Genomic DNA, 54,613 nt, shown 5'->3' with positions numbered 1-54,613 from the left:
GCGGAGGGTTCCCGTTCGGGGTTGGTCCGCCAGCGTCAGCAGACGCAGCAGCGAAGACTTTCCGGCCCCGGACGGCCCGGTAAGAAAGTGGAAAGAGCCGCGCGGCAAAATGAGGTTAACGTCCCGCAGCACGTCGGGCGCGCCGACATAGCCGAAGCCGACGCCGGACAGGCGAACGGTCTCGGTCATAGCGGCGGGTTCGGCGGACGAGGACGGCATGGTATGTGTTTCAGGAACAGGGCGCGGCGTCGCGCCTTACGGGAGGGGGCGACAGCCTCGCAGTCAGCCACATGATACTGACCTGCCCCGCCTGCGCCACCAGCTATTTCATTCGTGACGAAGCCATCGGCTCCGAAGGCCGCAAGGTGCGCTGCCAATCGTGCGGCGAAGTCTGGCGCGCGACACCCGACGAGCCGCTGGAACTGACCTTGACGCCCGACCCGGCGGTCGCTGCCGCCGCCACGCCTGCAACCCCGCCCGAACCCGATCCCGCGCCGACCGCGGCCAGCCTGGCCGAAACGCCGGCGCCGGAGTTGCCCCGGGCGTTCCGCGCCCGCGCCGATCGCCAGAAGAAGCTGCGCCGCGCCGCCACCCAGGGCGTGATCTGGGCGGGTCTGGCCAGCGTCTTCATCGGCCTGATCGTTTCGGCCTTCCTGTTCCGCGTCGAGATCGTTCAGGCCTTCCCCCGGGCCGCTTCGGCCTACAAATTCTTCGGCGCGCCGGTCAATCCGGTCGGGTTGGACTTCGAAGCCCTGACGGCCAAGGCTGCGCCGAACCATCCCGGCATGGTCGTGGTGTCCGGCGCCATCCGCAATGTGCGCGACGTCGAGATCGTCTCGCCACCGATTCGCGTGGCCCTGCTGGACGCCGCCGGCGCCGAGGTCGGGTTCAAGATCGTAAAGATCGACGCGGCGCCGGTCCTGCCGGGCAAGGTCCAGGGTTTCGCCGCCCTGATCCCCGATCCGGGCGGCCACGGGGCCGGGATCGGCGTCGACTTCGCGCCGGCCAGCCCTTCGCCTGCCAACCCCCTAGCTGAACACGGCGGACATGATGCGAAGGCCGCGCCCGCGCACGCGACGCAGCCCGCCGCCGAAACCTCTCAAGGACTGCGCTCGGCGACGGCGCCCGGCGCCGAGGCGCCGAACACGGCCGCGCCGATCGACGCGCGACCGGTCGGGGCTGTGGACAAGGGGCATGGTGAGGCGGTATCGGCCTCGCATCATGGCTGATCCCTCCCCGACGCCGACCGTTCTTCTGTCCGAGGCCGAGGTGGCGCGCATCGTCGCCGACCTGGCCCAGCGCATCGCGCCCGTCATCGACGACGATACGGTCGCCGCCGTGCTGCTGACCGGCGGCCTGTGGTTCGCCGCCGACCTGACCCGCGCCCTGTCGCGCGTCGGCCGCAACGTCCGTTTCGACGCCCTGTGGCTGGCCTCCTACGGCGACGAGCAGACCAGCCGGGGCCGGATCGACGTCTACGCGCCGTTCCAGCGCCCGATCGCGGGCCGCCGCGTCCTTATACTGGACGACGTGTTCGACACCGGCCTGTCGCTGGCCGAGGCCGTGCGCATCGCCAAGGACGCCGGCGCGTCCGAAGTGCTGACCTGCGTCTTCGCGAGGAAGCCTTGGCCCAAGCCCCGCGCGCCCGAGCCGGACTTCGTCGGCTGGGAGGCGCCGAACCGCTTTCTGGTTGGCTATGGCCTGGACCACGCCGGGACGCTGAGGGGCCTGCCGGACATCTGCGCCCTGGACTGAGTTCAAGGCGCGGCGACAGCGGGGATAATCCGTCCGGGGCTGAATTTCCGCCCGGTTCGGCGTTGACTCTCCGACACCCTTCCGTATATGTCGCCGCTCTTCGCCGCCGGGGCCCTCTCCGGGGGCGTATCTTTTTTTGCGTTTGCGCTGAGGCTTCAACATGTACGCGGTGATCAAGACCGGCGGCAAGCAGTACCGGGTCCAACCGGGCGACACCATCGTCGTCGAAAAGCTCGACGGCGACGCCGGCGCCGAGCTGAAGTTCGACAGCGTCCTGATGCTGGGCGGCGACAAGGGCGTGACCCTGGGTGCCCCCCTGATCGACGGCGCCTTCGTCGGCGCGACCCTGGTCGAGACCCGCAAGGGTGAGAAGATCAAGATCTTCAAGAAGACCCGTCGCCAGGGCTATCGCCGCACGAACGGCCATCGCCAGATGGAATCGGTCCTGCGCATCACCGGCATCGAAGGCGCCGGCGAGACCGCCAAGTGGGACGGCAAGGTCGATCTGACCACCAAGGCCGAGATCAACCTGCGCGCTCGCAACCTGGCCGCTCGTGACGCCACCTCCTCGCTGGGTTCGACCGAGACGGTCGTGACAGACGTGGACGGCGCCGAGGTCAAGGGCGTCGTGGTCGAGAGCTCGGCTCCCGCCAAGAAGGCTCCGGCTAAGAAGAAGGCCACGCCCAAGGCTGAAGCCGCCGGCGACGAAGCCTAAGACATTCACCGGCGCCTCGGCGCCAGACCTAAGTTACGGACGCGCTCAAGTAGGCCGAAAGGCCGGTAGCGCACCAAGAAAGTACGGAGCGGCAAGATGGCTCACAAGAAATCCGGTGGTTCGTCGCGTAACGGTCGCGACTCTGAGTCGAAGCGCCTTGGCGTGAAGAAGTATGGCGGCGAGCGCGTGCTGGCCGGCAACATCATCGTGCGCCAACGCGGCACCACCTTCCACGCCGGTGAGAACATGGGCATGGGCCGCGACCACACCCTGTTCGCCCTGACGAACGGCGCTGTGAAATTCACCACCAAACGTGGCGGCCGTTGTTACGTGTCGATCCTCGCGGCCAACGACGACGCCGCTCAGGCGATGGCCGCCGAGTAACGCAGTCTGGACCTTCCCGGATCGCGTTGCTCCTGCCAGCAGCCGATCCGGACCAGGGATGATAATCCGCGGGGAGTCTGGATCACCAGGCTCCCTGTTTGCGTTTCCCCGCCTCGAAGACCGTCCGAGCCCTTCAAGGAGATGGTCGACAATCCGAGGCAACGCCCATGTGCGTCATCGAAACCTCTCCTGTCGTCGAGACCCGGCGCCTGATCCTGCGCGCGCCCGCGCCCCAGGATGCGCCGCGCATCGCCGCCCTGGCCAACGACCTGGACATCGCGCGCATGACCAAGCGGATGCCGCATCCGTTCCAGATGCGCGACGCCGACGACTTCGTGCTGCAGGTCGCCTCGCAAGATCCCAGGCGAGCCAACACCTTCGTCATCGACCATGAGGACGTGGGGCCCATCGGCGTCATCGGTCTGTTCGAGGGCGAGGATCGGGTGCCGGAAACCGGCTACTGGATCGGGCGCGAATACTGGGGTCGGGGCTTCGCCACCGAGGCGCTGGACGCCGCCCTGGTCTGGGCCAGCCGCAAGTGGAAGCGCCGGGCGCTGGTCGCCGGACATTTCGCCGACAATCCGGCCTCTGGCCGCGTGCTGGAAAAGGCGGGCTTCCTCTACACCGGCGAGACGCGCCGGGCGTGGAGCCGGGCGCGTCGGGCCGAGGCCGATACGCGCATGATGGTGTGGCTGGCCTGACGGCCAGCCCGCAATGTCAGCCGCCCGCCAGGGCGGGGCCATAGACGGCCGCGACGGCGACGGCGCCCACCACCAGCATGGCGCCCGCGCCGGCGATGAAGGTGGCGATGGTCTTGGACCGGCGACGCCGCATGCCGCCCGCCTTGTATTTGCGGATGATGACCGAAGGCCCTCGCGTAAAGGCCTCGGATCCTATGATATTGTGTTGGGACAAGAAAAAAGCTCCCCGAACTCTCGCACAGAAGCAGCGATCAGTCCGGGGCGCTCGTGGTCAGAAGATGGCGATCCGCGTTACCGGGGTCGCATCTTCGTGAGAAGGGGCGTGCGGGTCACAGGGTGACGGAGACGACTCGACCGCCGCGTGTCTGCACCGACTGCATCAGCACCAAGGGCGCATCGCCCGAGGTGACCGGCACTATCAGGAACCAGCCGCCGTCGGGCAGGCCGTCGAAGCGGAAACGGCCGTTCTCGCACCGCTCGGAGCGGACATAGTTGCGATAGTCGGCGTTGGCGTCGGCGACGGTGCGGGCGCGGACGACGGCGGCAGGCACGGCTGCGCGCTGGGTCGAACCGTACAGGGTGCGAATGCGGGCGCGGGTGTAGGGGGTGTCCGGCGTCAGGCCGACGCTGGCGACGCAATCGAAGGCCTTGCCGTCCCGGGCGAAGGCGATCTGGCCCTGGATGCTGTTGCGACCGGGCATTTGAGACCAGCCGAAATCGGCCTCGTTGAAGGCGGCCGGGCCCCCGTTCGGCAGGCCGCCGCCGGCAGTGGGCGCACAGGCGGAGAGCGCTGCGGCGGTCAGGGCGAGAGCCAGGCCAGGGGCGGCGAACGAACGGATCGACATGGGGCTTCCTCCGGGATTTCGGGGTCGTGGGGGACGACGGCCTCACTATCGCACGACAGGCCGGGCGACTTCCACGCTCAAGATTCCCCCTCTGGACCCGGACCCGACAACGCGCGAAACAGGCCCGACAACGCGCCCAGTCGTCGAGGCGCGACAGCTCGGAAACGCCCCGTATGACCGTCACCTTCGCCGATATCCAAGCCGCGCGCACCCGGATCGCCGGCGCGGTCGACCGCACCCCGACCCGCTATTCCAGAAAGCTGTCGCAGCTGACCGGAGCCGAGGTCTGGGTGAAGTTCGACAATTTGCAATTCACCGGCAGCTTCAAGGAGCGCGGGGCCCTGAACCGGCTGCTGATGCTGAGCCCCGAGGAGATGAAGCGCGGCGTGGTGGCCGCCAGCGCCGGCAACCACGCCCAGGCCCTGGCCTATCACGGCGGACGGCTGGGCGTGCCGGTGACCATCGTGATGCCCGAGGGCACGCCCTTCGCCAAGATCAACGGCACCCGCTCGCACGGGGCGACCGTGGTGATCGAGGGGCTGGACTTCACCGGTTCGACCGAGGCGGCCAAGCGGCTGGAAGCTGAAAAGGGCTATGTCTTCGTCTCGGCCTTCGACGACGAAGGCATCGTGGCGGGTCAGGGCGTCTGCGCGATCGAGCTTCTGGAGGATGCGCCCGAGGTCGAGGCCCTGATCATCCCCATCGGCGGCGGCGGGCTGATCGCGGGCTGCGCCATCGCGGCCAAAGCGATGAAGCCGGACATCAAGGTCTTTGGCGTGGAGGCCGCCCGCTATCCGTCCTTCACCGCCAAACGGGCGGGCAAGCCGCCGGTCTGCACCGGACAGACCATCGCCGAGGGCATCGCCATCAAGGCGGTTGGCGACATTCCCTTCGCCCTGGCCGACCCGCTCGTGGACGAGGTCTTCGTCTGCGAGGAGGCGCATTTCGAACGGGCCGTCGCCACCTATGTCACCTATGAGAAGACGGTGTCCGAAGGCGCGGGCGCCGGCGGTCTGGCGGCCCTTCTGGCCTATCCCGAGCGGTTCGAGGGGATGAAGGTCGGGCTGGAGCTGTGCGGCGGAAACATCGATGCACGGATGCTGGCGGTCGTGTTGAATCGCGAGATGGTCCGTGAGCGGAGATTAATCGTCTATCGCATCCTGGGCGACGACCGGCCGGGCATGTTGTCGGCCATGGCGGCGGTGATCGGCGGCCTGGGCGGCAACATCATCGACGTGGTCCACAACCGTCTGGCGCTGGACGTGCCGGCCAAGGGCGCCGAGTTCGACATCATGGTCGAAACGCGCGATAGCGCCCACGCCGACGAGATCGGCGAGGCCTTGAAGGAACGCGGCTATGAACTTCGGATGGGGTAAGGCGGCGATCGTCGCGGCCTTCTTGCTGTCGGGCTGCGGCCAGGCCGAGCCGGTCGATCCGAACGCGGGCAAGGCCGAGGCGGCCGCCTTCATGGCGAAGAACGCCAAGGAAGAGGGCGTCCAAACCCTGCCGAGCGGCCTGCAATACAAGGTGGTGCAGGCGGGACCGGCCGGCGGCGTCAGCCCGGACCGTAACGACCTGGTCAAGGTCGATTACGAGGGCAAGCTGGTCGACAACAGCGTGTTCGACAGTTCCTTCGCGCGCGGGGCGCCGGCGGTGTTCACGCCCGAGGAGGTGGTCAAGGGCTGGACCGAGGCGCTGCAGAAGATGCGCGTCGGCGACGAATGGCTGCTCTATGTCTCGCCCGAGCTGGGTTATGGCGAGCAGGGCAATCCCAAGATCCCCGCCAACTCGGTGCTGATCTTCCGCTTGAAACTGCTCGACGTGGCCAAGGTGCCCGGCGGCGGATCGGGCGTCGGCACGGCGATGGGGTGACCCTCACGCAATCCGTCGACTCGCTGCGAAGCGGGACCTAGACCTCAAGCGCGCCGCCATTCGCTTAAAACCTGAGGATCGGTCTCGGTCGTCGACTTGGCCAGGGCCGCGAAGTCGTCGGGCGGCGTCATTTGCGACAGGGCCCAGACGGCGGCACTGCGGACGAGGGGCGAGGGGTCGTCCAGCAAGGCCTTCGTCGGGGCGATCAGGGAGGCGTCGTCCGAGTTGCCGACGGCGTAGAGGACGTTCCTGAGGAAGCGGTCGCGGCCGATCCGCTTGACCGGGCTCTTGGTGAACAGGGCGCGGAAGGCGGCGTCGTCCAGCGCCAGCAGGTCGTGCAGGCGCGGGCTTTGAAAAGCCGGGCGGGGCGCCAGCCGGATTTCGCGCGCTTCCTGCGCGAACTTGTTCCAAGGACAGACCGCCAGACAGTCGTCGCAGCCATAGATGCGCGATCCGGTCAGGGTGCGGAACTCCTCGGGCCAGGGACCGGCGAACTCGATGGTCAGGTAGGACAGGCAGCGCCGGGCGTCGAGCTGGAACGGGGCGGGAAAGGCGTTCGTCGGGCAGGCGTCGAGACAGGCGGTGCAGCGGCCGCAGTGTTCGGTCTCGGCCGCGTCGGGCTCGATCTCGGCGGCGGTCAGTATGGTCCCGAGGAACAGCCAGTTGCCGTGGGTGCGGCTGAGCAGATTGGTGTGTTTACCCTGCCAGCCCAGGCCAGCGCGCTGGGCCAGCGGTTTTTCCATCAGGGGGGCGGTGTCGACGAAGACCTTGATGTCCGCGCCGTTGCGCGCCGCGATCTGGCCCGCCAGCTGTTTAAGCCGGCCCTTGATGACCTCGTGGTAGTCGTCGCCGCGCGCATAGACCGAGATGTAGCCGGCCGAACGGTCAGCCAGCTGATCCAGCGGGTTGTTCTCCGGCCCGTAGTTCATGCCCAGGACGATGGCGGTCCGGGCCTCGTCCCACATGGCGGTCGGATGCTGGCGGCGATCCAGCGTCGTCTCCATCCATTCCATGTCGCCATGCCGGCCCTCGTCCACGAAATGACGCAGCCGCTCGCCCGCCGGCCAGGCGTCGGCCGCCGAGGCGAACCGGCAGACATCGAAGCCGAGCTCGGCCGAGCGCTGGCGGATGAAGGTTTTCAGGCGGTCGGACACGGGGCGGGGGATAGCATAGAGCTGCTGCACTCTCGAAATGATAGGCTGCCGCAGCGCCACGACGCTCACTGAATGCGGGTCGCTAGTATGCGCTCGTGAACAAAGGCTAGCTTCGGCATCCAGCGAGCAAGGAAACGACGATGATATGGCAGGAAGCGCTGAAGCTGCTGATTACACTAATCGCGCCGCTGATTGGATTTGCTGGTGCGTGGTTAGCTACAGGGTGGACTCTTAAGCGCTTTTATAAGGAGCGATCGTGGGAGCGAAAGGCCACAGCCTACACCGTAGTTTTTGAAGGGCTACATGACATGCTCGAATGGCATAGCGAGCAGTTTGATGCCGCAATCGTCAGAGAAAAGGTGCCTGCAGACCGGCTCGTGGAGCTCAATGCACGGTATCGAAAAGCTAGAGATGAGGTGCGGCGGCGCATCGCAGCAGAGACGTGGCTTCTTGATGAGGAGGTTGCAGAAGTAATATCGCAGTTGTGGGTCAATCTTCAAAAACAAGAGACGACTTGGGAGGGTCAACTAGACGAGGGTTACGGATACATCGCGAATGCTCAAAAGAAAATAAGAACCATCGCTCGTGCTGATCTAGAGATTGCTAAACGAAGGCGCACCAGTGTTGCGAGTTAGGTGACGAAGGAATTTTAAGCCTGGAAAGCCGGCGTCTGTGGGACTTCAAGAGCCCCTTCACCGCTACGCGGTCCCCCTCCCCACAAGTGGGGAGGAGACGACATCGTCATTCGCGCGATGCAGCCTCACCGTCGAACAGTTCGAGAATTTGAGCCCGAATGTCAGTGGGCCAAGGGGCGATCAGGGCGGTCAGACGGTCGCGATCGCCCGCGAACAGGGCGCGGCTGGCCTCTTCGAAGTCGGGGGCGTCGCCGGCCATCTCGACCATGAAGCCGTAGGCGGCGTCGGTGCGACGGCGGCGTGCATCGTTGTCGGAGCCGGTCTTGCGGGCCTGTTCCACCAGACGGCGCAGGGCGGCCGAGGCGCCGCCCGGCTGGGTCGCCAGCCAGTCCCAGTGACGCGGCAACAGCGTAACCTCGCGCGCGGCGACTCCCAGGCGCGGACGGCCGCGCCTGGGAGTTTGGGCCAAAGCCGGTTCTTGGTCCCGAAGATCCAGGTCGACCGGGCGACCGGTCGCCAGATCGAACACGCGCAGCGCGGCTTGAGGCGAGGCCGCCAGGGCCTTGCGAAAGGCGGTAGCCACTGCGGCGTCCGAGCCTTTGGCGATGCGGCGTGGGCCGTCGAATAGGACCAAATCACGATCTTCGTCACTCATATATTTACCCGGATAAAATTATCTGTCATATTTATACCCGGATAAATAAGAGAGCGCCATGACTCCGACAAATCGCAAGAGCCTGATCGCCGAATATAAGGAGCGCGCGACCATCGCCGGGGTCTATGCCGTGATCTGCAGCGCGACGGGTCAGGCCTGGGTCGGCAAGAGCCGCCACATCGACACCGAGCAGAACGGCCTGTGGTTCGCGCTGCGCCACGGCGGCAGTCCATATCGGTCGCTTCAGGCGGCGTGGAAGGCACACACGCCCGAAGATTTCCGCTTCGAACAGCTTGACCGCCTGCCGGACGACATCTCGGATCTGAGGCGCAAGGACGAACTGGTCAGTCGCGCCAAGCTGTGGATCGCCCGGTTGGGTGCCGAGGCGCTTTAAAAATCCAGATCCGCATACCACCCGGACGGCGGCACGCCAACGAAGCGGTCGGCGAGGAGGGGGCGGAAGCAGGGGCGGGATTTGAGCTTGGAGTACCAGGTCTTCAGACCGGGCCAGGTCTTCCACTGGATTTCGCCGAAATAGTCCAGCACCGACAGGTGGGCGGCGGCGATCAGATCGGCCTGGGACAGGCGGCGGCCGGCCAGCCAGTCGCGCGCGGCGACCAGGTCTTCCAGCATGGCGAGGTGGGATTTCAGCGCGTCGCGCCCGTCGCGCAGGGCGCGGGCTTCGGGCGGGCCCAGCTTGAGCAGCGGTTTTTCCATCCGCTCGTGCAGCAGGACGGCGTCGACCTCGTCCATGAAGCGGCGCTCGAACCAGCCAGTCAGTCGGCGCGCCTCGGCGCGTTCGGCGAGGTCGGCGGGCAGCAGCAGCGGCCCCTTTTGCTGATCCTCGATCCAGCCCAGGATGGCGGGCAGTTCGCACAGCACCAGCGGACGGCCGCGATCCATCGTCTGGATCACCGGCGGCAGGCCGGACGGATTGAAGTCATTGACCGGGCAATCGTCCTCCCACGGACGGACCGGGGTGTCGGTCCATTCGATCCGCGCCTCTCCCAGCGCCAGTCGCGCGGCGCGCGAGGCGGGCTGGAAGGCGAAGTGGAAGAGAACGCAAGGGTCGGCCATCTGCGGTTGATGCGCCCCGACCCGTTAATGCGCGTTTACTGCATTGAAATTGGACGCAAGGTCAGGACCAGGGCCCCTTGGGCGCGGGGCCGGTCGGGGCGGGGCTGGCTTGCGGATCGGCGGGGGCAGCAGCCGGGATCGCGGGCAGCGGACGGGCGTGGCCGCGCGGGTCGGCGTGGATCAGGATGTCGGCGGCGGGATACTGGGCCAGCACCCGGTTCTCGGCGGCGACGACGATGGCGTGGGCGGCGTCCAGCGTCTGGTGCGCGTCCAGATCGACATGCATCTGGATCATCATCACCTGACCGGACATGCGGGTGCGCAGTTGATGCACGCCGAAGACCTGGGGATCGGCCAGGACGGCCTTGGTGATGGCGGCGCGGTCGGCCTCGGGCACGGCGCGGTCCAGCAGGTGATCGGCGGCGGCCTTCAACATGCCCGTCGCGCCCCAGAACAGCCAGACGGCGACGACGATGCCGGCGGCCGCATCCAGTCCCGGCGCGCCCAGGAAGGCCCCCGAAATCACCCCGATCAGCACAACGACGTTTGCGGCCAGGTCGGCGGCGTAATGGGCGCGGTCGCCGGCGACGGCAAGGGAGCCGGTCTTCTTCAGCGTCTGGGTCTGCATCCACACCAGCCAGGCGGTGATGGCGATGGCCGCGACCATGACGCCCGTGGCCCAGACGCCGGAGGTCACGGGACGGGGGTCGAAGATGCGCTGCACCCCCTCCCAGGCGATGAAGAGGGCCGAGGCGAAGACCAGCCCGGCCTGGACCAGGGCGGACAGGGCTTCGCCCTTACCGTGGCCATAGCGGTGGTCCTCGTCAGCTGGGGCGGCGGCCCAGCGCACGGCGAAGAAGGTGGTCAGGGACGCCGCCAGATCCAGCACCGAGTCCGCCAGGGTCGCCAGGATGGAGACCGAGCCGGACGCGCCCAGCGCAAAGGCCTTCATCGCGATCAGCACCACCGCGACCCCGACCGACAGGCGGGTGATGCGGCGGGTGGCCAGATGGGCGTCGTCGAGCGAGGCGGGGGCGGGGGCGGGCGTCGTCATTTTCGGCTTCTTCTCGCGCAAACGTGGCTGAAAGCCAACCGCTGGCCCAAACGGGTCGTTCCGTCAGAAACGATCATGCTCTAGGGGGAAGGCATCCGGGCGCAGCGCGTTCGGGGCGCATTGGTTTTCGAGGGTCTCATGTCGGACTGGCTTGCCGCCATCATTCTGGGTCTGGTCGAGGGGCTGACCGAGTTCATTCCGGTCTCGTCCACCGGCCATATGCTGCTGCTGGGCCACTTCATGGGCTTCGAGAGCGCGGGCAAGACCTTCGAGATCGTGATCCAGCTGGGCGCCCTGCTGGCCATCGTCAGCGTCTATTTCAAAAAGCTGTGGACCCTGGCGACGCGCTGGCCCTTCGACGCCGAGGCGCGGCGGTTCCTGATCGGCCTGCTGGTCGCCTTCGCGCCGGCCGTCGTGATCGGTTTCCTGGCCTATGACTTCATCAAGACCGTGCTGTTCGAGACGCCCCAGGTGGTGTGCATCGCCCTGATCGTCGGTGGGGTGATCCTGCTGCTGCTGGACCGGATGGACAAGAAGCCCCGCTGGCTGGACGCCGAGACCTATCCGATGCGGATTTATTTCCTGATCGGCCTGTTCCAGTGCCTAGCCATGATCCCCGGCGTGTCGCGGTCCGGCGCCACCATCGCCGGCGGGCTGCTGCTGAAGACCGACAAGCGGTCGGCGGCCGAGTTCAGCTTCTTTCTGGCCCTGCCCACCATGGGGGCGGCGGTGGCCTATGACCTGCTGAAGAACCACAAGACGCTGGATTTCAGCGACATCGGCCTGATCGTCGTGGGTTTTGTCGTGGCCTTCCTCTCGGCCCTGGCGGTGGTGCGGTTCCTGCTGGATTTCGTGTCCAGGCGCGGCTTCGGCGTCTTCGCCTGGTGGCGGATCGTGGTGGGGGTCGTGGGTCTGGCGCTGTTGCAGGCGGGGTTCTGAGACCATGACCACGCTGCTGTATGGCCGCCCGCCGGTCGTCTTCGATCCGCCCGGCGATGCAATCCAGACCTCGCCCCTGATCCCCGACTCGGCGGCGCTGGAGGCGCAGGAACCGGGCTCGGCCGACAGCATCATGATCTACGCCCCGCCCGGCGTGCTGGAGCGGCGCTATGTGCTGGCCCTGGCGCTGAAGGCGCTGAAGGTCGGCGGACGGCTGGACGTCATGGCGCTCAAGGACAAGGGCGGATCGCGCCTGGCCAAGGAGTTGAAGGCGTTTGGGGTCGAGGTCGCCGAGACGGCCAAGGCGCACCATCGCCGCTGCATCGTCATTCGGCCCGAAACGGTCGAGGGGCTGGACGAAGCCATCGCCGCGGGCGAGCCGCAGATCGTGCCGGGGTTGGAGGCCTGGTCGCAGCCCGGCGTGTTCGCCTGGGACCGGATCGATCCGGGCTCGGCGCTGCTGGCCGAACATCTGCCGGCGATGAAGGGTGAGGGGATCGACCTGGGCTGCGGCTATGGCGCGCTGTCGATCGTGGTGCTGCGCTCGCCCGCCGTGAGCAAACTGAAGATGGTCGATCTGGATCGCCGCGCCATCCAGGCCGCTCGCCGCAATATCGAGGACGACCGCGCCAAGGTCTGGTGGTCGGACGCCCGCACCCTGGAAGCTAAGGGCGACAAGGATTTCGTGGTCAGCAATCCCCCCTTCCACGACGGCGGGGCCGAGGACCGTCGGCTGGGTCAGGCCTTCATCCGCAAGGCGGCCGAGCTGCTCAAAAAGGGCGGCGTCGCCTGGGTCGTCGCCAACCGGCACCTTCCCTATGAGGCCGAGTTGAACGCGGCGTTCAAGCGGGTGCGGCTGGTCGCCGAGGCGGGTGGCTACAAGCTGTTCGAGGCGGTGAAGTGACCGCGCTCAAGCAGTCCGAAGGGCGGTAGCGCATGAAGAAAGTCCCGACGTCGAGGGTCGATCGTTTGCTGGGCTCGATGGGTTACGGCTCGCGCGCCGAGATGGCGCGGATGGCCAAGGCGGGCGGCATCGTGCTGGACGGGGCGGACCTGACGGACGTGTCCAAACGCATTGCGGTGACGCCGGACCTGCCCACGCGAATGGAGATCGATGGCGAGCCGCTGGACCCCGTGCAAGGGCTGGTGATCCTGCTGAACAAGCCGCTGGGCATGACCTGCTCACACAAGGAAGAGGGGGCGCTGGTCTATGACATCCTGCCGGGACGTTGGCGGGCGCGCGATCCCGCCATCTCGACCATCGGACGGCTGGACAAGCAGACGACGGGCCTGCTGCTGCTGACCGACGACGGGGATCTGCTACACCGGGTGATCAGTCCCAAGCGGCATGTGGCCAAGGTTTACCGGGCGGGTCTGGCGCGGCCTCTAACGGGCACGGAAGGCGCGCTGTTCGCCTCGGGCGAGCTGGTCCTGGAGGGCGAGGACAAACCGCTTGCGCCGGCGGTGCTGGAGGTGGTGTCGCCGACCGAGGCCCTGCTGACGGTGACGGAGGGGCGCTATCATCAGGTGCGCCGGATGTTCGCGGCCGCCGGCAACCACGTCGAGACCCTGCATCGCGAACGGCTGGGCGGACTGGTTCTGCCCGCCGATCTGGCGCCCGGTCAGTGGCGGCTGGCGACGGCGGATGAGGTCGCCTCGATTTTCACGACGCCCGGGAGCCTGGGTTGAAGCTCTTGACGCCTGCGGGATCGGACGCGCAGGTCGAGGGATGACCACCAAGATCAAGATCTGCGGCCTGACCACGCCGGACACGCTGGATGCCGCGCTGGATGCGGGGGCGGATTTCGTCGGCTTCGTGATGGTCAAGGCCAGTCCGCGGTACGCGGGGCCGGCCTTGGCGAAGCGGCTGGTGGATCGGGCGCGCGGCCGAGCGAAAACCGTATTGTTGTTTGCCGACATGGTCGGTCCTGAGATGGACGATCTGGTTCATGATCTTCGGCCCGACATGATCCAGCTGCATGGTCGCGAAACGCCGCTTCAGGTTCGTAACGCACGGGCCGACTGGGAAATTCCAGTGATCAAGGCGGTGGGGGTGGCCGGCGCAGAGGACTTGGTCGGACTGGAAGCGATGGAAGCGTCGGCAGACCACCTGCTGCTGGACGCCAAAGCGCCCAAGGGGGCCTTCTACAGTGGAGGGCATGGGTTGGCTTTCGACTGGACCCTGCTGGCGGACCGGGCGTTTCGCCATCCGTGGTTCCTGGCGGGCGGTCTCAACCCGGACAATGTGGCCGAGGCGCTGAGGATTACGGGCGCGCCCATGGTCGATGTGTCCTCTGGCGTGGAAAGCGCGCCGGGTGTTAAGGACGCCGACCGGATCGCGACCTTCATCCAAAACGCGCGCCGGTCGTAATTGCGACGCCTCTCCGCGTGAAAGTCGAAACCGTGAACGCCCAGACCCCCATCGTGGCCCCCATCCAAGCCGCCGATTCAACCCAGCCGCTGTCGAACGCCTACGCCTGGCCGGACGCGCAGGGTCGCTTCGGTCCGTACGGCGGTCAGTTCGTGGCCGAGACCCTGATGCCGCTGATCCACGAGCTGGATGCGGCTTACAAGGCGGCCAAGGCGGACCCCAGCTTCCAGGCCGAGCTGGACAGCTTTCTGACCCACTATGTCGGTCGCGAAAGCCCGCTGTATTTCGCCGAGCGCCTGACCGAACATTTCGGTGGCGCGCGGATCTGGCTGAAGCGCGAGGACCTGAACCATACGGGCGCGCACAAGATCAACAACTGCATGGGCCAGATCCTGCTGGCCCGCCGCATGGGCAAGACGCGCATCATCGCCGAGACCGGCGCGGGTCAGCACGGCGTCGCCTCGGCGACCGTGTCGGCGCGGTTCGGCCTGCCCTGCACGGTCTATATGGGCGCGGTGGATGTGGAGCGGCAGCAGCCGAACGTGTTCCGCATGCGCCTGTTGGGCTCGGAAGTCTTCTCGGTCACGGCGGGCGCCGCGACCCTTAAGGACGCGATGAACGAGGCGATGCGCGACTGGGTGACCAACGTCTCGGACACCTATTACATCATCGGCACGGCGGCGGGTCCGCACCCCTATCCAGCCATGGTGCGCGATTTCCAGTCGGTGATCGGCAAGGAGATCAAGAGCCAATCGATGGCCCGGATGGGCAAGCTGCCCGAAGCGGTGGTCGCTTGCATCGGCGGTGGCTCGAACGCCATCGGCACCTTCCACCCCTTCATCGAGGACGAGGGCGTGCGGCTGATCGGCGTCGAAGCGGCCGGCCACGGGCTGGATACGCCGGATCACGCGGCCTCGCTGAAGGGCGGGCGGTCGGGCGTGCTGCACGGCAACCGGACGTACCTGCTTCAGGACGAAGACGGCAACATCGTCGAGGGGCACTCGATCTCGGCCGGGCTGGACTATCCGGGCATCGGGCCGGAACACGCCTGGCTGCACGACATCGGCCGGGCCGAATACCGCTCGGCGACGGACAATGAGGCGCTGGAAGCGTTCCAGCTGTGCTCGAAGCTGGAAGGCATCATTCCGGCGCTGGAGCCGGCCCACGCCCTGGCGCGGACGGGCGAAGTGGCGCGCGAAGTCGGCAAGGGCGGCGACGTCGTCCTGCTGATGTCGGGGCGCGGCGACAAGGACATCTTCCAGGTCGCCAAACATCTGGGAGTGAACCTGTGATCCGTAGTCTGTTGGCGGCGACCGCCGTGATGAGTTTGTCCGCTGCGGCCGTGCAGGCCCAGACGCCGGCCCCCGCTGCGCCGCAAGGCGGTCCGGCCGACGTCGGCCTGCTTCCCGGCGCGGAGCTGTCGCCCGATTGCGGGGGGCTGAACAATCTGACGGGGCGAGCCTATTGCGTGACCGCACAGCTGGGCCAGATCGGCGCTCTGGCCGACGCCTATATCGCCGATCTGGAAACCAAGAACTGGCTGGCCGCCGGCGGCGACGACAACCGCGTCGTCTTCATCAAGCGCCGCGAGGCCGGCGGCTGCGACGGCATGCAGATGGTCGCCTTCTACGACACCACAAAGACCGCCGTCGCCGAACTGCTCGGCTATCTGGGCTTCGCCACCATTCCGGGCGACGTTTGCGCGGCTGCCGCGGCCGCGACACCGCCTGCCGCCGCCGGATCGCCGCAACAATGACCACCGCCCGTATCGACGCGCGCTTCAAGGCGCTGAAGGCCGAGGGCCGTGCGGCCTTCATTCCCTATGTGATGGGCGGCGACCCGTCGCGCGAAGAGGCGCTGGCGATCCTGAACGGCCTGCCGGCTGCGGGCGCGGACATCATCGAACTGGGCTTTCCGTTCAGCGATCCGATGGCCGAGGGACCGCCGATTCAGCGGGCGGCGATCCGCGGCATGGCGGCCGGTTTCGGCCTGCGCTCGACCATGGATTTGGCCAAGGAATTCCGTAAGGGCGACGACGCGACGCCCATCGTGCTGATGGGTTATCTGAACCCGATCGAGAGCCTGGGCTATGACGCCTTCGCCGCCTATGCGGCCGACTGCGGCATCGACGGGCTGATCGTGGTGGACTGCCCGCCGGAAGAGGCCGGGCCTCTGATCGAGGCGCTGGACAAGGTTTCGATCTCGCTGATCCGCCTGGCGACGCCGACCTCGGACGACGAGCGGCTAAAGATCGTGGTCCAGGGCACGTCGGGCTTCGTCTATTATGTCGCCGTCGCGGGCGTGACGGGCGTCAAGGAAGCGAACGCGGATGTGGTGGCGCCGGCCGTAGAGCGGGTGCGCAAGGCCTCGGGCCTGCCGGTCGCGGTCGGCTTCGGGGTCAAGACGCCGGAACGGGCCGCCGAAATCGCCCGCGTCGCCGATGCGGTGGTCGTGGGCTCGGCCCTGGTGGACGAGGTGGCGGCGGCGCTGGAGGCGAACGAACCCGTCGCGCCGCGCGTTCTGGCCCGCGTGAAGGCGCTGGGCGACGCGGTTCGATCCGTCGCCGCTAGTGCTTCCGTGGCGGAAACCGTCTAAGAGCGCGCGGATGAACGACAAGACCAAGCCTCAGGAAAAGCGCGGCGGCTGGCTGAGCCGCTTTGCGCCCGGCGTCCGCAAGATCGTGTCGCGCCGCGACACGCCGGACAATCTCTGGGTCAAGGATCCCGACAGCGGCGAGATGCTGTATCGCTCGGACCTGGAGGCCGCCCTTTGGGTGACGCCGTCGGGCCGGCATATGCGCATCGATGCGCCGACCCGCCTGAAGGCCACCTTCGACGGCGGCGTCTTCCAGTCCATCGACACGCCGGACGTGCCGGAAGATCCGTTGAAATTCTCGGACGGCAAATCCTACAAGGATCGCCTGAACGCCGCGCGCAAGGCGGCGGGCCGCAAGGACACCATGGCCATCGGCTATGGTTCGGTCGGCGGTCAGGATGCGGTCGTGATCGTCCAGGACTTCACCTTCATGGGCGGGTCGCTGGGCATGGCGGCGGGCGAGGCCTTCATCAAGGCCGCGCGCGAGGCGGTGAGCCGCAAGGTTCCGCTGGTCTGTTTCACCGCCGCCGGCGGCGCGCGGATGCAGGAGGGCGCCCTGTCGCTGATGCAGATGGCGCGCACCACCCTGGCCATCGAAGAGCTGAAGGACGCCAGACTGCCCTACGCCGTGGTCCTGACGGACCCGACGACGGGCGGGGTGACGGCCTCCTATGCCATGCTGGGCGATGTGCATCTGGCCGAACCGGGCGCCCTGATCGGTTTCGCCGGACCGCGCGTGATCGAGGCGACCATCCGCGAGAAGCTGCCGCCCGGCTTCCAGCGCGCCGAATATCTGCAGGAAAAGGGCATGGTGGACCGGGTCGTGACCCGCGCCGACCTGCCGCGCACCCTGGGTCAGATCCTGTCCATTCTGATGGGCGGAACCCGCGCCGCCGCCTGAGACCGTCTGAAGGGCCAGTCGATCGCGGTCGAGGCCCACAGGCACCACCAAACGATGACCGGCTGAAATAGCAGGCGCGGGCCGTGATAGGCCCAGCCGACACCCGCGCCCGGCGTCATAAAGTTCACGGCATGCTGGATGTTGGCCGGGTAGACGCAGACGGCGTAGGCGGCCAGCGCCCAGCCAGCGGCGACCCGTAGGCGCGGGATCGTCAGACCCGCCGCGCCCAGCAGTTCGGCGATCCCCGTCAGGGCCACGATCAGGGCCGGCTGCGGAACCCACGCCGGCGTGATCCGCACGAAGGGGCCGGGGACCATCAGATGCAGCGCCCCTGCGCCTAGGAAGACGGCCGCGAGGACGAGGCGCGCCGCTGTTCTGATCTGCGGCCTGGAAGTCATGTCGCGGTTCTCGAAATCAGGGGGTAAAGGAGGCGGATGGATCCCGTCTCCGAACGACTACGCGCGCGCCACCCCCAGCGGATCGACCTCTCGCTGGAAAGAATGCGCGTGCTGTGCGCGGCCCTTGGCGATCCGCAGCACAAGCTTCCGCCGGTGATCCATGTGGCGGGCACCAACGGCAAGGGTTCGACCGTGGCCCTGATCCGCGCCATCGCCGAGGCGGCGGGATTGAAGGTGCACGCCTACACCTCGCCCCATCTGGTGCGGTTCAATGAACGGATCCGGCTGGCTGGAACGCTGATCGAGGACGACCATCTGAACGCGATCCTGGACCGGATCGAGGCGGTCATGGCCGAGACGGACAGCGAGGCCACGGTGTTCGAAAGCACGACCGCCGCCGCCTTCCTGGCCATGTCCGAGACGCCCGCCGACCTGGCCATCATCGAAGTGGGTCTGGGCGGGGTGCTGGACGCCACAAACGTGATCGAGCGGCCGCTGCTTAGCGTTATCGCGCCGGTCGATTACGATCATGCGGAGTTCCTTGGCACGGATCTGGCCGCCATCGCCTCGGAAAAGGCGGGTGTGCTGAAGGCTGGAGCGCCGGCCGTGATCGCACGCCAGAAGGAAGAGGCGATGGCCGCCATCGAGCGGCGGGCGATGGACGTCCATGCACGGCTGACCGTGCTGGGGGTCGACTTCGATGCCTGGGCCGAGCGGGGCGGTCTGGCGTTCCAGACGGCCGAACTGTTCATGGACCTGCCGGCGCCGGCCCTGGCAGGCGCGCACCAGATCGACAATGCGGCCCTAGCCGTGGCGGCGGCGGTCGAACTGGACCTGCCCGAGGCTGCGATCGCCGAGGGGCTGAAGCGCGTGCGCTGGCCCGCCCGGCTGCAGAGGATTTCGGCGGGTCCATACGGCGCTGCGGCCAAGGCGGCGGAGGCGGAGCTGTGGCTGGACGGAGGGCACAATCCCCATGCGGCGCGGGCGCTGGCGGCGTTTCTGGCCGAGCGTCAGGCGCGGGCGCCGCGTCCCCTGGCCCTGATCTGCGGCATGTTGAATAACAAGGACGCGGGCGGTTTCTTCGCCGCGCTGAAGGACAGTCAGGCGACGGTGTTCACCGTCGGCTTCGACGGCGCGGCGGCCGAGCCGACGGCCCTGGCGGCCGTGGCGCGCGGGCATGGGCTGGCGGCGACCCCGGCGGGTTCGGTTTCTGAGGCGCTGGATCTGGCGCTGCGTCTGGGCGCCGGCCGCGTGGCGATCTGCGGGTCGCTGTATCTGGCGGGCGAGGTGTTGGGCGCGAGTGAAGAGACTTGGCCGACCTGACGGCCGATCAGGTCAGACGAGGCAGCCACATCCCCATCGTGGCGCCGACGACGCCTAGGCCCATCACGAGGGTCAGCACGATCAATCCTGCGGCGGTCGCGGCCTTACCCAGAGGCGACGGCCGGTCCTGAGCACGCAGATAGAGGATCAGAACCGCCAGCGGTGCGAGATAGCAGCCATAGGCCCAGAACCGCACGAACGGCCCGTTGAAGTCGTCTCCTATCCCGACCGGCCCCTGGTTTATCATGATCCAGGCCAAGAGGCCGACGCGGAAGAACCAGACCCCGCTGACCAGGATGAAGGTCGCCATGGCCCAACGACGGTGCCGGTCGATCCGGCGCGCGGCGGCATGACGCCAAGCCATGACGGCGGCGACCAGGATCAGCACGCCGTTGATGCTGATACCGACGCGCATGGCGTCGCCGCCGGCCGTGCCGCGCGTCCAGACCATATAGAGGCCAGCCAGGCTGATCAGGATCGCCGTGACGATATAGGTCCGCCCCATCCACCGATGCAGCTGCAGAGCGCGGGCGCGAAGCTGCGGTATCAGTTGTAACGGCCCGCCGATGGTGATGATCGCCGCCATCAGCAGGTGGGCTGCAAGGACCAGATTGCCGATCAAGCCGCCCGCGACGTAGCCGCCGACCAGGACGTCGTTCCATCGCTCCGGCTGGCGCGCCACGGCCGCCGCACCATAGAAGCCGAGGATATAGACGACGAACATGGCCTGACCGGCCACGGCGGTGGCGAACCAGAAGATCCCTGCCGCCTTCAAATGCGCGCGCCGCCCGTCTCGCCGGGCGGTCTTCGTCGTTGTGGATCATCGTCGTCATTCGAACACCCGCTCTTGTATGGCGGCGATATCGGGACGAACCTCCGCAGCCCATGACCGCGACGATCACAAAACAGGACTTTCGGCTTCAGACGGTGGCCACCGTCTCGGCCGGCTATGTGCGCAACCTGTTCGACTATGCGGCGTCGGTGGGTGTCGATGCCGAGGGGCTGGCCGAGCGCTGTGGCATCCGGCCGGCGGACCTGGACGATCCCGATGCGCGCGTGCCGATGACCCAATATGTAGCGCTGATGCAGGCCGCCAAGGCGCAGAGCGGCGCGGCGGCGTTCGCGCTGGACCTGGGCGCAGCGCAGGATTTCCGCGAGTTCTCGGTGGTGGGGTTGATCTGCTATTCGGCCGCCACGATGGGCGAGGCCCTGGGCGAGTTGAACCGCTTCGGGCGCCTGGTCGCCGATGTCGATCTGGCGCTGCCGGGTGGCCGGTTCGAGATCACGCCGCGCGCGGACGGCCTGTGGCTGATGGATCGGCGCGCCGATCCCGTCGCCTTTCCCGAGCTGACCGAGGCGACCTGGTCTCGCTTCATCGCCGAGACCCGCCGCCATTTCCCCGATGCGCCTTTCGCCCTTGAGGCCCATGTGCCCCATGAAGCACCGGCGCATGCCGATGATTATCGGCGCGTACTGGGCGTGTCGACGACCTTTGGATCCGCGCTGAACGGCATCCGCATCGACCCGTCGTGGCTGTCGATCCCGCTGCACAATCCCAGCCGCTACGCCTTCGGGGTGTTGAGTGAACGGGCCAGCCAGTTGCTGGCCGGCCTGGAGACCGCCCGCACCCTGCGCGGTCGGGTCGAGGCTCTGCTGATCCCGATCCTGCACCGGGGGGACATCGGCATGGTCGAGGTGGCGCGTCAGCTGGGGGTCAGCCGCGCGACCCTCTATCGTCGACTGGCCGAGAAGGGGACGGGGTTCGACGCCGTGGTCGACGACCTGCGCCACCGCATGGCGCTGCACTACCTTCATGGCCAGAAGGTCTCGGTGAACGAGACGGCCTATCTGGTCGGATTTTCAGAACCCAGCGCCTTCTCCCGCGCCTTCAAGCGCTGGACGGGGGCGAGCCCGGCAACGCGCGCGGTCGGTTCTGATCAGGCGCTATTTGCTCATCCACGGGCGCGACTTGCCGGCCGCGATCCGCGCATTCTGCTCACGCTGGAAACGGCCGCCGCGCGGGGCCTGGGGACGGGCGTCGAGCTTAGCGTTCTTCAGGCGCAGGGCCTTCTGGACCGGCGTCTCGCCGGGGATGTCGTCAGCCGGGTTCGGGGTGTCTTCGTCGCTCATGGCGCCACCCTAGCATGAAAAACGCCCGCCGGTCGGACCGGCGGGCGCTTGATCTGACTTGGTCGAGAAAGCTCAGGCCTTGACGCCGGCCTCGGCCAGCCATTCGACGATCTTGCCCTTGGGCATGGCGCCGACCTTCATCGACGCCATCTGGCCGTCCTTGAACAGCATCAGGGTCGGAATGCCCTTCACGCCCAGCTTGGACGGGGTCATGGGGCTGTCGTCGATGTTGATCTTGGCCACGGTGACCTGACCGCCCAATTCGTCTGCGATCTGTTCCAGCGCCGGGCCGATTTGTTTGCAGGGGCCGCACCATTCGGCCCAGAAGTCGACCAGGACAGGGGTCGAGGATTTCAGGACGTCGGCGTCAAAGCTCTCGTCGGTAACTTTTACAGTCGCCATGAATGGCTCCTTGGGCGCTATCGCTCGGCGCGCGGCGCCTCGCTGCATGAGCGCGTGTTGGTGTTGGCCGGATGTGTCCGGGTTCGATGGCAGATGTGGGAGCGAATCGCGGGCAATTCAACTGCCGCCGTCGCTCCCTCTCTCCGTCCGTCATCCTCGGGCCCGACCCGAGGATCGGATGATCCGCCGCTCGAGCGAAGACGGCGACGCACAGATCGACCGGCGCCCGGTCCTCGGGTCAAGCCCGAGGATGACGGGGGTTAGGGTTTGAGCGCCGCCGCCAGCAGGGTTTCAGGAATGGGCATCAGCTTGGGGCCGTCGGTCCAGACCAGGGCGGCCTCGACCGGGCGATCGGGATAGAGGCGCTTCAGCACGGCGACATAGACGGCGGCCTGCAGCACATAGGCGGTATCGACCGCCTCGACGGCGTCTGGCGCAGGGCGGTTGGTCTTGTAATCGACGACCAGGACCTTCTCGGGCGTGACCACCAGCCGATCGATGCGGCCGTTGATGGCGACGCCGGGCGGCAGGTCGGGGGCGGATCCCGTCAGGGCGACCTCGGCGCGGGAGCCGGGACCGAAGACCGGGGCGAAGCGGGCGTCGTTCAGAACAGAGAAGGCGGCGGCGATCATCTCGGTGCGCTGGGCCTCGTCCAGATCGGTCTCGCGGGCCAGCAGTCGACAGGCGGCGTCGGGGCGGTCGGCGGGCGCGATCTCGGGCAGGCGTTCCAGCAGCCGGTGGATCAGGTCGCCGCGCCGGAACCGGCCCAGCGACACAACGCCCGCCTCGGTCCTGGCCAGGGGCGAGGGGGCGGGAATGCGGATCGAACCTTCCATTCGCGACGGCGAGGCGAAGCGGGCGGCGGCGTCGGCCGGCGGCGGCGAGGCGGCCCAGGCGGGCAGGACGGCGGCGGACCGGACTTCATCGGCGGCGACCGGGCGACGCTCGGGATCGACGCCATAGCGACGCACGCCGTTTTCGACTTCGCGCACCTGATCGCCCAGGCGGTCGAAGGTTTCCGAGAGGATCGACCACCAGCTGCCGGCCTCGGCGCCCCGGCTGGAGGCGCGGCCCATGACGATGACGCGGTCCCGCGCGCGGGTCAGGGCGACATAGAGCAGGCGTAGGGTCTCGTCGTCCGTGCGGGCCTGGCGCGCGGCGCGGGCGTAGGCGGAGGCCGGGCAGTCGTCTTTGGCCGAGCCGGGCGCCATCAGCCAAGCCTCGCCTTCGCCCTCTGGCGTAACCGCGGGCATCAGGGACGGACCTTGCGCCTTCGCTTTCATGGTGGTGTCGGGCAGGATGACGATGGGCGCCTCCAGACCCTTCGCGCCGTGGACGGTCATGACGCGGACCTCGCCGCGCGCGCCCTCCAGTTCGCGCTTCACCTCGACGTCTGCGGCCTCCAACTGCGCGACGCAGGTCTCCAGATCGATGGCACCTCGGTTCTCGGCGGCCAGCACCTGGTTCAGGGTCTCGTCGATAGCCTCTTCCGCCTCGCGGCCCAGCCGGGCCAGGATGCGGCCGCGGCCCGACCGCCCCGTATCGTCCACCCGGTTCAGGGCTTGGGAGAAGAAGGCGAAGGGATCGCCGCCGCGCGCGCCGATGGCGGCCTGCAACGCATCTCGAGCGCGGGTCCATTCGGGGCGTTCGTGCGCCCGGTCGCGCAGGTCGCGCCACAGCTGGCCGGCCTTGCGGTTTTCGCGGCCGGCCAGCGCATAAAGGCCGTCCTCGTCCACATCGCACAGCGGGCTGCGCAGCACCTCGGCCAAGGACAGGTCGTCGTCGGGGAAGAGGGCGAAACGCGCCAGCGAGATCAGGTCGTCGAAGACGATATGGCTGGACAGCTTCAGCCGGTCCGCGCCGGCGACGGGCACGCCTTCGGTCTTCAGCGCCCGGATGATCTCCTCGAACGTCGCGTCGCGGCGGCGGACCAGGACGATGTAGTCGCCATAGCCGGCGGGGCGCAGGTCGCGGGTGCTGCGATCAAAGACGGCGACGCCGCTTTCGACCTGGCGGCGAATCTCGCGGGCCAGGTCGCGGGCCAGGCGCTTCCTGGCGCTGCCGCCGCTTTCCTGATCGACGGGATCGTCCCAGGCGTCGGTATCGGGCGCGGGCTCGTCCAGGAACAGGGGCCAAAGGTCGATTGCGCCGTGCTGGCCGAGGCGCGCAGGGAGGTGTCGGGCGATGTCGCCTTGCGGGCCGGTCAGGGCGCGGGTGCGGTCGGGATCGGCGAAGACGGCGTCGACGAAGGCCAGCACCTCTTCGGTCGAGCGATAGGAGGTGTTCAGCTCCGGCCCGGCGAAGGGCTCGCCGGCGCCCTCGGCCAAAGCGAGGAAGGCACCGCGTTCCTGACGCAGCCGTTCGGGCCGGGCGCCCTGGAAGGAATAGATCGACTGTTTCTCGTCGCCGACGGCGAAGACGGTGCGGCCGGACTTTTCGCCAGAGTAGAACTCGCCGGTCAGGGCGCGGACGATGGCCCATTGTTCGGGGGCGGTGTCCTGGGCCTCGTCAATCAGGACGTGGTCGACCCCGCCATCCAACTTGTACAGCACCCAGGCGGCGGCCCCACTTTGGGTCAGCAGGGCGGCGGCGCGCGCGACCAAGTCGGGAAAATCCAACGCGCCGCGCTGGGCCTTGGCGGCTTCGTAGAAGGCGGCGTGGGCGCGGGCCAGCGTCAGGACCTTGACCGTATCATCGGCGACCTTGGCCTTGCGCAGAGCCTCGCGCGTGGCGAGGAATTTGGTCTGGAGGTCCAGCAGCCAGCCGGCCGCCCCCTGGGGCGCCGACTTCGTGCCCATGCTCTTTCGCGGTTCGCCCGCCTGGGTGCAGAAGACCCCGGCCAGGGCCGCGAACCCGGCGTAGGGCGGGGCGGCGACGCTCATGGCGTCGGCGATCTTCTTGTCATTGGCCGAGCCGGTTTCCATGGCCTCGGCCATGCGGTTCCACTCGCCGGGATCGATGAACGCGACGAAGTCTCGCTCCAGATCCTCCGGGCTGCGATCGCGCTCGGCGCCGGTCAGGGACCAGGGATCGGGCGCGGTCCCGGCCTCGGCGCGGTCGATATAGTCCAACAGATCGGCGCGTTTGGCCTCGATCATCGACAGCAGGGCCTGGAACCGCTGCCAGTCCAGCTCGACGGCGAAATGGCTGTAGGCCAGGCCGATGGGGCCGTCCGGATCGGCGACGGCGGCGCGGGCCAGATCTTCGCGCGCCGCGTGGCTGAGGGCGGTCGCGGCCTGGTCTTCCAGCACAGTGAAGCGGGGCGAAACCCCAGCCTCCAGCGGGAACCGCCGCAGGAGTTTTTCGCAGAAGGCGTGGATGGTCTGGATCTTCAGGCCGCCGGGCGTCTCCAGCGCGCGGGCGAACAGCTTGCGCGCGCGGGAAAGCGCGGCGTGATCCAGCGCCTGCGGGTCGCCGTCGTCCAGCCGGGCCAGTTCGCGCGACAGTGCGGCGTCGTCCAGCACGGCCCAGCCGCCGAGCTGGTCGAACAGCCGGGCCTGCATCTCGGCGGCGGCGGCCTTGGTGTAGGTGACGCACAGGATGGCGCCGGGATCGACCTGATCCAGCAGCAGCCGCGCCACCCGGTTGACCAGGGTGGTGGTCTTGCCCGAACCGGCGTTGGCGGTGACGAAAACGGTCAGGCGCGGGTCGGCGGCGACGATCTGGGGGGCGATGCTCATTCTTCGTCACCGTCGCCGATCACCGACCATTCCCAGACGCGTGCCAGATGGTCGTAGTTGCCGCCCTGGTTGCCCATGAACTGAGGCGCGGCCCAGGAAACGTAAGGCGTATTCTCGTCGTCGAACCGGGCCACGCGGCGCTTCAGCCCGTCCAGCGCCGCCTGCGCCAGGTCGGCGGCCTCAGAGCCCGAGGCGCGGGTGACGACTTCGCCCGCCATCTTTCGCCCGACCACGCGGACATAGGTCAGTTCGTCGGGCGTGACCGGGCCGTTGGTGTCCTTGAACCCGCCGTCGGCCAGGATGGCGGCGGTCAGGGTCAGTTGCGGGGCGAAGCCGGACTTGACCTGTTTGGCGGACGGCGCCGCCCCGGTCTTGAAGTCCATGACCGCCGCCCCGTCGGACGCCAGCTCGATCCGGTCGGCGAAGGCCTTGACCGTGAAGGGGCCGGCCGGGGCGTCGAAGGTCATCGTCCCCTGCTGTTCCACCAGGATATCGACGCCGCGCGCCCGACGCCGGCGCTCGAACTCGGTCAGCCAGCGGGCGCAGTTGCGGGCCAGCGGCGCCTCACGCGCCATGGCCGCATCCTCGAACCCGCGCGCGCCCAGTTCGCGCAGCAGATGGTCGTGCAGGATGGCCTCGCAGTCGTCGGGCAGGTCGTTCGGCCAGTCCAGCGTCAGCCGCTCGATGGCGGCGTGGACGGCGTTGCCCCGAGCGAGCGCTTCGGCAGACGCGCCGGGCCGCTCCATCGCCTCCAGCCCCAGCACCCACAGGGCGTAGATGGCGTAGGGATCGCGCACCCAGCGTTCGATACGGGTGACGTACAGGCTGCGCGGGCGGCGATGCACCGGCGGGCGCGGCTCGGGCCGTTTGGCGAACTGGGGTGGGCCGGACGGCGGTGCGTCCAGAGCGCGGGCCCAGTCGATGACGGCCGCCGGGCGGGCGATTGCGACGGGTGTTTCGACAGCGTTCGCGCCGCGCGTCAGCATCTCCAGCCGCCACAGCCAGCGCGAGCGGACGGCGGGCTGGCCGCCGCGCCGCTCGCTGTGGATCAAGATGACCTCGTCGGCGCAGGCGGCCTGGACGAAATCCTGCGCCGTCTGGCCCAAGCGACGCTCTGGCGGCGGCAAGCCCAGCGCCTTTCGCATCGGGCGCGACAGGAAGGGATCGGTCGGGGCGGCCTGGGGCCAGACGCCTTCCTCCAGCCCGGCCAGGATCATCCGGTCCGCCCTGACCAGACGCGCCTCGATGGCGCCGAGAATGCGCAGCGACGGATGGGTCGCCCCGCCGGTCCGCACGACGTTTTCCTTGACCAGGGACGTGACCAGTTCGGCCAACTCCGCGCGGCGGATGCGGCCGAGCGACGCCCCGCCGTCGATCAGGCCGGACAACAGGGCGGCGGCGCCCTCGCCGTCAGGACCGGCCCAGGCGTTCTGGCCGGCTAAGGTTTCGATCAGCCGGGTCAGGGCCGAGGCGCCGACGTTCAGATCCGCGTCGGGCGCGAAGGCGGCCGTCGCGGCCTCGACGGCGGCCTGAAGCTGATCGACCAGCTGGGTCGCGGCCGACAGCCGGGCCTGTTTCCATTCCGGCGGCGCCTTGCCGCGCCGGTCGGGCTGGACCGCCTCCAGCAGGCGGCGATGGATGGCGGCGAAGTCGCGCGGGCGGGGACCGCGCAGGGCGTGTTCCTCCAGCGCGGCGACGGCGGCGGCCTGAGGAGCGTCGCCCAAGTCGAACTGGACAAGCGGATGTTTGACCACGGCCAGCAGCAGATGGGGCTGGACCGGATCGGCGATCCAGCGGGCGCACAGATCGACCAGGGCCCCGGCAGGCAGGCGCGACAGGGGGGCGCCGGCGGACGAATCCGGGATGACGCCCCAGCGTTCCAACCGGGCGGCGACGCGGCGACCCACGGCCTGATCCGGCGTGACCAGGGCGCAGGTCTTGCCCGGCGTTTCCAACGTCTCACGCATCATCAGAGCGATGGCGGCGGCGGCCTCTTCCTCGGCGCGCACGCTCAGCAGCGACAGACCCTGCAGACCCTCGGCGATCGGGTCCCGCGCCTCGCTGCGCGCAGCGGCGGCCGAGCGGATGTCGCGGATCGCGCGCCGCCAGTCGTCGGTGGCCTCGGCGGGGCGCAGGGCCTCGTTGACCAGCCGCTGGCGCGCCAGTCCGCGCGCCTCGACGGCTGTGGGAACGGCGGGATGGAACCAGGGGCGAACGCTCTCGCGCGCGATCTCGCAGCGGTCCAGCAGCCGCTTCATCGCGCTTTGCGGATGTTGTTCGTCCAGCCGGTCCGAGACGCCCGCGTCCAGATCCAGGTCGAGGCCAGGCAGGACGACGCAGCCCAGCGGCGCCCTGGCCACGGCCTTCAGCACGTCGCCGGCGGCGGGGACGGTGCCGGTCGAGCCGGCGGCGATGACGGGCTGGCGCGGCGGTTCGCGGTCCCACAGGTCGGCGAGGCGGCGCAGCAGGGTCGCCCTACGCCAGGCCGGATCGACCAGACCCAGTTCGGCCAGACGCTTCGGCCAGGCCTCGACCGCCAGACCCAGAAACTCGGCCGAGCGTTCCCAGTGTTCGGCCATTTCGCCGTCGACCAGCGTCGCGATCCGCTCAGGGTTCTGAATCTCTTCCAGTTGGCAGGAATCGAGGAAGCCGCCCAGCGCATCGGCCAGATCCAGCGCGCGCATCGGGCTTAAGGACGCATCGAACTGTTCGACGATCATCCGCGCCATCTCGAACCGGCGCGTCAGGGCGGGGATGGCGGGCGGCAGGTCCAGACCCAGGGCGCCGGGCGTAAACGGCGGCTCGTCCTCCTCCAGATCGCCCAGCGGCCGCACCTGAGGCAGCAGAATGGGGCGACCCTGAGACAGCTTGGACAGGGCGCCGGTGAAGGCACGCGCGGCCCGGCGGTTGGGCAGCAGGATGGTGGCGTCCGACAGGGTCTCGGGCGGCAGATCGCCCAGCCAGGCCAGGACGCCGGCGGCCAGGTCTTCAAGGAACGGCCGGTGCGCGGGGATGGCGTACCAGCACGGCGTGTCGCCGAGGAAGGGATCGAACAGGCTCACGCCTCTCCCGCCAGTTTGACCTCGGCTTCATCCCGCGCCTGCGGGTCGCCGACGTGCATCCAATCGCCGTCCAGGACGCAGCCGAACAGACGTCCTTTAGCGGCGGAGTTGCGCCAAAGGGGGCTGAGGGAGAAGGGGCCGTCGGGGCCGTGATCGGCATAGCCGGGGCGGGTGATGTGGACGCCCATATAGGCGAACGGCGCGGAAGGGGCGTCGCCCCGGAAGGTTAGCTTTCCGTCGTCGGCCATGAAGAAATCGCCGTCGCCCTCAAAGCCGATGGAGCCTTCGCGGCGGGCTAGCAGCAGGGCGGCGTCCATCGTCTCGGGGTTCCACAGGCGGATCAGATCAGTGAGGGCGTCGCCTCGGTCGATCCAGACGCTGTCGATATTGGCGACGAAGACGGGCTCCTCGCCCAGCAGGGCGTGAGCCTTCTTCAGCCCGCCGCCGGTCTCCAGCAGTTCGGCGCGTTCGTCGGAAATCACGATTTCGGGCCCGCGTCCGCGCGCCGCGAGATGCGCTTCCAGTCGGTCGGCGAACCAGTGGACATTCACTACCGCCTTTTCGACGCCGGCCTCCGCCAGACGGTCCAGCACATGGTCGATCAAGGCGCGGCCCTGGACCTCGACCAAGGCCTTGGGTCGGTCGTCGGTCAGGGGGCGCATGCGCGTGCCCAGGCCGGCGGCGAGGACCATTGCAGTCTTGGGGGCCGTCTTCGGAGCGGTCATGCGCGGGCCTCGGCTCGAACGTGACGGTCGAACCAGCGGGCGACGGGCGCTAGGGCCGGCTGTTCCAGATTGGCGTTCAGGTGTCGCCACATGCGCGGCAGGAACTGGCGGTATCGCAATTTGCCGTCGCGCGCGATCAGGCGGGCGAAGATGCCGATGATGCGCGCCTCGTTCAGGCCGGCGAGGCCGGCGTAGTCGGCCATGAAGGCTTCGCGGTCGACCCGGGGCCGCAGGGCGAAATAGCGGTCCAGCGCCTCGGCCTCCAGCGCTGGCGAGACGTCGCGGCGGGCGTCCTGAAGCAGGGAGTGCAGGTCCCACGACGGGTGGGCGCGCACCGCGTCCTGGAAGTCGATCATGCCGACGCGGGCGGCGCCGTCGCGCTCGGGCAGCCAGATCAGGTTCTCCGCGTGATAGTCGCGGTGGGCCATGACCGAGGCCCCGGCCGCGCCGGAGGTGACGATGGGCGCCCAGGCCGCGCGCCAGTCGGCGATGGCGGCGGCGTCGAAGCCGACGCGGTCGTCGAGCCTCGGCAGCCATTCGACGAACAGATCGGCGCCGCCCTGAAGCGCCGTTTCGTCATAGGTCAGCAGCGGCCAGTCGCCGCCGGGACCGTGCAGGGTTTCGGGCGGAGCGCCGGCCTCGTGCAGAACGGCCAGGGCCTCGATGGCGGCCAGATAAAGCGGCGTCTCGTCGGCGCCGTCTTCGATCACGCGGGCGAACAGGGCGTCGCCGAAATCCTCAAGCACGGCCAGGCCGTTGGCGGCGTCCAGCGACGGAATCTCGGGGGTGGACAGGCCCAGTGACTTCAGATGGGCGGCGACGGCGGCGAAGGCCTCGATCCGGCCGGCGGACAGGCGGGCGACGGCGTTCCAGCCGGCGGCGTGACGCTGCTCGGGCGTCCAGCGCGGATCGCACGGCTGGCTTTCGGCGGCGGGCGCCTGATCCATCAGCATCAATGTAGGGCCGGTCGTCGGCGTCAGCCGCTCATACCGCCGCGTCGAGGCGTCACCGGGCAGGGGGGCGCGCACGGCGTCGGCCAGGCCGGCGGCCTTCAGGAAGTCGAGACGGAGGGTTTCGCGGTCAGACATGCAGTTCCTTCAGCCCCGTTTCCCATCGGCCTACGCCGGAAACGGTCGCAACGCGGCCGTCACCCTGTTCGGAGATTTCGATGATCAGCTGATCCGGCCCCAGAAACCGGCCGGGATCGTCGCCAAGACGCTCGGGCCATTCGATCACGGCGCACCCCTCGTCCAGCGCCTCGTCCAGACCGATCTCGAACGCCTCTTCCGGTCGGGTCAGGCGATAGAGGTCGAAATGGGCGACGGGCGGGTCGGACTCATAGAACTGGACCAGGGTGAAGGTCGGGCTGGGCACGTCCTCGTCCGGCGTGGTCAGGGCGCGGATCAGGCCGCGCGCCAGGGTCGACTTGCCCATGCCCAGCGGACCGTAGAGCAGCAGACTGTCGCCCGCCGCCAGCAGGGGGGCGATGGCCTGGCCCAGGGCGGTGGTGGCCTCGGCGTCGGGCAGGGCGATCTTCATGCGAACACCGCATCAGGATCGGCGGCCAGGGTGCGCTCGGTGAAGGTCTTCAACGCTTCGGTGGCCTTGGCTGCGTCCACGTCCAGCCGATCGGCGGGAATGGGCAGACCGACATCGACGCCGAACGGCTTGCCTTCCTTGTTCAGCAACTCATGGAACAGCGTCACGTCGCGCAACTCCTGCGAGACCTTGTCGAACAGGTGAAACAGCCGGCTGTAGGGGCCTGTGACATGCATGGGCACGACCGGCGCACCGTATTTGCGCGCCATGGAGGCGGCGGTCGGGGCCCATTCGGGATCGGTCAGGACGCCGTTCTTCTCGCGCGCCAGACGACCGGCGGGAAACATGACGACGCAGCGTTCGGCCTCGAACGCCTCCTTGGCGGCGTTCAGTGTGGCGCGGGTCTTTTCGCGAGTGCGTTTGTCGTGGACCCATTCGACGGGGATGATGGTCTCGTCCAGCCGGGGCGAGACGCGGATGGCGTCGGCGTTGGCGAAGAAAATCATGTCGCTGCGCCGCTGCTTGATCGCGTCGAACACGGCGACCCCGTCGGCGATGCCGGTGGGGTGGTTGCACACGACGACGCAGCGGCCGGTCGGGGGCAGGCGCTCCAGATTCGTCGTCGTCACCCTCAGCCTCAGCAGATCCGAGACGTAATCGAACGTCTCGGTGCCCGACAGGTCGCGGATGGCGTCGGCCATCCGCACCGCCGCCCCATAGCCCAGCACGCCGTAAAGCGCCGGCCGCACGACCGGCCACAGCGGCGAGGCGGTCAGGCGCGGCGCGCGTTCGGCGATCAGCACATCGACGATGTGGGGCTGACGGCGGGCGGGAAGGGTGGCGGCGGTCATGAAAGATCGCTTGTCGCCGGTTCGGTCGGAGGGGGCAAGATGCGCGGCGTCGTGGACGCTTGGCGATCGGACGGGCGGCCCCTATCACTGTCGAAAAGCTGTGGGGAATGAAGACATGACGCGTTCACGCTGGATGGCGGCGGTCGCCTTTGGAAGCCTGATCCTGGCCGCTGCGCCCAGCCTGGCGCAGCAGGCCTCGCCGGCTCCGGCCTCCGCTCCGGCGCCCGCATCGCGCGGCCTGTCGCTGAAAGATCTGGCGATGATGGAGCGGGTCAGCGAGCCGCGCGTCTCGCCGGACGGCCGCCAAATCCTCTACGCCGTACGCACCACCGACTGGGACGGCAACAAAGGCGTCAACGGCCTGTGGCTGGCGGACGTGTCGGGTGGCGAGCCGCGCAAGTTGGCGATCTCGGAAGGCGGCGTCTCGGGCGCGCGCTGGGCGCCGGACGGCGGGGCGATATACTTCCTGTCGTCGCGGGGCGGATCGAACCAGGTCTGGCGCACGGATGCGGCCGGGATGGCGGCGGCCCAGGTGACGACTCTGCCTTTCGACGTCTCGGGCTTCCGCATCGCGCCGGACGGCAGGTCGCTGGTCTTGGCCGTCTCGGTCTTCGTCGATTGCGACACCCTGGCCTGCACCAAGACGCGGCTGGATGCTCGGGGTAAATCGACGCTCCAGTCCTACGACCGTCTGCCGCTGCGCGACTTCGACCACTGGGTCGATACGCGCCGCACCCATCTGTTCGTCCAGCCGCTGAATGGCGCGGGTTTGAGTGGCGGCGAACCGCGCGATCTGATGGCGGGTCTGGACGCCGATGTCTCGGCCGGCGATTCCAGTTTCGACATTTCGCCGGACGGCCGGACCCTGGTCTACGGCACGCAGACGCAAGGCGCGGGCGAACCCTTCACCAGCAACAGCGACGTCTTCCGCGTGGCGCTCGATGGCGGGACGCCGGTCAATCTGACGGAAGGCAACAAGGGATCGGACGGCAATCCGGTCTTCTCTCCGAACGGTCGCCAGCTGGCTTGGCTGTCGGCGCCGCGCGAGAACGTCGGCGGGGATCAGGCCGCGGTCTGGGTGGCTGACGCCGACGGCTCCGGCGCGAGGAAGCTGACCGACTGGGATCGGGGCGCGGGCGGCCTGCAATGGCGCACTGATGGCCGGTCGCTGCTGGTCTCGGCGGCGGACGAGGGCCAGAACCGGCTGTTCTCGGTCGACGCCCGCACCGGCCGTATCACGCCCCTGACCGGAAACGGCACGGTCGGCGCCTATGAGGAGAAGGCCGGGGTCCTGGCCTATGCCCACGAAAGCTTCGTCGCCCCGACCCAGATCTTTGTTCAGACGCGCGGCGAACCCCGCCAGATCAGCCGCCAGAACGCAGAGGTGCTGGCGCAGATGGACCTGCCCAAGGGCGAGGCCTTCACCTTCGCCGGCTGGAACAATGAGCCGGTGCAGGGCTGGGTGTTCAAACCGGCGGGCGCGGTCGAGGGCCGGCGCTACCCGGCGGTCTATCTGATCCACGGCGGGCCGAAATCGCCCTGGACCGAAAACTGGTCCTACCGCTGGAATCCGCAGGTCTATACGGCGGCGGGCTATGCGGTGGTGATGATCAACTTCCACGGCTCGCCTGGATATGGCCAGGCCTTCACCGACGCGATCAACGATCACTGGGGCGACCGGCCGCTGGAAGATCTGGAGAAGGGTTGGGCGGCGGCGCTGTCCAGCAATCCGTGGATCGACGGCGACCGGGCCTGTGCGCTGGGCGCGTCCTACGGCGGCTATATGGTCAATATGATCGCCGGAAAGTGGAATGGGCCGTGGCGCTGCCTGGTCAACCACGCCGGGGTGTTCGACGTGCCGCAACTGATGAACGCCATGGATATCGGCAACTTCATCTGGGAGTTCGGCGGACCGAGCTGGGAGCGCAAGGCCGTCTATGACGCCTTCAACCCCGAGACCTACGCCGGCGACTGGACAAAGCCGATGCTGGTGCTGCATGGCTCCAAGGACTTCCGCGTGCCGATGGAGCAGGGACTGGCGACCTTCTCGGCGCTTCAGCGTCAGGGCGTGCCCAGCCGCTTCGTCCATGTGCCGGACGAGAACCACTGGGTGCTGAAACCCCGCACCTGGGTCGACTGGCAGCAGGAAATCTTGGATTGGGTGGGTCGCTATACGGCGCCGGCGGGCTGAGCGACCCATTGACGCGCCTTGGCAGGGTGCTACGCCTCGCGGCCAGAAAGCTTCGCGAGGAAGATCTTGATGCGTCACCGTTCCCTTCTGTCCGCCGCCTGCGCGGCTGTTGCGCTGATGAGCGCCGCGCCTGCCCTGGCCCAGGTGCCGCCCGCGCCGGTTCCGGCCGCGCCCGCGACGCCTGACGCCTTCACCTATCAGGACATGATCTCGGCCAACCGGCTGGGCGATCCGCAGGTGTCGCCGGACGGCCGCTATGTCGTATATTCGGTCACGACCACCGATGTTCAGGCCAACAGCCGCGCCGGCAGCCTGTGGATCCTGGACCTGAACGCGCCGGACACGGCCCCGCGCCGCCTGGCCATCTCGGATCAGGGCGCCAACACCGCGCGCTGGGGCGGGGACGGCAATCTGTACTTCCTGTCGGGCAAGTCGGGCGCGAGCCAGGTCTGGCGCGTGGCCTCGCCCACGTCGGCGCCGGTTCAGGTGACGAACCTGCCCACCGACGTGAACGCCTATCGGATCAGCCCGTCGGGCGACAAGGTGGCGGTGTCGCTGGCCGTCTATCCCAACGCAGCCGACCTGAACGCCTCGGTCGAACAGGGCAAGGCCATCGCCGAGCAGAAGACGACGGGCCAGGTCTATGACCGCATGTTCGTGCGCCACTGGGATGCGTGGAACGACCACACCCAGAACCATCTGTTCGTCCAGTCGATCGGTCGCGACGGCAAGGCGACGGGCGCGCCAACCTGGATCACCAAGGGCTTCGATGGCGACACGCCCTCCAAGCCCTTCGGCGATGAGAGCGAGTTCGTCTTCACGCCGGCGGGCGACGCCGTGGTCTTTTCGGCCCGTCTGGCCGGTCAGACCGAGCCGTGGAGCACCAACTTCGACCTATGGAAGACCAACGGCCTGACGGGCGACGGCACCTTCACCAATCTGACCGACGGCAACGACGCCTGGGACACCGGCCCGGTCTTCTCGCCGGACGGACGGACCCTGGCCTATCGCGCCATGGCGCGGCCGGGCTTCGAGGCCGATCGCTACCAGATCGTGCTGATGGACGTCGAAACGGGCCAGAAGCGCGAGATCGCCTCGAACTGGGATCGCTCGGCCGACACGCTGCAATGGTCGCGCGATGGCCAGACGCTGTACACGACGGCAGGCGACGTCGGCTCGACCAAGCTGTTTTCGGTGGATACGCGCAACGGCGTGGTCACGCCGATCACGGGCGCGGGCCACGTCTCGGCCTTCCAGCAGACGCCGTCGGGCTTCGTCTTCGCCCAGGACAGCCTGCGCGAGCCGGGCGACCTGTATTTCAAGACCTATCTGGGTCGCGAAATGCCGCGCCGCCTGACGCAGTCCAACCCCGCCTTCGCCGCCAAACAGTTCGGCGAGTATGAGCAGTTCAGCTTCGCCGGCTGGAACAACGAGACGGTCCACGGCTATGTCATCAAGCCGGCCGGATACGTCGAGGGCCGGAAATATCCGGTCGCCTTCCTCATCCACGGCGGGCCGCAGGGCTCGTTCGGGGATGGCTGGTCCTATCGCTGGAACCCCGAGACCTATGCGGGCGCGGGCTATGCGGTGGTGATGATCGATTTCCACGGCTCGACCGGCTACGGCCAGGCCTTCACGGATGCGATCAGCCAACACTGGGGCGACCGCCCGCTGGAAGACCTGCAGAAGGGCTGGGCGGCGGCTCAGGCGAAATACAGCTTCCTGGACGGCGACAACGCCTGTGCGCTGGGCGCGTCCTACGGCGGCTATATGATCAACTGGATCGCCGGCAACTGGTCGAACGAATTCAAGTGCCTGGTCAATCACGACGGCGTCTTCGACACCTTCGGCATGGGCTATTCGACCGAAGAGCTGTGGTTCACCGAATGGGAATACGGCGGCACGCCCTGGGACAAGCCGGAGGGCTATCAGAAGTTCAACCCGGCCAACCACGTCGACAACTGGAAGACGCCGATGCTGGTGGTTCAGGGCGACCGCGACTTCCGCATCCCGACCGCCCAGGGCCTATCGACCTTCACCGCCCTGCAACGGCGCGGCATCGACAGCCGCCTGATCGTCTTCCCCAACGAAAACCACTGGGTGCTGAAGCCGGCCAACAGCCTGCAATGGCACAATGAAGTGTTCGGCTGGCTGAACAAATATCTGACGCCGACGCAGTAAGAGGCATCCGTCCAGACGACAAAAAAAGGGGCGCGGTCAGACGACCGCGCCCCTTCTTCATGCCCGTTTGATCGGGGTCAGAGCGCGGCGCGCTGCATCGGCGCCCCGACCAGGCGGTCATACTGATGCGCCGTCATGCAGCGCGGCGCGGCCCAGCGCTGGCCCGACTGATATGCGGAGACGGCCTGTTGAGCCGTGACGAAGGTGGGCGTTGCGCCATGGTCGCGTTGATAGGCTGTGCGTGAGGCCACGCCGGTTCCGCAAACCTTGACGGTTTGCAGCACGGCCGCGCGCTCGGCGGGGCGCGGACTTTGCGCCAGCGCCGGCGTCGTTGCGGCCGCCAGGGCGGCGGCGATCAGGGCGGGGGTCAGGAAACGGGTCATCGGCAGTCCTCCACGTCCTGAATTAAGATCAGGACTCTGACGAATTATGCGCCGATCCTGGAGTTTGTAAAGGTTATGCGACAACTTCGCGTCAGATCGACGACAAGCTGACCCTGCGGCGCCAAACCGGGGCTGGTGCGTTTCCTTTGGCTGACGGAGACGAGCGATTGTCGAACCCACGGAATTGGCGCACTTTTCGGGCCGACCTGAACCAGCGGGCGTGGGCTCCGGCCGGGGCGCGTTTGCGCACCTGGCGCGACTGGGTGCGCGACAACGATCCCGTCTATGCGGCGGCTCGACGACCGGGGGCGGCGGAAAAATGGGCGGCGGGCGTGGTGCTGGTCGTCGCGGCGGCCATCGTTCTTTTCCTGGCCCTGTTCGATTGGAACATGCTGCGCGGGCCCATCGGCCGCTGGGCCTCGGTCAAATACGATCGCGAAATCGCCCTGACCGGCGATCTGGACGTCAATCTGTTCAGCTGGACGCCATCCGCCGTGGTGCGAGGGCTTAAGATCGGCGGCCCCGGCTGGGCGCGCGACCGCAACACGGCCGACGTCGATGAGGTCCAGGCCTCGGTGCGCCTTCGAAAGCTGCTGGCCGGTCAGGTCGAGATGCCCCTGCTGAGCTTCACCCGGCCCCGGGTCGTGCTGATCTCCACCAAGGACGGCCGCAAGAGCTGGCAGTTGAATCCCAACAAACCTGACAATGGCGAAGGGCTGAACCTGCCGGTCATCCAGCAACTGGTCATCAAGGACGGGCAGCTGACCTTTGAGGAACAGCGGCGCGGACTGACGCTGGAGGCGGCGGTCAATGCGCGCGAGGCGTCCAGCGGCCAGGCCGGTTTCGTGCTGGACGGGCGCGGCGATGTGCGCGGCGCAGCCATGACCGTCAGGATCGTGGGCGGTCCCTTCATCAACATCCGGCGCGACCGTCCCTATCGGTTCGAGGCGGATGTGACCGGCGCGGACTCGTCCCTGGTCGCCAAGGGGGCGATCACTCGACCGTTCGATCTGGGGCGGTTCGATGCGACCATGACGATCCAGGGACGCAACATGTCGGACCTCTATCTGCTGACCGGCGTCGCCCTGCCCAGTACGCCGCCCTACCGGCTGTCGGGCGCGCTGAACCGCGATCGGCGAGTCTGGACCTTCAAGGATTTTGACGGACGTGTCGGCGCGTCCGATCTGTCGGGCGAGGTCAAGGTCCAGTCGGGCCAGCGTCTGCGCGTCGACGCCGACCTGACCTCGCGTCGTCTGGACATCGACGACCTGGCCGCCGTTTTGGGCGCGCGGACTCGAACCAATGCGGCGGGCACCGACACCGAGGCGCCGGTCTTGGTCGGCGGCAAGCTGCTGCCGGACGCCAAGCTGCAGACCGAGCGGCTGCAGACCATGGACGGTAGCCTGTCCTATCGGGCCGGATCGGTGAAGGCGAACGCCTTCGACGTGCGTCAGGTGAACCTGGGTGCCGACCTGAAGGACGGCATCCTGAAGCTGGATCCGATCAGCTTCGACTTCAATCGCGGCGCACTGAACGGCACGGCACGGATCGATGCGACCAAGGACACCCCCTACAGCACGGTCGATCTGCGTTTGGCCGGCTATCCGCTGGAGTCAATCATCCCGGCCCGCAACGGCTCGGCGCCCGTCACCGGCAGGGCGCTGGGGCGGGCGAAGCTGGAGGGACCGGGGGCCTCGATCCATGATTTCGCCGCCGCGTCGAAAGGATCCCTCAGCCTGGTGGTGCCGAACGGCAAGATGCGGGCGGCCTTCGCCGAACTGCTGGGCATCAACGCCAGCGCCGGGTTGCTGAAGCTGCTGAGCGGAGATCAGTCCGAAAGCCAGATCCGCTGCGCCGTCGCCGATTTCAACGTCAGCGGCGGCACGGCGACCGCACGCACCTTCGTTATCGACACCGATGTGGTCCTGGCCCAGGGCAAGGGCAGCATTAACCTGGGCGCCGAGACGATGAACCTGCGGATCGAAGGGGAATCCAAGAAGCCGCGGCTGTTGCGCCTGTGGGCGCCGATCACCGTCTCGGGCCCCCTGACCGCGCCCAAGGTCGGGGTCGATGTCGGTTCGGTGGTGTCGCAGGGCGGTCTGGCGGGCCTGTTGGGTGCGGTCGTGGCGCCTGTGACGGCCCTGTTCGCCTTCGTCGATCCTGGGCTGGCCGAAGACGCCGACTGCGGCCGGCTGATCGCCAATGCCCGCTGATCGTTGATGACGACGACCGATCCGGCGATCCGAGCGTATTGTGGGTGATGGAGCCTTTTGCATGACCCGCCGTGGACTGTTCGCGCCTGCCCTTGGGCTTCTCGCCGCCGCCTGCTCGCCGCTCAGCCTGCTGAACACCTTGGGACCGAGGGACGGCGGCGTGCGACGCGTCGCGCGCGACGTCCCCTATGGCGACGATCCGCGCCAGCAGATGGATCTCTATGCGCCGACTGCGCCTGGCCCCTATCCAACGCTGGTCTTCTTCTATGGCGGCGGCTGGGATTCGGGCTCGCGCAGCCAGTATGGCTGGGCGGCGCAAGCCTTGGCGGCGCGGGGGTTCGTGGTCGCCCTGCCGGACTACCGCGTCGTGCCTCAGGTCGTCTTCCCGGCCTTCATCGAGGACGCGGCCGCCGCCACGGCCAAGGCGGCAGAGGTGGTCGGTCAGTACGGCGGCGATCCGGCGCGGCTTGGCGTGCTGGGCCATTCGGCGGGCGCGCATCTGGCGATGATGATCGCCTTGGACCGACGCTATATGGCCGCCGTCGGCCGGCCCGATCTGATCAAGGCGGCCGCAGGTCTCGCGGGCCCTTACGACTTCCTGCCGTTCGACGTGGCGGCGTCGCAGAATGCCTTCGGCCGCGCGCCGGACCCGACCCTGACCCAGCCCGTGACCTTCGTCCGCGCCGACGCCCCGCCGATCTGGCTGGGCCACGGCACGGCCGACACGGTGGTCCACGACGAGGACACGGTCATTCTGGACGAACGGATGCGCGCGGTTGGCGGACGCTCGGAGGCCAAGCTTTACCCCGGCCTGGACCACGCCGACCTGATCGCGACCTTCTCGCCCCTGTTCCGCAAGAAGGCGACGGTGCTGGCCGATGTGGCGAGGTTCTTCCACCGCCAACTGGGCTGAGCTTCGCCTACTCGTCCAGGGCGCCTTCACCTTTTGGAAAGTGCTGTTGATCCATCTCGGGTAGATGAACATTCCAATCGAAGTTGTGTCCGACCCCTTTGATTGGGCTGGGTGGGCTCAAGCCTTGTTCGGCGGAGGGGCCATCATTGCCACTTGGGTCCTCGCGTCTACGGAGGCGCGACGAGCACGAAAGGATCGGGATGATCGCGCAGAAGCACAGCACACAGCCATTTGCGCTATCATAGACCTAGCGGTCGAGACGCTGAGTTCGTTAGATAAAAAGGCGACCGATAAAAAATTCACGATCGGCAATATAGGTGCATCTGAGGATGCCGCTGACGCTTCGATAGCAAGCCTTGCGTCCATCCCGTTGCTTGAACTCACGACCGTGCAAATCAAGGTGGTTAGTGCAACACGTGGTCACATGACCACAGCTCGCCGCCGGCTTGGGTTCAACCGAAATCATCTCGACGCAGGCACTACGCCGAATGCGCAATTCGGCAGTCTGCTACGCCAAGTCAAAACTAATCGAGAGAAGCTGTAGGGAACGTATGTCCCCTGTCATCCGATTCTAACGGTAGAGCCGGGCTGTGCCGTCAGTGTGACGCGGCGTTCGCGTTTCGGGTCGGAAGTCGTCGGAAGATCGCGGAACGCGAACCTCCCAAACTCCGGCGGAAAGCCTGAAAAAGCTTGGTGCGGGCGGCCGGGGTCGAACCGGCACTCCTTTCGGAACTGGATTTTGAGTCCAGCGCGTCTACCAATTCCACCACGCCCGCAGCGGAAGGACCGCCTCATGCCACAGACGCGAAGGCCGCGTCCAGCCCGAAGCGTTAGGCCGCGACCTCCACATGGCTGTCCGTGCCGCCGGACGGGATGCGGCGGGCGCGGATGTACATTTCGACGCGCTGCATGACGATCAGGCCCATGGCGAAGACCAGGAAGGCGTCGGTGACGGCCAGGGCGTTCAGATGCCAGGCGGCGGCGTGGCTTTCGATCAGGTCGCGCAGCAGCGACCGGCCGGCGAACAGCACGACCAGCAGGATCAGACCCAGAGGCGAGGCCTGGGCCATCAGGGAACCGTCCGGCTGCTTTTCGATGGTAACGGTCTTGCCGCGATACCAGCCGGCGACGCCGCCCAGAATCCCGCCGATGGCCAGAACCGCCCAGGCGTCGGGGCCGAACGGCGCATGGGCCATGTTCGGATTTTGCGCCGACCCCCAGATGCCCAGGCCGATCAACGGCAGGACGATGGCCGGCATGACCCACAGCAGTTGCGGCTTCAGTACCCGCTTCCGACGGTTCTTCAGCAGCACGATCACCAGCATGATCGGGATCATGAGCAGCGGGATCAGTTTTTCAGGCGGCACGTCGTCTCTCCCCAAAGACCGGATGCGGCCTCCCCCGAGACCGCTGTCAGCACCCTAGCGGCGTCAATCCGCGCTGGATAGCGGCGCGACCGTCTGTTCGATGGCGCCGAAGATCGAATGATGACGCGCGTCCAGCATTTCGATCCGCACCGTGTCGCCGTGTTTCAGGAAGGGCGTCTCGGCCGCGCCGCGCAGGATCGTCTCGACCGTGCGGACCTCGGCGACGCAGGAGTAGCCCAGGCCGCCTTCCGCGACCGGCTTGCCCGGGCCGCCGTCGGCGTCCTTGTTCGACACCGTGCCCGAACCGATGATTGTCCCGGCGCCCAGCGACCGGGTCTTGGCCAGGTGGGCGATCAGGGTTCCGAAGTCGAAGGTCATGTCGACGCCGGCGTCGGCCTTGCCGAAGTCTTGGCCATTCAGCTGAACGTTCAGCGCACCGTGCAGCTTGCCGTCCTTCCAGCGGTCGCCCAGCGCCTCGGGCGTGACCAGAACGGGCGACAGGGCGCTGGCGGGCTTGGACTGGACGAAGCCGAAGCCCTTGGCCAGTTCGGCAGGGATCAGATTGCGCAGGCTCACGTCATTGACCAGGCCGACCAGGCGAATAGCGGCCAGGGCCTGTTCGCGCGTCGCGCCCTGCGGCACGTCGCCGACGACGACCACGATCTCGGCCTCCAGGTCGCAGCCCCAGGCCTCGTCGGCCAGCGGGATCGGATCGCGCGGCGACAGGAAGCTGTCGGAACCGCCCTGGTACATCAGCGGGTCGGTCCAGAAGCTCACGGGCATTTCGGCGCCGCGCGCCTTACGAACCAGTTCGACGTGGTTCACATAGGCCGAGCCGTCCGCCCATTGATAGGCGCGGGGCAGGGGCGAGGCGGCGTCGCGCTCATGGAAGCGGCCACGCGGCACGGCCTCATGCTCCAGGCTTTCGGCCAAGGCCTCGAGGCGGGGCCCGCAACGGTCCCAGTCATCCAGCGCCGCCTGCAGCGTCGGGGCGATCAGGAAGGCGTCGGTGAACCAGTTCAGGTCCTGGGAGACGACAACGAGGCGGCCGTCGCGGCCGTGCTTGAGCGAGGCGAGTTTCATGACCAAGGCCTAGACCGGATTTGCGATATTGGGAACGACGGAATCAGTCGGTGGCGGTCAGCAGGGCGCGGGCTTCGGCGCCAGTGCGGGCGGCGCGGTCGCGGACCTCGACCTCGACGATGACGCCGCCCTCGGGCTCGACGGCCCACAGGTAGCGGCGCTCGACCTCGACCGTGCGGCCGGATGGGGCGAAACCCTCATAGCTGTCGCCCCAGGGGGTGATCTTCCTGACCTCCACGAAGGGCATGGCGCAGGCGGCGTCCAGCTCCTCGTTGGCCATTACGGTCAGTTCGTCATCGGATGCAGGCATGGGTCTCGGTCTGGAGAAAAAGAGAGTCTAATTCGTCTAACTGGTCTGATCGGGCGCTCAGGGTTCGTCGGCGTAGATGGCGACGCGGGCGGGGTCGGTCGAGGAGGCCGCGCCGCGATACATGCCCGAGGTGGACATGGCGAAGGCGGGGCGGCCATCCAGGCCCATGACGATGACGCCGCCCTTGCCGCCCAGCCTTTCGGCGTCAGCGATCTCCGCCTGACCGGCGGCCTGCGTCGCCGCCCCTGCTGCAATCCGCGCGCAGATGTCGCGGGCGACGGTGGCGCGGATGAAATATTCGCCGTCGCCGGTGGCGGACACCGCGCAGCCGTCGGCGTTGGAGGCATAGGTGCCGGCGCCGATGATCGGCACGTCCCCGACCCGGCCCCAGCGTTTGGCGGTCATGCCGCCGGTCGAGGTGGCGGCGGCGAGACGACCCTGGCTGTCCAGCGCCACGGCGCCGACCGTGCCGAACTTCTTCTCGTTCAGGGGCGGGGCGATTTCGGCTTGAGCGCCTGGGGCCGTGGGGGAGGCGGGCGCGCCGGCGGGGCGTTCGGGGACGGGCTGTCCGGCCTCGGTCAGGGCCTTGACCAGCCCCTGCCAGCGGCGCTCGGTGAAGAAGAAGGCCGGGTCGACCTGCTCCAGCCCGACCGAGGCGGCGAAGGCGTCGGCGCCGGGTCCGATCAGCATGACGTGAGGCGACCGCTCCATCACCGCGCGGGCGGCGGCGACGGGATGACGGGTGGTGGTCAGGCCGGCGACGGACCCGGCGGTCAGGTCCGATCCGTTCATGATGGCGGCGTCCAGCTCGTTACGGCCGGCCGCAGTGAAGACCGCCCCGCGCCCGGCGTTGAACAGGGGATCGTCCTCCATGACCTGAACGGCGGCCTGGACGGCATCCAGCGCCGAGCCGCCGCTTTTCAGCACGGCCGAACCGGCGTCTAGCGCGCCTTGCAGCGCCGCGCGATAGGCCGCGTCCTGCTCGGGCGTCAGGCTGGACCGCTCGATCACGCCCGCCCCGCCGTGGATGGCCAGCGACCATTGCGGCGCGGCGTCTTGGGCGTGCGCCGAGGACAAAGACAGTGCAAAGAGTGCAATCAGTGCCGAACAGGCGATGCGCATCATGAAATTCCTCCCGGCGCCGGATCAGGACGCACCCCGCCGGCAGGTCGTTGGCGCCGCCACTGTAACCCATGACAGGGTCGTGTCAGGCTGATCGATCAAAGAAAAGCGAACCGCATAACCAGGCGGACGATCTCGGCGGCCTTGTGTGCGAAATCGTGCAGATCGGACGTGTCCGGCACGGCGGAGGTGGCTGTTCCGATTGAAAAATCATCCGCCGTGGCGCCTTTGCCCGCGTCGTGCATTGTGGGCGCATGACTGCATCGATCGCCTTTGTCGGAGCGGGGCCAACCACTCTGTACGCGCTTCACGCCCTGCTGTCCCAAGGCGACCTGCCGGCGCGCATCACCGTGATCGAGGCGCGCGGCGCTGCGGGATCGGGCAGCCCCTACAGCGCCGAGTGGAACGACCGGGCGATGCTGTCGAACATCGCCAGCGTGGAAATCCCGCCGGTCACGCAAACCCTGGCGGACTGGCTGGCGGCACGGACCCCGGCGGAGCTGCTGGCGCTGGACATCGACCCTGCCGCGCTGGACGAGCGAAGCTTCGTGCCGCGTCTCGCCCTGGGACGCTATTTCGAGGATCAGTTCGCCGCCCTTGTGGAGCGGGCGAGGGCCGCTGGCGTCTCGATCCAGGTGATGACCGACTGTCGCGTCGTGGACGCCGCGAACACGCCGGAGGGCATCGAACTGACCTATGTCTCGCCGCCCTCGCTACGCGCAAGCAAGGCGGTCTTCGATCATGTCGTCCTCGCCACGGGCCACCAATGGCCGTCACGCCAGCAGGGCCGTCCGGGCTATTACCTCAGTCCGTGGCCGGCCTCGGCGCTGTCCAAGATCCCGGCGACGGACATCGGCATCCGCGGCTCGTCCTTGACGGCGATCGATGCGGCGGTCGCCCTGGCGGGATCGCACGGCGCCTTCGTTCGCCAAGCCGACCGGCTGGTGTACGAACCCGCGCCGGACACCGAGGCGTTTCGCCTGACCATGATGTCGCGCAAGGGCATCCTGCCGGAAGCGGACTTTTATTTTCCGCTGCCCCACGCCCCGCTGGATATCTGCACGCCGGAGGCGGTTGCCGCCCTGATCGTGCAGGAGACAGGTGGTCTTCTGAACGCGGTGTTCGACCTCTTTCGGCGCGAGCTGATTCAAGCCGATCCAGCCTACGCGGCAGAAACGGGGTTGGGAGAAGGGACTCTGGAAACGTTCGCCCAGGCCTATTTCGCCCGACGTGCGGCGAGCGACCCGTTCGTCTGGGCCGCGGCGAACCTGGACGAAGCGCGGGCCAATCACACCGCCAGGGTCACGGTGGCGTGGCGCGACGCCATCCTTCGCATGCATGAAGTCGTCGCCGCGATCGTGCCGCATCTGGACGCCGCGCAGTTCGAGCGCTTCAGCCGGGTGTTCAAGCCGATCTTCGTCGACGTCTACGCCGGCGTGCCGCATGAATCGATCGAGCGGATGCTGGCCCTGCACGAGTCCGGCAAGCTGGACGTTCTGGCGCTCGGCGAGGACCACGCGGTCGATACGCAAAGTCCGGAACGGGGGGCCGACGTGACGATTGCCGGACGGACAAGACATTTCCCGGTCTTCATCGAGGCGACCGGCCAGCAGGCCTTGGCCGCGATCCAGTTTCCGTTTCTGTCGCTGCTGGAACAGGGCATCGTTCGCGACGAGGTCGCCAATGACGCGCCCGACGTGGTGCGCGGCATTGCTGTCGATGAGCTGTTTCGACCCGTCGATGCGCCCCTGCCGCCGGACCGACTGTTTTGCCTGACGCTGCCGTTCCTGATGGGCCGCCACCCCTTCGCGCAGGGAATCACCAGTTCCTTTGAAATGGGAGGGATCGTCGGGCGCAGGCTGGCGTTGGTGGTCAAAGGCGAGGAGAACCCGCCCCATCCCGCCGCCTCGGCGGCCTGAAGCGAGACCTGATGAAGCTGTTTGCGATCTACATCGGCGGCGAGCACCCCGGCGCCAATATCGAAGTGCATGATATGCGCTTCATCGCCGCGCCCTCGATCGAGGCCACCTACGACACCCTGCGTGAACAGTGGTGGGGCAAGACGGGCAGTCTGCACATCGATTGCTGGTCGGAGATTTCACACGCGGACGGCTATGACGTCAGCCTGCGTCCCGAGCCCTACACCGGCCAGGAGAAGCTCTATTATGTGAACCTGGGCGGCTATGACGGGGTGGCCTTCGCCGAGCAGCACCGGAACGTCTTCGTCGTCGCTGACACGCTTCAGGCCGCCAAGTCGCGCGCCATCAAGCTGGCCTCAGGCTGGAGCGACGCCCACCGCGACGAGATGTATGAGGCCGAACAAGCCTTCGCACTCCAGGACGCCGCCCAGACCCAGCGGATGCATATCCACCTGACGCCCCGCCCGATGTCCGGCGACCCGAGCTTCACCTGCCGCTACATGCCGCTTCGCTGATGCAAGGGGCCGCCCTCACCCCCTGTGGTGCAGCCGCTTCCACACCTGATAGCCGATGATGGGGGCGAAGCCGCAGAGGAGGGCGGCGATCAGGACCATCCAGAAACCGCCGCCCAGCCAGTATTCGCCGGCCAAGGCACCGGCGCCGGCCGCAAGGACCGGGCCGAGCCAGGGCAGCCAGGTCGGCGGCCGCATCGTCATTCAGGCGTCGACCTTGATGACGCCGCGACGGATCTGGTCCAGCTCGATGGAGTCGAACAGGGCCTGGAAGTTGCCGTTGCCGAAGCCTTCGTTGCCCTTGCGCTGAATGATCTCGAAGAAGATCGGGCCGAAGGTGTCCTGGGTGAAGATTTGCAGCAGCAGGCCTTCCTCGTCCGAACCGTCGATCAGGATGCGGTTCTTGCGCATCCGCTCCACGTCCTCGCCATGGTTGGGCAGGCGTTTGTCGATCAGTTCGAAATAGGTCTCGATCGTGTCTTGGAACGCGACGCCGCGTTCCTTCATCGCCTCGACCGTCTCGAAGATGTTCTCGGTCGTCAGGGCGATATGCTGGATGCCTTCGCCGTTGTAGCGACGGATGAACTCCTCGATCTGGGAGTTTTCGTCCTGGCTTTCGTTCAACGGGATGCGGATGGCGCGGTCGGGCGCGATCATGGCCTGAGAGAACAGGCCTGTCGCCTTGCCCTTGATGTCGAAATACTTCTGCTCTTCGAAGTTGAAGATCGAGTTGTAGAAGCCCGACCAGGTGCGCATCTGGCCGCGCCGGACGTTGTGGGTCAGGTGATCCAGGATCTCCAGGCCCATCGAATTCTTGCGCTCGGCCTCTTCCCAGCCTTCGATCTCGTCCCAGGCGTCATAGAGCGAGCCGGCGTCGCCGTACTGGTCGATGACATAGAGCAGCGAGCCGCCGATGCCTTGCAGAATGTAGGGGTAGTCGTCGCCCAGCGCGCCGCCGTCCACTCCCTCGGCCGGCTTGGCTCCACGAGCGACTGCGCCTTCATAGGCGACCTTTGCATCGTTGGTGCGGAAGGCCATGCCGTTGGCGGATGGGCCGTGATCGCGGGCGAAGATTTCCGCTTGGCTCCCCGGATAAGCTCGAGGAGAGCGATGGACCAAGAAGCTGATATCGCCCTGCTTCAGGCGCACCACGTCGGTCTTGGGGTTCACGTGCGTCTGGGTGAAGCCCATCAGCTCTAAGCGCGAAATCATCGCCTCGGGCTCGGGGCCGGTGAATTCGACGAACTCGAAACCGTCGACGCCGAGGGGGTTTTCTTGGTCGATCTGTTCCGCCGTGGCCTGATCTTGGGCCTGGGTCATGTCGTTCATGGCGCGTCTCCCGCGTGATCTTGAGGGCGGTCTGGCCGCCGATTGGCGCGGAACCTAGTCACAGAAGACGACGGAGCCAAGACGAAGCCACGGGGTCGTGATGACGGACGACCCCGTAAGCCCCGTCTGTCGTCTTTATGCGATCAGCGCAGGACGGCTTCGGGATCGACCAGCCGGACGTCGTGCATCTGGTCCAGATAGGCCTCGTAGTAGCCCTTGTGCGAGGCGCCGACGATGGTCAGCATCCGAGTGCCCGGATAGAGGCCCAGGACATCGCGCATATTGGCGACCATTCGCAGGTTGCGGGTCTCCCAGAAGCCGAGGTAGCGGCGGCCGAAGGCCTGCGGTGACGGCTCGACCAGATTTGCGCCGAAATCGGACTGATAGGCCATGGCCGGGACGGTCGGTGCATTGTAGGCGCGATACATCTGGAGAAGGCCGTCCGGCTGATCCAGGGCGGCGCTCAGCCGTTCGTCTTCCGCCCGACGGGCCGTGCTGGCGGGATTGTCCCAGGCGGCCATGACGGCGTCCTGTGATGCCTTCTTCTCCACGGGGTCGGCAGGGTCGGGCGAATCGGCGGAGTGGTCGTCGACGCTCCACAGCCGTTCCAGTCCCAGGCGCGCGGCCAGGGGGGCGGAAATCAGGAAGGTCTCGTTGGCCTGTTCCTCGATCTGGTTCAGCACGCCGACCAAGGCGTCGTTCAGGCCGTCCCCGGCGATGCGGTCCTGGGCGGGCAGGCGAAGCCACTGGACCAAGGCCGATCCCCGCTCGCCGGCCGCCAGGAAGACCGCCGCCAGATGACGCCGCTGGGCCGTTGTGGGCTGATCGGGCCATTCTGCCAGCAGCCGCTCGGCCTCGGCGTTGGCGGCCGGTACGTCCAGGCCGGTCGCCAGGGCGGCGGGAGCGGGATCCCAGCAATAGGTTTCGACCGTCTCGGCATACCGCGACGGATAGCGACGCAGACTGTCGCATTGCAGGCCGGACAGGTCCTCCGTCGCGATGGCGGTCGGCTTCCACGCCGCCAACCGATCCAGCAGCGGCGACAGGCTTTCGACCTTGAAGCCGTCGCCCATGTTCGACAGGTGCGGCGTGCCCAGGACCAGCACTTCGTTCAGCGCGCCGGCGGGCGGTCCCTTCAGCTGATCGGGATGGAAAGGCTGGCGGTAGTCCTGCGCGGCTGCGGGCAGGGCGACGGCCAGCAGCGCGCCGACGGCGACGAACAGGATGCGGGAGGAACGAAGAGGCAAGGCCATGACACGCCGTGAAAGGAATTTGAGAAGGATCGACCGTCGGTCGGTCACGCCACCTTCCACGGATCACCGCCCGGGCGCCCGTTAATTCTTGGACATCTAAGGCTACGCTTGCAGCGTTGCGTCAGCCCGGCAGCCAGCGCGTGGCCCATTCGGCGCCCATCAGAAGGCCGGTCCCGAGCGCGCCCAGGATGGTCAGCCACACGGTGGTTACGGCGCAGCCCGCGAGGACGAACAGGCCGTCGCGCTGGATCAGGCCGACCGACAGCAGGGCCAGGGCGATCGACGGGATGGTGTTGGTCAGGGGCATGACGATGGTGACGGTCGCCAGGATCATGAAGACGGCGGCCAGCTTCTCGCCCGGCCCATCGGCGAAGCGGCGAAGACGGGGGCGCGACAGCCGGTCGATCCAGCCCAGTTTGGTTTCGGCGAAATCGGCCATGGCCTTCAGCCACGATCCCTTGCATCGCAGATTCAGAAACCAGCGCGGCAGCCACGGCTCCTCGCGCCCGACCAGCATCTGGCCGGCCAGCAGGATGACGATCAGCCCGACCACCTGCGGCACGCCGTAAAGGCCCGGCACCAGACAAGGGATGGAGAGCAGCAGGATCAACAGGCCATAGGCGCGCTCGTCCAGCCGGTCGCGGATCTCGTGCAGGGTCAGGCCTGCGTCGCCGCCGTCGTCGGCCAGCCGCCGCAGCAGCCGGGTGACGTTATGGCTGACGTCGTCTTGATGCTGGAGGGGGGAGGGGGGCGTCATGGCGTCTGATTAAGGCGCTGTCGGGCGAACCGCGAGGGGTGCGATGTCGCAGAGGCGCCCGGCGGCCGTTAACGCTCGCGTTTTACAATCCTTTGAGAGCTTGGCTGTAGGGTTGGGGTTGAAATCCCGATCCTCACGAGCCGTCATGTCGATCCTGCTTCGCCCCCTGCTGCGCTATGCCGACTTCAAGGGACGCGCGTCCCGTCGCGAATATTTCGGCTTCATGATCGTCCAGTCCCTGGTCGCCGGCTTGATCATGATGGTCATGATCGCGGCTGGACGGGCGGACGACCCAGGTGTCGTCGGCGTGGCGGTCCTAGGGGCGTTCGGCCTGCTGGGGCTGATGATGCTGGGCCTGCTGATCCCCAACTACGCCGTTCTGACGCGGCGACTGCATGACTGCGGGCGCTCGGCCTGGTGGCTGCTGCTGCTCGCGCCCAACGTCCTGGCGATCATCATGATCATGGGCGCCTTGGGCGGCATGGTTCAGCACGCGGCCCAGGGCGTCGACGCCGCCCAGGCCGTGCCCGCCCTGCTGGCGGGTCTGGGCGGGGCCGGGGTGATGATCCTGGCGGGGCAGATCTGCGGCGTGATCCTGTTCGTCTTGACCCTGTTGCCGGGCGAGGCGGGCGAAAACACATACGGACCCGACCCCCGCACCGGCGGCGGGTGGGAACCGAAGGCTTCGACGATCGACGAGGCGCGGCTGGAGACCCTGTTCGAGGAGGCCCGACGCGGCATGGCCGAAAACGCCGCCGCGCCCGCCCGCCCGGCGCCGACCCCTTGGGATCGGCCCGTCTATGATCCCGGTATCGTCCCCAGCCGACCGTTCGGCAAACGCACCTGAGATCGTCGTCTTGTCGTGACGGCGCGGGCAGCGGTTGCTAGGGAGCAACGACCGCCTTCAGGGATCGACATGCTGCGCAAACTCTATGACCGCGTCTTCGACCTGGCGCGCAGCCGTCATGCGACCAAGGCCCTGGCCGTGGTCTCCTTCGCCGAAAGCTCCTTCTTCCCCATTCCGCCCGACGTGATGCTGGCGCCGATGATCCTGGCGCGGCCGGACCGGGCCTATTTCTACGCCGCCGTCTGCACCGTCGCCTCGGTGCTGGGCGGGATTGTCGGTTATGCGATCGGCTATTTCCTGACCGATCTGGGCTTGGCGATCATGCGGGTGCTGGGCCATTCGGACGGGCTGGAGCAGTTCCGCGCCTGGTTCGATCAGTGGGGCCTGTGGGTCATTCTGATCAAGGGGCTGACGCCCATTCCCTACAAGCTGGTGACGATCGCCTCGGGCCTGGCGGCATTCAGCTTTCCGGTCTTCATGGCCGCGTCGGTCGTGACGCGGGGCGGGCGCTTCTTCCTGGAGGCGTGGATACTGAAGCGCTGGGGGCCGGCCATGCTGGCGCAGGTCGAAAAGCGGCTGGCGATGTGGAGCGTGATCGGCCTGGTCGCGCTGGTCGCGTTGATCGTCGTCCTGAAGCTTCTGTAAGTCGACGGCGCGTTCGGGGCGGGGTAAGACCGTTTCAAGATGATCGATGTCTATCGCCTTCTGACCCGTTGGTGGACCGCCTTCGCCCTGGCCGCGTCGCTGGCCATGCTGGGCGCAGCCCATGCGTTCGAACGGTTCGGCGGCCTTGCGCCCTGCAACCTGTGTCTGAAGCAGCGCGAGGTCTATTGGGGCGCCGTCGTCGTCGCTGTGCTGGCCACGGGTTGGACCCTGTTCAGCGGCGGACGCCGGGGCACGCCGCGCATCGCCGGCTTCCTGCTGGCGGCCGTGTTCGCGACAGGCGCCATCACGGCCATCTTCCATATGGGCGGCGAATATAAATGGTGGGCGCTGCCTGCGACCTGTTCGTCCGTCGGCGGCTCGGTTGATATGGACAGCCTGACAGCGCTGGCCATGGGCACGGGGCCGGTGACCAAGGTGATCGGCTGCGGCGATGTGGCCTGGAGCTGGCTCGGTCTGTCGATGGCAGGATGGAACGCGATCATCGCCTCGGCGCTTGCGGTGTTCAGCCTGTTGGCGGCGAAACGTCCAAAGGACGCCCGCGCGCCACGGATCGAAAAGGCCTGATGCGATGAGCCATTCCATTCCTCTCCCTCGTCCTGGCCAAGGCGCCGACAAGGCGCGGATGGACGAAATCCTGCGTGTCGATCACGCCGGAGAATATGCGGCCGTCCTGATCTATCGCGCCCAGAAGGCGGTGTTCGAAGGGCGCAAGGGGCGTGACGGCATCGCCCATGATCTGTCGGAGATGCAGGACCAGGAGGCGGTGCATCTGGCGCGCTTCGAACGGCTGCTGAACGAGCGGCAGGTGCGACCCACGGTCATGACGCCCCTGTGGCGCATCGCCGCCTCGGCCCTGGGCGCCGGCACGGCCCTGATGGGTGAAAAGGCGGCGCACGCCTGCACCGAGGCGGTCGAGAGCGTGATCGAGAAACACTATGCCGACCAGATCGCCGAGATCGGCGACCGCGACCCGGTCCTGGCCGCCGAGCTGAAACAGTTCCGCGACGAGGAGCTGGCCCACCACGACCACGCCATCGAACACGGCAGCCGCGAAGCGCCGGCCTATCGGCTGCTGTCCGGCGTGATCAAGGTCGGCTGCAAGGCGGCGATCAAAATCAGCGAGCGGGTCTGACGCGTCTCCTCCCCACCTGTGGGGAGGGGGACCGCGAAGCGGTGGAGGGGCTCTTGAAATCCCACTGTCTCCTGTAGGCGTCGCAGAACCCCTTCGTCGCGGCGCTAAAGGAGCGCCGGGCCACCTCCCCATCGCTGCGCGACAGGGAGGAGAAAAAATTCAGTAAATCTCGAACAACCCGGCCGCGCCCATGCCGCCGCCGATGCACATGGTGACGACGCCATATTTGGCCCCGCGACGCTTGCCCTCGATCAGGACGTGGCCGGTCATGCGGGCGCCGGACATGCCGTAGGGGTGGCCGATGGAGATGGCGCCGCCCGAGACGTTCAGCCGGTCGTCGGGAATGCCCAGCGTGTCCTGGCAGTACAGAACCTGGGCGGCGAAGGCCTCGTTCAGCTCCCAGATGCCGATGTCGTCCACCGTCAGGCCGTGGCGCTTCAGAAGTTTGGGCACGGCATAGACCGGGCCGATGCCCATTTCGTCCGGCTCGCAGCCGGCGACCGCCATGCCGCGATAGGCGCCGAGCGGTTGCAGGTTGCGCTTCACCGCCTCGCCGGCCTCCATGACGACGCAGGCTGAGGCGCCGTCCGACAGTTGCGAGGCGTTGCCGGCGGTGATGAACTCGCCCGTCTGGATCTCCTCGCCGCCGCCGAAGACCGGCTTCAAAGCCTTCAGCCCTTCCAGCGTCGTGTCGGGACGATTGCCCTCGTCCTTGGAGAGTGTGACCTCTTTCGATGAGGCCTGGCCGGTCGCCTTGTCCATGACCAGCATGGTGGTGGTCATGGGCACGATCTCGGCGTCGAACCGACCGGCGTCTTGAGCGGCGGCCGTGCGCTGCTGGGATTTCAGCGCATATTCGTCCTGGCGGTCGCGGCTGACGCCGTAGCGGCGCGACACCACCTCGGCCGTCTCCAGCATCGACATATAGATGTGGGGCGACAGCTTCAGCAGCGCCTCGTCCTTCATCCGGTACAGGTTCATATTCTGGTTCTGCACCAGGGAGATGCTTTCCAGCCCGCCGCCGACCGCCATCTTCTGCTGATCGAAGACGACCTGTTTCGCCGCCGTGGCGATGCCCATCAGGCCCGAGGCGCATTGGCGGTCCAAGCTCATGCCGGGAACGGAGGAGGGCAGGCCGGCGGCCAGAGCGATCTGGCGCGCCACATTGGTTCCGGTCGAGCCCTGCTGCAGGGCCGCGCCCATGATGACATCCTCGATCTCGGCCGGATCGACGCCGGCGCGCTGGACCGCATGTTTCACCGCATGGGCGCCGAGCTGCTGCGCCTGGGTGTCGTTAAAGGCGCCGCGATAGGCGCGCCCGATGGGCGTACGGGCGGTGGAGACGATGACGGCTTCGCGCATGGGCTTTCCTCCTGGGGCTATCGCCTTTCGGGCTACTTGAGCCCATTCTTGTTTGGCCTACGCGCGTTCGCGCTGCTGAGGCCGGTTTCCTCTGACGCGAAGTTAGGCGCCTCACGTCGCGTCAACGCAAGGCACCTTGTCGTTCAACCGCCGTGGGCTTTCTGGGCTTTCGTCAGTTCGATCATGCCCTGGGCGGCGCCCATTTCCGGGACGATCTCGCCGGTGCGGTCCGAAATGGCGTCGAAGCGGGCGGCGACCTGTTCGGGTGCATCTTCCCCAGTGACGAAGTCGCCTTGCGTCAGGGTGACATAGGCGCGCTCGAACCCGCCGGCGCCGGCGGCCAAGATGGCGCGGCTCGGCGCATCCTGGCTGACCAAGTAAAGCAGGCCGGGCGTGACCAGGGCCGGGGCCAGCGCCTCCAGCGGCAGGGCGGCGCCCAGATCCTCGGTCATGCGGGTGTGGGCGGTGGGCGCCAGGCAGTTGACGCGGATGTCGTTCTTGGCCCCCTCGATCGACAGGGTCTGCATCAGACCGACCAGCGCCATCTTGGCCGCGCCATAGTTCGACTGTCCAAAGTTGCCGTACAGGCCCGAGGACGAAGTCGTCATCACGATCCGGCCGTAGTTCTGCCCGCGCATGATCTCCCACACCGCCTTGGTGCAGTTGACCGCCCCCATCAGGTGGACGTCGACGACGAAGCGGAAGTCCTCGATCTCCATCTTGGCGAAGGTCTTGTCGCGCAGGACGCCGGCGTTGTTCACCAGGATGTCGATCCGGCCCCATTTCGCCATGGCCTGATCGACCATGGCCTGGACTGCGGCAAAATCCGTCACCGAGGCTGCGTTGGCTATAGCCTCGCCGCCGGCCGCCTCGATTTCCGCCACGACGGATTCGGCCGCGTTGGCTGATCCGCCCGAGCCGTCGCGGGCGCCGCCTAGGTCATTGACCACCACCTTGGCCCCGCGTGCCGCCAGAGCCAGAGCGTGTTCGTGCCCCAGCCCGCCCCCGGCGCCCGTCACGATCGCCACCTGTCCGTCAAACCGCATCGCCATATTCGTTTCCTTTCGCAGGCGCCCAATGTGTTGAAACGGCGCCACAGTCGACACAATCGTAGCTCAAGCGCGGAACCGTGCGCCAGCCACGCCGTTCGGTCGGGTGAATGCTGTGCTATTGCGCAGCTTCGCGCATTCACACAGTGAGGAAAGCTATGAAGCTCAAACTTCTCGCCTCCGTTGCCGCCGCCGGACTGTTCGCAGCCGGCGCCGCATCGGCGGAACCCAATGGTTGGTACGGCGCCATCGACGCCGGCT

57 protein-coding genes, 1 tRNA gene and 1 pseudogene (1 of these 59 cut by a window edge) are annotated in these 54,613 nt (G+C 67.6%); 29 read left to right on the top strand and 30 right to left on the bottom strand.

Translation table 11 applies throughout. From position 1 onward, the window contains the following. Positions 1-189: the 5' end (the start) of a cell division ATP-binding protein FtsE gene (locus BVE01S_RS12135; RefSeq protein WP_240612145.1), read on the bottom strand. The gene continues 492 nt to the left of window position 1, outside the view; only the first 189 of its 681 coding nucleotides appear in the window; the start codon lies at positions 187-189; its stop codon lies beyond the left edge, outside the window. Between the two features lie 101 nt (positions 190-290). On the opposite strand from BVE01S_RS12135, the gene BVE01S_RS12130 reads away from it, so the two are divergent. From BVE01S_RS12130 to BVE01S_RS12110, 5 genes are all read left to right on the top strand, one after another. Further along, positions 291-1,229, top strand: coding sequence for an MJ0042-type zinc finger domain-containing protein (locus BVE01S_RS12130; protein WP_066627934.1), 939 nt, complete (start codon positions 291-293; stop codon positions 1,227-1,229). After that, positions 1,222-1,755: a phosphoribosyltransferase gene (locus BVE01S_RS12125; RefSeq protein WP_055754434.1), complete on the top strand. Its 534-nt coding sequence runs from the start codon at positions 1,222-1,224 to the stop codon at positions 1,753-1,755. The genes BVE01S_RS12130 and BVE01S_RS12125 overlap by 8 nt, the downstream gene beginning before the upstream one ends. Positions 1,756-1,915: 160 nt before the next feature. Beyond that, positions 1,916-2,470 carry a 50S ribosomal protein L21 gene (rplU, locus tag BVE01S_RS12120; protein ID WP_066627931.1) on the top strand — a complete coding sequence of 185 codons (555 nt, stop codon included), beginning with the start codon at positions 1,916-1,918 and terminating at the stop codon, positions 2,468-2,470. Positions 2,471-2,566: 96 nt separating this feature from the next. Continuing rightward, positions 2,567-2,854 (top strand): 50S ribosomal protein L27, encoded by a 288-nt coding sequence (gene rpmA, locus BVE01S_RS12115; protein ID WP_039244031.1) that lies wholly within the window; start codon positions 2,567-2,569, stop codon positions 2,852-2,854. A 167-nt stretch (positions 2,855-3,021) separates the two neighbouring features. After that, positions 3,022-3,555: a GNAT family N-acetyltransferase gene (locus BVE01S_RS12110; RefSeq protein ID WP_045810625.1), complete on the top strand. Its 534-nt coding sequence runs from the start codon at positions 3,022-3,024 to the stop codon at positions 3,553-3,555. A 16-nt stretch (positions 3,556-3,571) separates the two neighbouring features. Here BVE01S_RS12110 and BVE01S_RS12105 read toward each other — a convergent pair whose 3' ends face one another. Then, the gene (locus BVE01S_RS12105; RefSeq protein WP_039244035.1) at positions 3,572-3,769 is read right to left on the bottom strand and encodes a hypothetical protein; all 198 of its coding nucleotides are present in this window, start codon (positions 3,767-3,769) and stop codon (positions 3,572-3,574) included. Positions 3,770-3,884: 115 nt separating this feature from the next. Further along, positions 3,885-4,400 carry a hypothetical protein gene (locus BVE01S_RS12100; protein WP_055807750.1) on the bottom strand — a complete coding sequence of 172 codons (516 nt, stop codon included), beginning with the start codon at positions 4,398-4,400 and terminating at the stop codon, positions 3,885-3,887. Between the two features lie 173 nt (positions 4,401-4,573). On the opposite strand from BVE01S_RS12100, the gene BVE01S_RS12095 reads away from it, so the two are divergent. Together BVE01S_RS12095 and bamJ are read left to right on the top strand one after the other, a co-directional pair. After that, positions 4,574-5,776, top strand: coding sequence for a threonine ammonia-lyase (locus tag BVE01S_RS12095; protein ID WP_066627928.1), 1,203 nt, complete (start codon positions 4,574-4,576; stop codon positions 5,774-5,776). Continuing rightward, a complete protein-coding gene (gene bamJ / locus BVE01S_RS12090) occupies positions 5,757-6,272 on the top strand; it encodes a BamJ family beta-barrel-assembly machinery protein (protein ID WP_066627925.1) in 516 nt (171 codons plus the stop codon). Before BVE01S_RS12095 ends, bamJ begins: the two co-directional genes overlap by 20 nt. A gap of 44 nt (positions 6,273-6,316) precedes the next feature. Here bamJ and queG read toward each other — a convergent pair whose 3' ends face one another. Then, a complete protein-coding gene (gene queG / locus BVE01S_RS12085; protein WP_066627923.1) occupies positions 6,317-7,426 on the bottom strand; it encodes a tRNA epoxyqueuosine(34) reductase QueG in 1,110 nt (369 codons plus the stop codon). A 140-nt stretch (positions 7,427-7,566) separates the two neighbouring features. Between queG and BVE01S_RS16830 the strand changes: the two genes are divergently transcribed. Continuing rightward, positions 7,567-8,061 (top strand): hypothetical protein, encoded by a 495-nt coding sequence (locus tag BVE01S_RS16830; RefSeq protein ID WP_088582407.1) that lies wholly within the window; start codon positions 7,567-7,569, stop codon positions 8,059-8,061. Between the two features lie 106 nt (positions 8,062-8,167). Here the strand turns inward: BVE01S_RS16830 and BVE01S_RS12080 are convergent, their stop codons facing one another. Beyond that, positions 8,168-8,716 (bottom strand): DUF2239 family protein, encoded by a 549-nt coding sequence (locus BVE01S_RS12080; protein WP_066627921.1) that lies wholly within the window; start codon positions 8,714-8,716, stop codon positions 8,168-8,170. Positions 8,717-8,774: 58 nt separating this feature from the next. Between BVE01S_RS12080 and BVE01S_RS12075 the strand changes: the two genes are divergently transcribed. Then, complete coding sequence (locus tag BVE01S_RS12075; protein ID WP_066627919.1) at positions 8,775-9,110, top strand: GIY-YIG nuclease family protein; 336 nt, start codon at positions 8,775-8,777, stop codon at positions 9,108-9,110. Here the strand turns inward: BVE01S_RS12075 and fzlA are convergent. Both fzlA and BVE01S_RS12065 read right to left on the bottom strand, forming a co-directional pair. Continuing rightward, entirely contained in the window at positions 9,107-9,793 is a 687-nt protein-coding gene (gene fzlA / locus BVE01S_RS12070; protein ID WP_066627916.1) for an FtsZ-binding protein FzlA, read from the bottom strand. The genes BVE01S_RS12075 and fzlA overlap by 4 nt on opposite strands. A 61-nt stretch (positions 9,794-9,854) precedes the next feature. Then, entirely contained in the window at positions 9,855-10,847 is a 993-nt protein-coding gene (locus tag BVE01S_RS12065; protein ID WP_066627987.1) for a cation diffusion facilitator family transporter, read from the bottom strand. A gap of 138 nt (positions 10,848-10,985) precedes the next feature. On the opposite strand from BVE01S_RS12065, the gene BVE01S_RS12060 reads away from it, so the two are divergent. From BVE01S_RS12060 to accD, 8 genes are all read left to right on the top strand, one after another. After that, positions 10,986-11,786: an undecaprenyl-diphosphate phosphatase gene (locus BVE01S_RS12060; RefSeq protein WP_066627975.1), complete on the top strand. Its 801-nt coding sequence runs from the start codon at positions 10,986-10,988 to the stop codon at positions 11,784-11,786. A 4-nt stretch (positions 11,787-11,790) separates the two neighbouring features. Then, positions 11,791-12,690 (top strand): class I SAM-dependent methyltransferase, encoded by a 900-nt coding sequence (locus BVE01S_RS12055; RefSeq protein WP_066627913.1) that lies wholly within the window; start codon positions 11,791-11,793, stop codon positions 12,688-12,690. 32 nt (positions 12,691-12,722) lie between these two features. After that, positions 12,723-13,475, top strand: coding sequence for a pseudouridine synthase (locus BVE01S_RS12050; RefSeq protein WP_066627910.1), 753 nt, complete (start codon positions 12,723-12,725; stop codon positions 13,473-13,475). A 40-nt stretch (positions 13,476-13,515) separates the two neighbouring features. After that, positions 13,516-14,157, top strand: a complete 642-nt coding sequence (locus tag BVE01S_RS12045; RefSeq protein ID WP_066627907.1) for a phosphoribosylanthranilate isomerase — start codon at positions 13,516-13,518, stop codon at positions 14,155-14,157. 89 nt (positions 14,158-14,246) lie between these two features. After that, the gene (gene trpB / locus BVE01S_RS12040; RefSeq protein WP_169802122.1) at positions 14,247-15,449 is read left to right on the top strand and encodes a tryptophan synthase subunit beta; all 1,203 of its coding nucleotides are present in this window, start codon (positions 14,247-14,249) and stop codon (positions 15,447-15,449) included. Then, positions 15,446-15,913, top strand: coding sequence for a hypothetical protein (locus BVE01S_RS12035; protein ID WP_066627904.1), 468 nt, complete (start codon positions 15,446-15,448; stop codon positions 15,911-15,913). Before trpB ends, BVE01S_RS12035 begins: the two co-directional genes overlap by 4 nt. Continuing rightward, on the top strand, positions 15,910-16,752 hold the full coding sequence (trpA, locus tag BVE01S_RS12030; protein ID WP_066627901.1) for a tryptophan synthase subunit alpha: 843 nt from the start codon (positions 15,910-15,912) through the stop codon (positions 16,750-16,752). Before BVE01S_RS12035 ends, trpA begins: the two co-directional genes overlap by 4 nt. A gap of 10 nt (positions 16,753-16,762) precedes the next feature. After that, the gene (gene accD, locus BVE01S_RS12025; RefSeq protein WP_066627899.1) at positions 16,763-17,653 is read left to right on the top strand and encodes an acetyl-CoA carboxylase, carboxyltransferase subunit beta; all 891 of its coding nucleotides are present in this window, start codon (positions 16,763-16,765) and stop codon (positions 17,651-17,653) included. Here accD and BVE01S_RS12020 read toward each other — a convergent pair. Next, positions 17,608-18,051, bottom strand: coding sequence for a DoxX family protein (locus BVE01S_RS12020; protein ID WP_066627896.1), 444 nt, complete (start codon positions 18,049-18,051; stop codon positions 17,608-17,610). The genes accD and BVE01S_RS12020 overlap by 46 nt on opposite strands. 36 nt (positions 18,052-18,087) lie before the next feature. On the opposite strand from BVE01S_RS12020, the gene BVE01S_RS12015 reads away from it, so the two are divergent. Next, positions 18,088-19,374 carry a bifunctional folylpolyglutamate synthase/dihydrofolate synthase gene (locus BVE01S_RS12015; RefSeq protein ID WP_066627894.1) on the top strand — a complete coding sequence of 429 codons (1,287 nt, stop codon included), beginning with the start codon at positions 18,088-18,090 and terminating at the stop codon, positions 19,372-19,374. A 7-nt stretch (positions 19,375-19,381) separates the two neighbouring features. On the opposite strand, the gene BVE01S_RS12010 is transcribed toward BVE01S_RS12015, so the two are convergent. Next, positions 19,382-20,149, bottom strand: a complete 768-nt coding sequence (locus tag BVE01S_RS12010) for a DUF2306 domain-containing protein (RefSeq protein ID WP_066627892.1) — start codon at positions 20,147-20,149, stop codon at positions 19,382-19,384. Between the two features lie 110 nt (positions 20,150-20,259). Here BVE01S_RS12010 and BVE01S_RS12005 point away from each other — a divergent pair. Further along, a pseudogene (locus tag BVE01S_RS12005) lies at positions 20,260-21,279 on the top strand (AraC family transcriptional regulator); the annotation flags it as partial. A gap of 39 nt (positions 21,280-21,318) precedes the next feature. Here BVE01S_RS12005 and BVE01S_RS17290 read toward each other — a convergent pair. From BVE01S_RS17290 to BVE01S_RS11970, 8 genes are all read right to left on the bottom strand, one after another. Next, positions 21,319-21,504, bottom strand: coding sequence for a hypothetical protein (locus tag BVE01S_RS17290; protein WP_084375398.1), 186 nt, complete (start codon positions 21,502-21,504; stop codon positions 21,319-21,321). A 72-nt stretch (positions 21,505-21,576) separates the two neighbouring features. Then, positions 21,577-21,906, bottom strand: a complete 330-nt coding sequence (gene trxA / locus BVE01S_RS12000) for a thioredoxin (RefSeq protein ID WP_017506226.1) — start codon at positions 21,904-21,906, stop codon at positions 21,577-21,579. Between the two features lie 260 nt (positions 21,907-22,166). Continuing rightward, positions 22,167-25,586, bottom strand: a complete 3,420-nt coding sequence (addA, locus tag BVE01S_RS11995) for a double-strand break repair helicase AddA (protein WP_066627889.1) — start codon at positions 25,584-25,586, stop codon at positions 22,167-22,169. Continuing rightward, a complete protein-coding gene (gene addB, locus BVE01S_RS11990) occupies positions 25,583-28,648 on the bottom strand; it encodes a double-strand break repair protein AddB (protein WP_066627887.1) in 3,066 nt (1,021 codons plus the stop codon). Before addB ends, addA begins: the two co-directional genes overlap by 4 nt. After that, entirely contained in the window at positions 28,645-29,340 is a 696-nt protein-coding gene (gene murU / locus BVE01S_RS11985; RefSeq protein WP_066627885.1) for an N-acetylmuramate alpha-1-phosphate uridylyltransferase MurU, read from the bottom strand. Before murU ends, addB begins: the two co-directional genes overlap by 4 nt. A 29-nt stretch (positions 29,341-29,369) precedes the next feature. After that, positions 29,370-30,461 carry an N-acetylmuramate/N-acetylglucosamine kinase AmgK gene (gene amgK, locus BVE01S_RS11980; RefSeq protein ID WP_066627883.1) on the bottom strand — a complete coding sequence of 364 codons (1,092 nt, stop codon included), beginning with the start codon at positions 30,459-30,461 and terminating at the stop codon, positions 29,370-29,372. After that, positions 30,454-30,912: a tRNA (adenosine(37)-N6)-threonylcarbamoyltransferase complex ATPase subunit type 1 TsaE gene (gene tsaE, locus BVE01S_RS11975; protein ID WP_066627873.1), complete on the bottom strand. Its 459-nt coding sequence runs from the start codon at positions 30,910-30,912 to the stop codon at positions 30,454-30,456. The genes amgK and tsaE overlap by 8 nt, the downstream gene beginning before the upstream one ends. Then, entirely contained in the window at positions 30,909-31,763 is an 855-nt protein-coding gene (locus tag BVE01S_RS11970) for a GNAT family N-acetyltransferase (RefSeq protein WP_066627862.1), read from the bottom strand. The genes tsaE and BVE01S_RS11970 overlap by 4 nt, the downstream gene beginning before the upstream one ends. Before the next feature lie 115 nt (positions 31,764-31,878). Between BVE01S_RS11970 and BVE01S_RS11965 the strand changes: the two genes are divergently transcribed. Together BVE01S_RS11965 and BVE01S_RS11960 are read left to right on the top strand one after the other, a co-directional pair. Next, complete coding sequence (locus BVE01S_RS11965) at positions 31,879-33,954, top strand: S9 family peptidase (RefSeq protein ID WP_066627860.1); 2,076 nt, start codon at positions 31,879-31,881, stop codon at positions 33,952-33,954. 69 nt (positions 33,955-34,023) lie between these two features. Then, on the top strand, positions 34,024-36,135 hold the full coding sequence (locus tag BVE01S_RS11960) for a S9 family peptidase (protein WP_066627857.1): 2,112 nt from the start codon (positions 34,024-34,026) through the stop codon (positions 36,133-36,135). A 77-nt stretch (positions 36,136-36,212) separates the two neighbouring features. Here the strand turns inward: BVE01S_RS11960 and BVE01S_RS11955 are convergent, their stop codons facing one another. Beyond that, a complete protein-coding gene (locus BVE01S_RS11955) occupies positions 36,213-36,518 on the bottom strand; it encodes a hypothetical protein (RefSeq protein WP_066627854.1) in 306 nt (101 codons plus the stop codon). Positions 36,519-36,760: 242 nt separating this feature from the next. Between BVE01S_RS11955 and BVE01S_RS11950 the strand changes: the two genes are divergently transcribed. Then, a complete protein-coding gene (locus tag BVE01S_RS11950; RefSeq protein WP_240612144.1) occupies positions 36,761-38,731 on the top strand; it encodes an AsmA family protein in 1,971 nt (656 codons plus the stop codon). A gap of 61 nt (positions 38,732-38,792) precedes the next feature. Beyond that, positions 38,793-39,644 (top strand): alpha/beta hydrolase, encoded by an 852-nt coding sequence (locus BVE01S_RS11945; RefSeq protein WP_066627848.1) that lies wholly within the window; start codon positions 38,793-38,795, stop codon positions 39,642-39,644. Positions 39,645-40,335: 691 nt separating this feature from the next. Here the strand turns inward: BVE01S_RS11945 and BVE01S_RS11940 are convergent. From BVE01S_RS11940 to BVE01S_RS16825, 6 genes are all read right to left on the bottom strand, one after another. Next, positions 40,336-40,420, bottom strand: a tRNA-Leu gene (locus BVE01S_RS11940). 54 nt (positions 40,421-40,474) lie between these two features. After that, positions 40,475-41,011, bottom strand: a complete 537-nt coding sequence (locus BVE01S_RS11935) for a CcdC protein domain-containing protein (protein WP_066627845.1) — start codon at positions 41,009-41,011, stop codon at positions 40,475-40,477. A gap of 63 nt (positions 41,012-41,074) precedes the next feature. Further along, positions 41,075-42,094, bottom strand: coding sequence for a fumarylacetoacetate hydrolase family protein (locus BVE01S_RS11930; RefSeq protein ID WP_066627842.1), 1,020 nt, complete (start codon positions 42,092-42,094; stop codon positions 41,075-41,077). Positions 42,095-42,137: 43 nt separating this feature from the next. Next, entirely contained in the window at positions 42,138-42,404 is a 267-nt protein-coding gene (locus tag BVE01S_RS11925) for a hypothetical protein (protein WP_066627839.1), read from the bottom strand. 57 nt (positions 42,405-42,461) lie between these two features. After that, the gene (locus BVE01S_RS11920; RefSeq protein ID WP_066627836.1) at positions 42,462-43,529 is read right to left on the bottom strand and encodes an isoaspartyl peptidase/L-asparaginase family protein; all 1,068 of its coding nucleotides are present in this window, start codon (positions 43,527-43,529) and stop codon (positions 42,462-42,464) included. 95 nt (positions 43,530-43,624) lie between these two features. Further along, positions 43,625-43,771 (bottom strand): hypothetical protein, encoded by a 147-nt coding sequence (locus tag BVE01S_RS16825; protein WP_157076458.1) that lies wholly within the window; start codon positions 43,769-43,771, stop codon positions 43,625-43,627. Positions 43,772-43,780: 9 nt separating this feature from the next. On the opposite strand from BVE01S_RS16825, the gene BVE01S_RS11915 reads away from it, so the two are divergent. Both BVE01S_RS11915 and BVE01S_RS11910 read left to right on the top strand, forming a co-directional pair. After that, on the top strand, positions 43,781-45,445 hold the full coding sequence (locus tag BVE01S_RS11915; RefSeq protein ID WP_066627835.1) for an FAD/NAD(P)-binding protein: 1,665 nt from the start codon (positions 43,781-43,783) through the stop codon (positions 45,443-45,445). Positions 45,446-45,456: 11 nt separating this feature from the next. After that, the gene (locus BVE01S_RS11910) at positions 45,457-45,960 is read left to right on the top strand and encodes a DUF1543 domain-containing protein (RefSeq protein WP_066627832.1); all 504 of its coding nucleotides are present in this window, start codon (positions 45,457-45,459) and stop codon (positions 45,958-45,960) included. A 15-nt stretch (positions 45,961-45,975) separates the two neighbouring features. Here the strand turns inward: BVE01S_RS11910 and BVE01S_RS11905 are convergent, their stop codons facing one another. The 4 genes from BVE01S_RS11905 to BVE01S_RS11890 all read right to left on the bottom strand — a co-directional run bounded on the left by BVE01S_RS11905 (position 45,976) and on the right by BVE01S_RS11890 (position 49,296). After that, a complete protein-coding gene (locus BVE01S_RS11905) occupies positions 45,976-46,161 on the bottom strand; it encodes a hypothetical protein (RefSeq protein ID WP_055807817.1) in 186 nt (61 codons plus the stop codon). Continuing rightward, on the bottom strand, positions 46,162-47,286 hold the full coding sequence (gene hppD / locus BVE01S_RS11900; protein WP_066627830.1) for a 4-hydroxyphenylpyruvate dioxygenase: 1,125 nt from the start codon (positions 47,284-47,286) through the stop codon (positions 46,162-46,164). Positions 47,287-47,429: 143 nt separating this feature from the next. Next, entirely contained in the window at positions 47,430-48,539 is a 1,110-nt protein-coding gene (locus BVE01S_RS11895; protein ID WP_066627828.1) for a DUF5694 domain-containing protein, read from the bottom strand. Positions 48,540-48,660: 121 nt separating this feature from the next. Further along, positions 48,661-49,296, bottom strand: a complete 636-nt coding sequence (locus BVE01S_RS11890) for an exopolysaccharide biosynthesis protein (protein ID WP_066627826.1) — start codon at positions 49,294-49,296, stop codon at positions 48,661-48,663. Positions 49,297-49,441: 145 nt separating this feature from the next. Here BVE01S_RS11890 and BVE01S_RS11885 point away from each other — a divergent pair, with 145 nt between their 5' ends. The 4 genes from BVE01S_RS11885 (at position 49,442) to BVE01S_RS11870 (ending at position 51,941) form a co-directional block, all read left to right on the top strand. Then, the gene (locus BVE01S_RS11885; protein WP_066627824.1) at positions 49,442-50,143 is read left to right on the top strand and encodes a DUF805 domain-containing protein; all 702 of its coding nucleotides are present in this window, start codon (positions 49,442-49,444) and stop codon (positions 50,141-50,143) included. Between the two features lie 69 nt (positions 50,144-50,212). Beyond that, entirely contained in the window at positions 50,213-50,788 is a 576-nt protein-coding gene (locus tag BVE01S_RS11880; RefSeq protein WP_066627821.1) for a YqaA family protein, read from the top strand. Positions 50,789-50,827: 39 nt separating this feature from the next. Next, entirely contained in the window at positions 50,828-51,373 is a 546-nt protein-coding gene (locus tag BVE01S_RS11875) for a disulfide bond formation protein B (RefSeq protein ID WP_066627818.1), read from the top strand. A gap of 4 nt (positions 51,374-51,377) precedes the next feature. Then, positions 51,378-51,941, top strand: a complete 564-nt coding sequence (locus BVE01S_RS11870; RefSeq protein ID WP_066627816.1) for a demethoxyubiquinone hydroxylase family protein — start codon at positions 51,378-51,380, stop codon at positions 51,939-51,941. 159 nt (positions 51,942-52,100) lie between these two features. Here BVE01S_RS11870 and BVE01S_RS11865 read toward each other — a convergent pair whose 3' ends face one another. After that, positions 52,101-53,303: an acetyl-CoA C-acyltransferase gene (locus BVE01S_RS11865; RefSeq protein WP_066627813.1), complete on the bottom strand. Its 1,203-nt coding sequence runs from the start codon at positions 53,301-53,303 to the stop codon at positions 52,101-52,103. A 143-nt stretch (positions 53,304-53,446) separates the two neighbouring features. Next, positions 53,447-54,355, bottom strand: a complete 909-nt coding sequence (locus BVE01S_RS11860) for an SDR family NAD(P)-dependent oxidoreductase (RefSeq protein WP_066627810.1) — start codon at positions 54,353-54,355, stop codon at positions 53,447-53,449. Positions 54,356-54,613 lie beyond the last annotated feature (258 nt).

The sequence above is a fragment of the Brevundimonas vesicularis NBRC 12165 genome, from assembly GCF_001592205.1.
GTDB classification, from domain to species: Bacteria; Pseudomonadota; Alphaproteobacteria; order Caulobacterales; family Caulobacteraceae; genus Brevundimonas; species Brevundimonas vesicularis.
The sequence above is the reverse complement of the archived record's forward strand: the minus strand, read 5'-3'. Positions and strand labels throughout refer to the sequence as shown.

Coding starts and splice junctions, on each gene's coding strand:
- BVE01S_RS12020 (WP_066627896.1), bottom strand. CDS start 18,051: ATGACTTCCAGGCCGCAGATCAGAACAGCGGCGCGCCTCGTCCTCGCG.
- BVE01S_RS12110 (WP_045810625.1), top strand. CDS start 3,022: ATGTGCGTCATCGAAACCTCTCCTGTCGTCGAGACCCGGCGCCTGATC.
- fzlA (WP_066627916.1), bottom strand. CDS start 9,793: ATGGCCGACCCTTGCGTTCTCTTCCACTTCGCCTTCCAGCCCGCCTCG.
- BVE01S_RS12075 (WP_066627919.1), top strand. CDS start 8,775: ATGACTCCGACAAATCGCAAGAGCCTGATCGCCGAATATAAGGAGCGC.
- BVE01S_RS12065 (WP_066627987.1), bottom strand. CDS start 10,847: ATGACGACGCCCGCCCCCGCCCCCGCCTCGCTCGACGACGCCCATCTG.
- accD (WP_066627899.1), top strand. CDS start 16,763: ATGAACGACAAGACCAAGCCTCAGGAAAAGCGCGGCGGCTGGCTGAGC.
- BVE01S_RS11880 (WP_066627821.1), top strand. CDS start 50,213: ATGCTGCGCAAACTCTATGACCGCGTCTTCGACCTGGCGCGCAGCCGT.
- BVE01S_RS11870 (WP_066627816.1), top strand. CDS start 51,378: ATGAGCCATTCCATTCCTCTCCCTCGTCCTGGCCAAGGCGCCGACAAG.
- BVE01S_RS16825 (WP_157076458.1), bottom strand. CDS start 43,771: ATGCACGACGCGGGCAAAGGCGCCACGGCGGATGATTTTTCAATCGGA.
- BVE01S_RS12060 (WP_066627975.1), top strand. CDS start 10,986: ATGTCGGACTGGCTTGCCGCCATCATTCTGGGTCTGGTCGAGGGGCTG.
- BVE01S_RS11875 (WP_066627818.1), top strand. CDS start 50,828: ATGATCGATGTCTATCGCCTTCTGACCCGTTGGTGGACCGCCTTCGCC.
- BVE01S_RS11945 (WP_066627848.1), top strand. CDS start 38,793: ATGACCCGCCGTGGACTGTTCGCGCCTGCCCTTGGGCTTCTCGCCGCC.
- BVE01S_RS12125 (WP_055754434.1), top strand. CDS start 1,222: ATGGCTGATCCCTCCCCGACGCCGACCGTTCTTCTGTCCGAGGCCGAG.
- BVE01S_RS11955 (WP_066627854.1), bottom strand. CDS start 36,518: ATGACCCGTTTCCTGACCCCCGCCCTGATCGCCGCCGCCCTGGCGGCC.
- BVE01S_RS12100 (WP_055807750.1), bottom strand. CDS start 4,400: ATGTCGATCCGTTCGTTCGCCGCCCCTGGCCTGGCTCTCGCCCTGACC.
- rpmA (WP_039244031.1), top strand. CDS start 2,567: ATGGCTCACAAGAAATCCGGTGGTTCGTCGCGTAACGGTCGCGACTCT.
- trxA (WP_017506226.1), bottom strand. CDS start 21,906: ATGGCGACTGTAAAAGTTACCGACGAGAGCTTTGACGCCGACGTCCTG.
- BVE01S_RS12080 (WP_066627921.1), bottom strand. CDS start 8,716: ATGAGTGACGAAGATCGTGATTTGGTCCTATTCGACGGCCCACGCCGC.
- BVE01S_RS11895 (WP_066627828.1), bottom strand. CDS start 48,539: ATGGCCTTGCCTCTTCGTTCCTCCCGCATCCTGTTCGTCGCCGTCGGC.
- hppD (WP_066627830.1), bottom strand. CDS start 47,286: ATGAACGACATGACCCAGGCCCAAGATCAGGCCACGGCGGAACAGATC.
- BVE01S_RS16830 (WP_088582407.1), top strand. CDS start 7,567: ATGATATGGCAGGAAGCGCTGAAGCTGCTGATTACACTAATCGCGCCG.
- BVE01S_RS11890 (WP_066627826.1), bottom strand. CDS start 49,296: ATGACGCCCCCCTCCCCCCTCCAGCATCAAGACGACGTCAGCCATAAC.
- amgK (WP_066627883.1), bottom strand. CDS start 30,461: ATGTCTGACCGCGAAACCCTCCGTCTCGACTTCCTGAAGGCCGCCGGC.
- BVE01S_RS11885 (WP_066627824.1), top strand. CDS start 49,442: ATGTCGATCCTGCTTCGCCCCCTGCTGCGCTATGCCGACTTCAAGGGA.
- BVE01S_RS11970 (WP_066627862.1), bottom strand. CDS start 31,763: ATGACCGCCGCCACCCTTCCCGCCCGCCGTCAGCCCCACATCGTCGAT.
- BVE01S_RS11920 (WP_066627836.1), bottom strand. CDS start 43,529: ATGATGCGCATCGCCTGTTCGGCACTGATTGCACTCTTTGCACTGTCT.
- BVE01S_RS17290 (WP_084375398.1), bottom strand. CDS start 21,504: ATGAGCGACGAAGACACCCCGAACCCGGCTGACGACATCCCCGGCGAG.
- BVE01S_RS12015 (WP_066627894.1), top strand. CDS start 18,088: ATGGATCCCGTCTCCGAACGACTACGCGCGCGCCACCCCCAGCGGATC.
- BVE01S_RS12130 (WP_066627934.1), top strand. CDS start 291: ATGATACTGACCTGCCCCGCCTGCGCCACCAGCTATTTCATTCGTGAC.
- BVE01S_RS11965 (WP_066627860.1), top strand. CDS start 31,879: ATGACGCGTTCACGCTGGATGGCGGCGGTCGCCTTTGGAAGCCTGATC.
- BVE01S_RS12045 (WP_066627907.1), top strand. CDS start 13,516: ATGACCACCAAGATCAAGATCTGCGGCCTGACCACGCCGGACACGCTG.
- bamJ (WP_066627925.1), top strand. CDS start 5,757: ATGAACTTCGGATGGGGTAAGGCGGCGATCGTCGCGGCCTTCTTGCTG.
- BVE01S_RS11925 (WP_066627839.1), bottom strand. CDS start 42,404: ATGCCTGCATCCGATGACGAACTGACCGTAATGGCCAACGAGGAGCTG.
- BVE01S_RS11915 (WP_066627835.1), top strand. CDS start 43,781: ATGACTGCATCGATCGCCTTTGTCGGAGCGGGGCCAACCACTCTGTAC.
- BVE01S_RS11930 (WP_066627842.1), bottom strand. CDS start 42,094: ATGAAACTCGCCTCGCTCAAGCACGGCCGCGACGGCCGCCTCGTTGTC.
- addA (WP_066627889.1), bottom strand. CDS start 25,586: ATGAGCATCGCCCCCCAGATCGTCGCCGCCGACCCGCGCCTGACCGTT.
- BVE01S_RS12095 (WP_066627928.1), top strand. CDS start 4,574: ATGACCGTCACCTTCGCCGATATCCAAGCCGCGCGCACCCGGATCGCC.
- rplU (WP_066627931.1), top strand. CDS start 1,916: ATGTACGCGGTGATCAAGACCGGCGGCAAGCAGTACCGGGTCCAACCG.
- trpA (WP_066627901.1), top strand. CDS start 15,910: ATGACCACCGCCCGTATCGACGCGCGCTTCAAGGCGCTGAAGGCCGAG.
- BVE01S_RS11860 (WP_066627810.1), bottom strand. CDS start 54,355: ATGGCGATGCGGTTTGACGGACAGGTGGCGATCGTGACGGGCGCCGGG.
- BVE01S_RS12050 (WP_066627910.1), top strand. CDS start 12,723: ATGAAGAAAGTCCCGACGTCGAGGGTCGATCGTTTGCTGGGCTCGATG.
- tsaE (WP_066627873.1), bottom strand. CDS start 30,912: ATGAAGATCGCCCTGCCCGACGCCGAGGCCACCACCGCCCTGGGCCAG.
- BVE01S_RS11910 (WP_066627832.1), top strand. CDS start 45,457: ATGAAGCTGTTTGCGATCTACATCGGCGGCGAGCACCCCGGCGCCAAT.
- BVE01S_RS11960 (WP_066627857.1), top strand. CDS start 34,024: ATGCGTCACCGTTCCCTTCTGTCCGCCGCCTGCGCGGCTGTTGCGCTG.
- BVE01S_RS11905 (WP_055807817.1), bottom strand. CDS start 46,161: ATGACGATGCGGCCGCCGACCTGGCTGCCCTGGCTCGGCCCGGTCCTT.
- murU (WP_066627885.1), bottom strand. CDS start 29,340: ATGGTCCTCGCCGCCGGCCTGGGCACGCGCATGCGCCCCCTGACCGAC.
- BVE01S_RS11865 (WP_066627813.1), bottom strand. CDS start 53,303: ATGCGCGAAGCCGTCATCGTCTCCACCGCCCGTACGCCCATCGGGCGC.
- BVE01S_RS12055 (WP_066627913.1), top strand. CDS start 11,791: ATGACCACGCTGCTGTATGGCCGCCCGCCGGTCGTCTTCGATCCGCCC.